Annotated in this window: 50 protein-coding genes (1 of these 50 running past the window's edge); 23 read left to right on the top strand and 27 right to left on the bottom strand. The window is 69.9% G+C overall.

Features of this window, described 5'->3' with window-relative positions:
- From ACFOY2_RS40995 to ACFOY2_RS40980, 4 genes are all read right to left on the bottom strand, one after another.
- A protein-coding gene (locus tag ACFOY2_RS40995) for a hypothetical protein (RefSeq protein ID WP_379533520.1) crosses the window boundary here: on the bottom strand, positions 1-525 show its beginning. Its footprint begins 681 nt before the window's first position; 525 of the gene's 1,206 nt are visible here — the first part of the coding sequence; its start codon is at positions 523-525; the stop codon falls past the left edge of the window.
- A 111-nt stretch (positions 526-636) separates the two neighbouring features.
- On the bottom strand, positions 637-1,314 hold the full coding sequence (locus ACFOY2_RS40990; protein WP_379533519.1) for a DivIVA domain-containing protein: 678 nt from the start codon (positions 1,312-1,314) through the stop codon (positions 637-639).
- 146 nt (positions 1,315-1,460) lie between these two features.
- Entirely contained in the window at positions 1,461-1,649 is a 189-nt protein-coding gene (locus ACFOY2_RS40985) for a hypothetical protein (RefSeq protein WP_379533518.1), read from the bottom strand.
- A 219-nt stretch (positions 1,650-1,868) separates the two neighbouring features.
- On the bottom strand, positions 1,869-2,474 hold the full coding sequence (locus ACFOY2_RS40980; RefSeq protein WP_379533517.1) for an SH3 domain-containing protein: 606 nt from the start codon (positions 2,472-2,474) through the stop codon (positions 1,869-1,871).
- A gap of 246 nt (positions 2,475-2,720) precedes the next feature.
- Here ACFOY2_RS40980 and ACFOY2_RS40975 point away from each other — a divergent pair, with 246 nt between their 5' ends.
- Complete coding sequence (locus tag ACFOY2_RS40975; protein ID WP_379533516.1) at positions 2,721-3,077, top strand: ArsR/SmtB family transcription factor; 357 nt, start codon at positions 2,721-2,723, stop codon at positions 3,075-3,077.
- Complete coding sequence (locus ACFOY2_RS40970) at positions 3,070-4,131, top strand: cation diffusion facilitator family transporter (protein WP_379533515.1); 1,062 nt, start codon at positions 3,070-3,072, stop codon at positions 4,129-4,131. Before ACFOY2_RS40975 ends, ACFOY2_RS40970 begins: the two co-directional genes overlap by 8 nt.
- A gap of 262 nt (positions 4,132-4,393) precedes the next feature.
- Here the strand turns inward: ACFOY2_RS40970 and ACFOY2_RS40965 are convergent, their stop codons facing one another.
- Entirely contained in the window at positions 4,394-4,924 is a 531-nt protein-coding gene (locus ACFOY2_RS40965; protein WP_379533514.1) for a TetR/AcrR family transcriptional regulator, read from the bottom strand.
- Positions 4,925-4,982: 58 nt separating this feature from the next.
- On the opposite strand from ACFOY2_RS40965, the gene ACFOY2_RS40960 reads away from it, so the two are divergent.
- Positions 4,983-5,324, top strand: coding sequence for a VOC family protein (locus ACFOY2_RS40960; protein ID WP_379533513.1), 342 nt, complete (start codon positions 4,983-4,985; stop codon positions 5,322-5,324).
- A 242-nt stretch (positions 5,325-5,566) separates the two neighbouring features.
- Here ACFOY2_RS40960 and ACFOY2_RS40955 read toward each other — a convergent pair whose 3' ends face one another.
- The 3 genes from ACFOY2_RS40955 to ACFOY2_RS40945 form a co-directional block, all read right to left on the bottom strand.
- Positions 5,567-6,193, bottom strand: coding sequence for a hypothetical protein (locus ACFOY2_RS40955; RefSeq protein ID WP_379533512.1), 627 nt, complete (start codon positions 6,191-6,193; stop codon positions 5,567-5,569).
- Between the two features lie 327 nt (positions 6,194-6,520).
- Complete coding sequence (locus ACFOY2_RS40950; protein ID WP_379533511.1) at positions 6,521-7,624, bottom strand: HAMP domain-containing sensor histidine kinase; 1,104 nt, start codon at positions 7,622-7,624, stop codon at positions 6,521-6,523.
- On the bottom strand, positions 7,621-8,274 hold the full coding sequence (locus ACFOY2_RS40945; protein ID WP_350740870.1) for a response regulator transcription factor: 654 nt from the start codon (positions 8,272-8,274) through the stop codon (positions 7,621-7,623). The genes ACFOY2_RS40950 and ACFOY2_RS40945 overlap by 4 nt, the downstream gene beginning before the upstream one ends.
- An 87-nt stretch (positions 8,275-8,361) precedes the next feature.
- On the opposite strand from ACFOY2_RS40945, the gene ACFOY2_RS40940 reads away from it, so the two are divergent.
- A complete protein-coding gene (locus ACFOY2_RS40940) occupies positions 8,362-9,678 on the top strand; it encodes a S41 family peptidase (protein WP_379533510.1) in 1,317 nt (438 codons plus the stop codon).
- A 177-nt stretch (positions 9,679-9,855) separates the two neighbouring features.
- Here ACFOY2_RS40940 and ACFOY2_RS40935 read toward each other — a convergent pair whose 3' ends face one another.
- Entirely contained in the window at positions 9,856-10,734 is an 879-nt protein-coding gene (locus ACFOY2_RS40935; RefSeq protein ID WP_379533509.1) for a sigma-70 family RNA polymerase sigma factor, read from the bottom strand.
- Positions 10,735-10,884: 150 nt separating this feature from the next.
- On the opposite strand from ACFOY2_RS40935, the gene ACFOY2_RS40930 reads away from it, so the two are divergent.
- On the top strand, positions 10,885-11,340 hold the full coding sequence (locus tag ACFOY2_RS40930; protein ID WP_379533508.1) for a DoxX family protein: 456 nt from the start codon (positions 10,885-10,887) through the stop codon (positions 11,338-11,340).
- Positions 11,341-11,505: 165 nt separating this feature from the next.
- Positions 11,506-16,359: a DUF4132 domain-containing protein gene (locus ACFOY2_RS40925; protein ID WP_379533507.1), complete on the top strand. Its 4,854-nt coding sequence runs from the start codon at positions 11,506-11,508 to the stop codon at positions 16,357-16,359.
- Positions 16,360-16,668: 309 nt separating this feature from the next.
- Here ACFOY2_RS40925 and ACFOY2_RS40920 read toward each other — a convergent pair whose 3' ends face one another.
- The 4 genes from ACFOY2_RS40920 to ACFOY2_RS40905 form a co-directional block, all read right to left on the bottom strand.
- Positions 16,669-17,859, bottom strand: a complete 1,191-nt coding sequence (locus ACFOY2_RS40920) for a cytochrome P450 (RefSeq protein ID WP_379533506.1) — start codon at positions 17,857-17,859, stop codon at positions 16,669-16,671.
- A 574-nt stretch (positions 17,860-18,433) separates the two neighbouring features.
- On the bottom strand, positions 18,434-19,021 hold the full coding sequence (locus ACFOY2_RS40915) for an isochorismatase family protein (protein ID WP_379533505.1): 588 nt from the start codon (positions 19,019-19,021) through the stop codon (positions 18,434-18,436).
- 310 nt (positions 19,022-19,331) lie between these two features.
- A complete protein-coding gene (locus tag ACFOY2_RS40910; RefSeq protein ID WP_379533504.1) occupies positions 19,332-19,547 on the bottom strand; it encodes a hypothetical protein in 216 nt (71 codons plus the stop codon).
- 289 nt (positions 19,548-19,836) lie between these two features.
- Positions 19,837-20,202, bottom strand: coding sequence for a hypothetical protein (locus ACFOY2_RS40905; protein WP_379533503.1), 366 nt, complete (start codon positions 20,200-20,202; stop codon positions 19,837-19,839).
- A gap of 441 nt (positions 20,203-20,643) precedes the next feature.
- Here ACFOY2_RS40905 and ACFOY2_RS40900 point away from each other — a divergent pair, with 441 nt between their 5' ends.
- Positions 20,644-21,036, top strand: coding sequence for a hypothetical protein (locus tag ACFOY2_RS40900; RefSeq protein WP_379533502.1), 393 nt, complete (start codon positions 20,644-20,646; stop codon positions 21,034-21,036).
- A 29-nt stretch (positions 21,037-21,065) separates the two neighbouring features.
- The gene (locus ACFOY2_RS40895; protein WP_379533501.1) at positions 21,066-23,801 is read left to right on the top strand and encodes a helix-turn-helix transcriptional regulator; all 2,736 of its coding nucleotides are present in this window, start codon (positions 21,066-21,068) and stop codon (positions 23,799-23,801) included.
- A gap of 64 nt (positions 23,802-23,865) precedes the next feature.
- Here ACFOY2_RS40895 and ACFOY2_RS40890 read toward each other — a convergent pair whose 3' ends face one another.
- The 3 genes from ACFOY2_RS40890 to ACFOY2_RS40880 all read right to left on the bottom strand — a co-directional run bounded on the left by ACFOY2_RS40890 (position 23,866) and on the right by ACFOY2_RS40880 (position 27,166).
- The gene (locus tag ACFOY2_RS40890) at positions 23,866-25,074 is read right to left on the bottom strand and encodes an FxsB family cyclophane-forming radical SAM/SPASM peptide maturase (RefSeq protein WP_379533500.1); all 1,209 of its coding nucleotides are present in this window, start codon (positions 25,072-25,074) and stop codon (positions 23,866-23,868) included.
- 62 nt (positions 25,075-25,136) lie between these two features.
- Positions 25,137-25,361 (bottom strand): hypothetical protein, encoded by a 225-nt coding sequence (locus ACFOY2_RS40885; RefSeq protein WP_379533499.1) that lies wholly within the window; start codon positions 25,359-25,361, stop codon positions 25,137-25,139.
- Positions 25,362-25,597: 236 nt separating this feature from the next.
- Entirely contained in the window at positions 25,598-27,166 is a 1,569-nt protein-coding gene (locus ACFOY2_RS40880) for a tetratricopeptide repeat protein (protein ID WP_379533498.1), read from the bottom strand.
- 557 nt (positions 27,167-27,723) lie between these two features.
- Between ACFOY2_RS40880 and ACFOY2_RS40875 the strand changes: the two genes are divergently transcribed.
- The 3 genes from ACFOY2_RS40875 (at position 27,724) to ACFOY2_RS40865 (ending at position 30,975) form a co-directional block, all read left to right on the top strand.
- The gene (locus tag ACFOY2_RS40875) at positions 27,724-28,308 is read left to right on the top strand and encodes a glycoside hydrolase family 97 N-terminal domain-containing protein (RefSeq protein WP_379533497.1); all 585 of its coding nucleotides are present in this window, start codon (positions 27,724-27,726) and stop codon (positions 28,306-28,308) included.
- 251 nt (positions 28,309-28,559) lie between these two features.
- Complete coding sequence (locus ACFOY2_RS40870; protein WP_379533496.1) at positions 28,560-29,759, top strand: Nramp family divalent metal transporter; 1,200 nt, start codon at positions 28,560-28,562, stop codon at positions 29,757-29,759.
- 67 nt (positions 29,760-29,826) lie between these two features.
- Positions 29,827-30,975: an oxalate decarboxylase family bicupin gene (locus ACFOY2_RS40865; protein ID WP_379533495.1), complete on the top strand. Its 1,149-nt coding sequence runs from the start codon at positions 29,827-29,829 to the stop codon at positions 30,973-30,975.
- Between the two features lie 64 nt (positions 30,976-31,039).
- Here the strand turns inward: ACFOY2_RS40865 and ACFOY2_RS40860 are convergent, their stop codons facing one another.
- Entirely contained in the window at positions 31,040-32,083 is a 1,044-nt protein-coding gene (locus ACFOY2_RS40860; protein WP_379533494.1) for a LacI family DNA-binding transcriptional regulator, read from the bottom strand.
- Between the two features lie 257 nt (positions 32,084-32,340).
- Here ACFOY2_RS40860 and ACFOY2_RS40855 point away from each other — a divergent pair, with 257 nt between their 5' ends.
- The 6 genes from ACFOY2_RS40855 (at position 32,341) to ACFOY2_RS40830 (ending at position 37,839) form a co-directional block, all read left to right on the top strand.
- Positions 32,341-33,264 carry a DUF6807 domain-containing protein gene (locus tag ACFOY2_RS40855; protein WP_379533493.1) on the top strand — a complete coding sequence of 308 codons (924 nt, stop codon included), beginning with the start codon at positions 32,341-32,343 and terminating at the stop codon, positions 33,262-33,264.
- Positions 33,258-33,986, top strand: a complete 729-nt coding sequence (locus tag ACFOY2_RS40850) for a cupin (RefSeq protein WP_379533492.1) — start codon at positions 33,258-33,260, stop codon at positions 33,984-33,986. Before ACFOY2_RS40855 ends, ACFOY2_RS40850 begins: the two co-directional genes overlap by 7 nt.
- Before the next feature lie 93 nt (positions 33,987-34,079).
- Positions 34,080-35,420, top strand: a complete 1,341-nt coding sequence (locus ACFOY2_RS40845) for an ABC transporter substrate-binding protein (protein ID WP_379533491.1) — start codon at positions 34,080-34,082, stop codon at positions 35,418-35,420.
- Positions 35,417-36,385: a carbohydrate ABC transporter permease gene (locus tag ACFOY2_RS40840; RefSeq protein WP_379533490.1), complete on the top strand. Its 969-nt coding sequence runs from the start codon at positions 35,417-35,419 to the stop codon at positions 36,383-36,385. Before ACFOY2_RS40845 ends, ACFOY2_RS40840 begins: the two co-directional genes overlap by 4 nt.
- The gene (locus ACFOY2_RS40835; RefSeq protein ID WP_379533489.1) at positions 36,382-37,218 is read left to right on the top strand and encodes a carbohydrate ABC transporter permease; all 837 of its coding nucleotides are present in this window, start codon (positions 36,382-36,384) and stop codon (positions 37,216-37,218) included. The genes ACFOY2_RS40840 and ACFOY2_RS40835 overlap by 4 nt, the downstream gene beginning before the upstream one ends.
- 6 nt (positions 37,219-37,224) lie before the next feature.
- A complete protein-coding gene (locus ACFOY2_RS40830; RefSeq protein ID WP_379533488.1) occupies positions 37,225-37,839 on the top strand; it encodes a hypothetical protein in 615 nt (204 codons plus the stop codon).
- 44 nt (positions 37,840-37,883) lie between these two features.
- On the opposite strand, the gene ACFOY2_RS40825 is transcribed toward ACFOY2_RS40830, so the two are convergent.
- Positions 37,884-39,446: an FAD-dependent oxidoreductase gene (locus ACFOY2_RS40825; protein ID WP_379533487.1), complete on the bottom strand. Its 1,563-nt coding sequence runs from the start codon at positions 39,444-39,446 to the stop codon at positions 37,884-37,886.
- 112 nt (positions 39,447-39,558) lie between these two features.
- Between ACFOY2_RS40825 and ACFOY2_RS40820 the strand changes: the two genes are divergently transcribed.
- The 5 genes from ACFOY2_RS40820 to ACFOY2_RS40800 all read left to right on the top strand — a co-directional run bounded on the left by ACFOY2_RS40820 (position 39,559) and on the right by ACFOY2_RS40800 (position 44,312).
- The gene (locus ACFOY2_RS40820) at positions 39,559-40,212 is read left to right on the top strand and encodes a TetR/AcrR family transcriptional regulator (protein WP_379533486.1); all 654 of its coding nucleotides are present in this window, start codon (positions 39,559-39,561) and stop codon (positions 40,210-40,212) included.
- Positions 40,213-40,401: 189 nt separating this feature from the next.
- On the top strand, positions 40,402-41,295 hold the full coding sequence (locus ACFOY2_RS40815) for an aminoglycoside phosphotransferase family protein (RefSeq protein WP_379533485.1): 894 nt from the start codon (positions 40,402-40,404) through the stop codon (positions 41,293-41,295).
- Between the two features lie 130 nt (positions 41,296-41,425).
- A complete protein-coding gene (locus tag ACFOY2_RS40810; protein ID WP_379533484.1) occupies positions 41,426-42,400 on the top strand; it encodes a hypothetical protein in 975 nt (324 codons plus the stop codon).
- A gap of 8 nt (positions 42,401-42,408) precedes the next feature.
- On the top strand, positions 42,409-43,674 hold the full coding sequence (locus ACFOY2_RS40805) for a sensor histidine kinase (protein ID WP_379533483.1): 1,266 nt from the start codon (positions 42,409-42,411) through the stop codon (positions 43,672-43,674).
- On the top strand, positions 43,671-44,312 hold the full coding sequence (locus tag ACFOY2_RS40800; protein ID WP_379533482.1) for a response regulator: 642 nt from the start codon (positions 43,671-43,673) through the stop codon (positions 44,310-44,312). Before ACFOY2_RS40805 ends, ACFOY2_RS40800 begins: the two co-directional genes overlap by 4 nt.
- A gap of 85 nt (positions 44,313-44,397) precedes the next feature.
- Here the strand turns inward: ACFOY2_RS40800 and ACFOY2_RS40795 are convergent, their stop codons facing one another.
- The 5 genes from ACFOY2_RS40795 to ACFOY2_RS40775 form a co-directional block, all read right to left on the bottom strand.
- Entirely contained in the window at positions 44,398-44,994 is a 597-nt protein-coding gene (locus ACFOY2_RS40795; protein WP_379533481.1) for a response regulator, read from the bottom strand.
- On the bottom strand, positions 44,994-46,094 hold the full coding sequence (locus ACFOY2_RS40790; RefSeq protein WP_379533480.1) for a sensor histidine kinase: 1,101 nt from the start codon (positions 46,092-46,094) through the stop codon (positions 44,994-44,996). Before ACFOY2_RS40790 ends, ACFOY2_RS40795 begins: the two co-directional genes overlap by 1 nt.
- A gap of 20 nt (positions 46,095-46,114) precedes the next feature.
- Positions 46,115-46,804 carry an ABC transporter permease gene (locus ACFOY2_RS40785; RefSeq protein ID WP_379533479.1) on the bottom strand — a complete coding sequence of 230 codons (690 nt, stop codon included), beginning with the start codon at positions 46,802-46,804 and terminating at the stop codon, positions 46,115-46,117.
- Positions 46,801-47,514, bottom strand: coding sequence for an ABC transporter ATP-binding protein (locus ACFOY2_RS40780; protein WP_379533478.1), 714 nt, complete (start codon positions 47,512-47,514; stop codon positions 46,801-46,803). Before ACFOY2_RS40780 ends, ACFOY2_RS40785 begins: the two co-directional genes overlap by 4 nt.
- Before the next feature lie 155 nt (positions 47,515-47,669).
- Positions 47,670-48,734: a hypothetical protein gene (locus tag ACFOY2_RS40775; RefSeq protein ID WP_379533477.1), complete on the bottom strand. Its 1,065-nt coding sequence runs from the start codon at positions 48,732-48,734 to the stop codon at positions 47,670-47,672.
- Positions 48,735-49,341: 607 nt separating this feature from the next.
- Between ACFOY2_RS40775 and ACFOY2_RS40770 the strand changes: the two genes are divergently transcribed.
- A complete protein-coding gene (locus ACFOY2_RS40770; RefSeq protein WP_379533476.1) occupies positions 49,342-51,480 on the top strand; it encodes an MMPL family transporter in 2,139 nt (712 codons plus the stop codon).
- Between the two features lie 31 nt (positions 51,481-51,511).
- Here the strand turns inward: ACFOY2_RS40770 and ACFOY2_RS40765 are convergent, their stop codons facing one another.
- From ACFOY2_RS40765 to ACFOY2_RS40750, 4 genes are all read right to left on the bottom strand, one after another.
- Complete coding sequence (locus ACFOY2_RS40765; protein WP_379533475.1) at positions 51,512-51,844, bottom strand: YciI family protein; 333 nt, start codon at positions 51,842-51,844, stop codon at positions 51,512-51,514.
- A gap of 95 nt (positions 51,845-51,939) precedes the next feature.
- Entirely contained in the window at positions 51,940-53,757 is a 1,818-nt protein-coding gene (locus ACFOY2_RS40760; protein ID WP_379533474.1) for an ABC transporter ATP-binding protein, read from the bottom strand.
- On the bottom strand, positions 53,747-55,744 hold the full coding sequence (locus ACFOY2_RS40755) for an ABC transporter ATP-binding protein (protein WP_379533473.1): 1,998 nt from the start codon (positions 55,742-55,744) through the stop codon (positions 53,747-53,749). The genes ACFOY2_RS40760 and ACFOY2_RS40755 overlap by 11 nt, the downstream gene beginning before the upstream one ends.
- Positions 55,745-55,753: 9 nt before the next feature.
- A complete protein-coding gene (locus tag ACFOY2_RS40750; RefSeq protein WP_379533472.1) occupies positions 55,754-57,088 on the bottom strand; it encodes an MFS transporter in 1,335 nt (444 codons plus the stop codon).
- Between the last annotated feature and the right edge of the window lie 118 nt (positions 57,089-57,206).

Below are 57,206 nucleotides of genomic sequence, written 5' to 3'. Positions count from 1 at the left end.
GGAGGCGGCCAGCGCCAGGGTGGCGCCCTCGATCATGCGGTGCAGGGACAGCGCGGCGGCGGTGCCGACTCCGCCATAGACGGCGGCGCTGACGGCCTGCTTGACCCGGCGGTGCAGTCCGGGCGCGTGGCGGCCACCGCTGGTGGCGCCGTGGTCGTGGCTGTGACCGCAGCCCTTACGGGTGAAGAAGGTGATCACGGCGAAGCCGAACAGCCCCGCCAGGCCCACCACCCACAGCGGCACGCGGGTGGCCTCGGCTTCCCGCCAGGCGTCGGGCAGCAGGTCGACCAGGGCGGTGATGAGCATCAGCGCTGAGGCGACGGCCAGCCAGATGCTGATCGTGGCGCTCTTGCGGCGGGCCAGATGCGCGCCGGCGAGTGTGGACAGGGCGACCAGGACGACGGCGGCCCACGTGGTCCAGGCGGGCAGGGCGGCGTCCAGGGGGGAGGTTTTCTGGCCCAGGTCGTACAGGGTCAGGGCGTGCAGGGGCGCCGGTATCGCGGGGCCCCCGAGCGGCACGAACATGACACACGCCTTTCCGGCGAAGTACGGGTTTGGGGCGGTCGCACGGTGGCGCGGTGACGAGGGGACACCGGGACCGGGATCGAGCGGGACACCCCCGTCCGGGAGTGTCCGTCAGTGGCCGATGAAGCTGTCGGGGACGCTGGGCGTGCGTAGCGGCGCGATGGCCGGCAGTGCGGGCATGGGTGTGGCTTCGTGGGCGCCGTGGCTGGGCATGGTGAGATCATTGAGCTCGGCGCGTACCTGGGCGAGTTGGTCGTGCAGCGACTGCTGCAGGTTTCTGCCCTGGTCGGTGACGGCGCGGTCGAGCTCGTCGAGTTGGTCTTCAACGGCCTGACGGGCGGCCTTGGCCAGCGCGTCGGCGGCCGCCTCGGCCTCGCGCCGCACCTGCTGGGCGTCGGCGTGGGCGGCCGTGAGGATCTGACGGGCTTCGTGCTGGGCGGCCGCGATGGTCTCCTCGGCACTGCGGCGCGCCGCGGCCAGGGCCTCGGTCCCGGCGGACGCCTCCGGCGGCGCGGCGGCGTCCAGGCGCTCGCGCAACTGGGCGTTGTCCTGCCAGAGCAGGCTGAGTGCGGTCTCCACGCGGGCCAGGAAGGCGTCTACTTCGGCCAGGTCGTAGCCGGCGCGCAACCGGACCACGGTGAAGACCTGGTGGTGCACCGCGGCGGCGGTCAGCAGGGCGAGGTGGCCGGGCGTGACCGCCTGGAGGTGTGGTGAGGTGGCGCCCTCGGCGGCGGCGTGGCTGTGTGGAAGGTGGGGGCCGTGGTCGTGTTCTTCGTGCTCGACATGCATGGTGGACTGTCCAACCTTTCACCGTCGACTCGTAGCCGTGACTCAACAGGGCAGCAGGTGTGGTCCTGGCGGTACCGCCAGGACCACGAGTCAGCCGCGGGAGCGGAGGTAACGGTCTGACCACCAGGGACAGGCCGACATGGGGACTAGTGCGCGGTGGGGCCCTGATCGTCGTGGCAGTGCCCCGGCCCGCAGCCGGGGCCCTGGCTCTGCGCGGCGTCCGCGTCGCCATCGACGATGGTGCGGTCGGCGGGCGCCTCGGCATGATTGGCGGCGCTGTGGGTGGTGTCATGGGCGCAGGCGGGGTCATCGTGATGCTGGTGTGGTTCGGTCATCGACGTTCCTCTCTCTACAGGCGCCTTCGGGGCGTTTTCGGGGCCTGAGGGCTGGTGAGCCGATCGGCGACGAGGTGATAGTGAGGGAGTCGGGAGGTGGCGCTCGCCGCTGCCTGGCCGGCGCGGCAGCGGCGAGGACAGGAGCACGGGCCGCGAGGGGGCGGGGGCATTGCGACGGCTACGGTTGTCGGTCATGCCGCCCTGGACGCGAGCCGCGTGTCACTTGATGGAACGCGAACTGGCGGCGCTCTTGTGCAGATAGCCGTTCCATGCCCAGCCGCGTACCCCGGCGGGCGTGGTGACCCGCAGCCAGCCGCGCTTGCCGGCGCAGTCCCCGGCGATGGCACGGTCGCCAGCCTTTAGCGTGGCGATCGGACGGTAGCCGAGCCCGGCGCCGGAGCGGACGTTGAGGTGGCTGGTGCGGCGCACCCTGGTCACGGCGTAGCGGCAGGCGCCGGTGGGGGCGGCCGTCCGGCTCGCGCCGCTTGTGCTGACGGGCAGCTTGCGCAGATGGTGCGCTGATGCCCAGCCGCGTACCCCGGCGGGCGTGGTGACCCGCAGCCAGCCGCGCTTGCCGGCGCAGTCCCCGGCGATGGCGCGGTCGCCCGAGCGGAGTTGTGCGAGCCTGCGTGCGCTCCGGCGGGGCGCGGAGCGGACGGTGATCGATTCGCCGCGCCGCAGATGGTTGGGCTGGTAGCGGCACGAGCCGGCCGGTGTGGTGGTGGCCGGGCGGACGGGGGCGGCCTGGGCGGGCAGCCCGGCCAGCGCCAGCCAGCCGCTCGTTGCGGCGATGGCGATGGTGGTGGCGGCGTGGACGGTTTTCATCGGCGCGAACCCTTCCTGTACGCGTGGCTGTGCGGGTTACGGAACCCCGGTACAGCCGAGGCCAGTCCCTGACTGACTGACCTGCCAACTTCTACGCAATGTAGTTGACTCATTACGGCTGGTTTAAACATCTGATCAGATGTTCATGAGTAATACATCGCGCCAACACGACCCTCCGGCGAGCCTTGACCAGGTACGCCGCGACAGAGAGCATATGTATATATGAACATCTCATCAGATGTTGAAGTGAGCGATCTTGCCGCCGGGCGCATCGAGGCGGTCCGCCGCGGCCTGCCCTCGTCGGCGATCGCGCAAGACGCGGGTCACCTGCTGGCGCTGCTGGGCGATCCCGGCCGGATCCGGCTACTTGCGGCGCTCTCCGCGGCCGATGAGTTGTGCGTCCGCGACCTGGCCGACGTCATCGGTCGCAACGCCTCGGCTGTCTCGCATGCGCTGCGGATGCTGCGCGGCCATCGGATCGTGCGGGTGCGCCGCGCCGGTCGGCTCGCTTACTACCGGCTGGCCGACACGCACGTGCGCAGCCTGCTGCAACTGGCGATCACCCATGTCACCCACCCCCCGAGGAGCTTCCCAGATGTCTGAACAAGACAGGCACGACCGGCACCACGACCACAGTCCGCACGCAGGGCGTGACAGCGGCCACGGTCACGGTCACGGGGTGAGCGCAGATGCCGATCGCCGGTATCTGAGCGGCGCACTGGCCTTGATCGCCGGATTCATGGCCGTCGAGGTAGTGATCGGCTTGATCGCCCGGTCACTGGCGCTGATCTCCGACGCCGGCCACATGCTCACCGACGCGATGGCGATCGTGCTGGCGCTGGCCGCGATGCGCATCGCGGCCCGCCCGCCGCGCGGCGGCTTCACCTACGGCCTCAAGCGTGCCGAGATCCTCTCCGCCCAGGTCAACGGCATCACACTGCTGCTGCTCGCTGTCTACTTCAGCTACGAGGGCATCCGCCGCCTGATCGAGCCACCCCAGGTCGAGGGCCTGCTCGTGGTGGTCACCGGGCTGGCCGGCATCGCCGTCAACGTGGCCGCCACCTGGCTGCTGTCCAAGGCCAACCGCTCCAGCCTCAACGTCGAGGGCGCCTTCCAGCACATCCTCAACGACCTGTACGCCTTCATCGCCACCACGCTGGCCGGCCTGATCGTCTGGCTGACCGGCTGGACCCGTGCCGACGCCATCGCCGCGATGGTGGTCGCGGCGCTGATGCTCAAAGCCGGCTGGGGCCTGGTCCGCGACGCCGGACGGGTGTTCATGGAAGCCGCACCGGCCGAAGTGAACCCCGCCGAAATCGGCCGCCAGATCGCCGCCCTGGACACCGTGGTCGAGGTCCACGACCTGCACATCTGGGAGGTCACCTCCGGATACGCCGCCCTGTCGGCACATGTGCTGGTCACCCCGGGCGCCGACTGCCACGCCACGCGCCTGACCGTCGAGGATCTGCTGCACGAAGGACACGGCATCGTGCACACCACGTTGCAGGTCGACCACGCCTCGCCCGACAGCCACGCCTTCGACGACGACGGCGCCCCGCGACGACTCATACGGCACTGCGCCGACCCACACGGCCCCACCCACCACGCCCTCCGGCGCGACGAGACGGCGGTCGGCGACGGCCATGCCGGCCATTGACGCCCTACTGTGGGAACGAGCTGGCCGTCGTCGCCGCGCCCTGGTTCGCAAGGCCCGGCGATGACGGAGGATCCGGACCGGTTCGGTGCCCTCTTCCTGGCCGCCTGGGCCGCCAACCTCGACGAGATCGGCCAACCCACCTCGCAGACGACCACCCGGCCTGAGCCGGCAACGCCGCCATCACATCCAGAAAGCCAACCGCGCGTGCGCATCCTGGGACGAGGTGTCCAGAACCTCGCGCACCCGTTCAGCGTCCCGACCTTCATTCGCCGGCAGGCAGGTGGAGTCTGAGAGCCGCTACGGCGGCGCGGGCGTGCTCCGGCTCCGCGCCTTCGGCGATCGCCGCCAGTGCCGCACGCCAGGCCGCCGCGAGTATCCGGCCGAGAAGCGGCACCGCCGGGACGACGCTCCGGCTGAGCATCTCGGCCAGCCGGTCATGTTCGGTACCCGGCGGCGGGTCTCCCAGGATGCGGAGGAAGCCCTCGCGTACGGCGAAGTCCAGGCCGACAAGCAACGCGGACGTCACGGCTACGGAGTGATCCGACTCCGGCCCAAAGGCCGCCATCGCGCCTTCCATCCGGTCCAGCAGGCGCCGTTCGACGTCCTCCCGGACGAAGACGTACAGCCCGAGCTTGCTGTCGAAGTGGTGGTACAGGGCCCCTGTGGTGACCTTTGCCGCCGCCGCCAGCTCAGCAACCGTGACCTCGTCGAAGGGGCGGGTTCCGAACTCCTTGACCGCGGCAAGCGCCAGCCTGCCCCTCGGGGAGGTCGATATCGGGATCCACTCGCGCACATGGACATAATGCCGTTATGCTCTCCCAAAATCCAGTTATGTAGGAAAAGGATGTTCCGTGAAGCTTGAGTTCCTGTTCGTCCCCACGTCCGATCTGAAGGCATCGCTCGCTCTCTACCGCGACAGTCTCGGTTTCACCGAGATGTGGCGCGAGGGCGACGCGACCGTCGCGCTCGCCTTGCCGGACACCGGGGTGCAGCTCATGCTCGACGCCCACGACCCCGGCGCTCCCACGGGGCCGCTGTTCGTCGTCGACAGCCTCAAGGCCTTCCATGCGGCTCGCCCGGAGACGCTCGCCGTGCTCGAAGCACCCTCGGAGATCCCCGGCGGTTTCCTGGCCGCCTACCAGGATCCGGGCGGCGCGACCATCTACGTGATGGACCAGTCCACGGAAGACTAATCCGTAGGTTCCGAGTTCGAGCCCCAGGAGCCCGACCACCCCACCTGCAGTTTCCCGCGATTCTTGGTGATTGTGCCTCCTTCCTCGTCAGCGCCTCCTTTCTGGCTTTGGCCCATACGCGTCGGTAGGTGATCCCGGACAGTTCACCACCGCGACCCCTGGTGACCAGTCGTCCGCCTGAGCCAGTACCGAAAGGGCACGTAGTTAAGTGGCGGGGGTGGGCTGTCAAGTCGGAGATACGGCTAGTTGTGGTAGGGGAGGTCTGGTAGGCCGAGGGCGGCTAGGAGTTGGAAGAGCACGTCCTCGGCGAAGACGCCTTTGGCGTCCAGGGCGGTGGTTACGGCGGCGGGGTCGGGCGTGAGGCCGGCTTCTCTGGCCCATGCGAGGGCTGATGGTGCGGCTGCGGAGCCGGGCGGCCCCGCAGTCGTGTAGAGGCGGTCGAGCGCCGCTTGGCGGCGTCGCTGGTACTCGGCGGGGTCCTCGGCATGTTGCTCGCCGTTTTCGTCCCAGGACTGGGCCGGTCCGTCGGCGGGCAGGGAGCGCCAAGTGATGCCGTCGGCCATGAGCCAGCCGCCCCAGTGGCCGGCCACGGGGCTGCGGCCGAGGAGCTGGGCGCCCTCGCTGTGCTTGATGACGGCTGCCAGGACCGGGTGCCCTGCCTGCCGCATCAGCCCTGTGAGCAGGGCGTCCCAGGCGTGGGGAAGGGTCGGCGAGTCCCAGCCGGCGGGGCCGCGGTCGACCTGCACGGCACGCCATCGGTCTGGTCCCTGCCAGTGCCAGCTGGCGTTGGCCGCCGATTGCCGCAGTGCCGGGAGCCCGGTCAGCGGCTGGTTCGCACGCGCCACGATGTAGGTGCCCCAAAAGCCCATGTGTCCCCTCCGGGTCTGCCCGGCATGCCCGCCTGGTGAGTCAGCGCTGACCGTCAGCTGAAGGACTCACATTCGTGATCGAGGTCCACGACCATCGCCTGACGGTGACTATACCATTACGCTAAGTTTATATGGCGAGCGTGTCGCGGATCGGCGAACGGACACTGGCTGCCCGGCTCCAGGCGGCGCGGCGCTGTTGCCGGCGTGTCGAGCCGGCTGCGATCGCCGGCCGGGCTGGCAAGGGCCAGGCTGATAGGCGGCAAGAGTTGAGATCGCGTCAGGCGCCACGCTCACCCTGCCCGATCACCATCAGGCTCGCGCTCGGGGTCAGCGCCGGCTACTGCCGTCTGTGGCAGGCACCGCATCCTCAGTTCCCGCGAAAATCACGACGAGCTCCAACCCGCCCCCCGGGTTGCGGCTCGCTCGCACGTCGGCTCCGTGAGCCTTCGCGATCGACGCGACGATCGACAACCCGAGCCCGGCGCCCTGTCCACGGGTCGTTTGCAGCCGCCGGAAGGGCTCGAAGAGATCGCCGAAACTTTCCTGGGGCACATGCGGGCCGGTGTTACGGACCGTCAAAACTCCATGGGAGAGCGTTACCTCAACGGTTCCGCCGGGATGGTTGTAGCGGGTCGCGTTGTCGACGAGGTTCGTGACGAGCCGGCTCAGCAGGATCGGATCCCCATCGACGACCATCGGTTCGATCCGCGTCGTCACGGTGACCTCGTCCGAGCCGCCTTCGGCCAGGACGAGCAGCACCACCTCGTCCAGGGCCACCGGTGTCCTCTTCTCAAGGCCGTGCTCCGCCTGGGCCAGGACCAGCAGGGCGTTGATGAGGCTCTCAGTGCGGTGGTTGTGGAACAGGAGCTTGTCGCGGATCTCACCGACGTCTTCAGGAAGGCCGATCTCGATCGCCGCTCGCTGGACGGCCAACGGGGTCCGTAGCTCGTGGGACGCGTTCGCGATGAACCGCCGCTGCCCCTCGACGGAGCGTTGGAGGCGGTCGAGCATCGCGTCAAACGTATCGGCCAGTTCCTTCAGTTCGTCCTTCGGCCCGATGAGCGCGATGCGTTCGTGCAGGGTCGACATGGACAGCCGCTGCGCCGTGGCGGTGATCCGGTGGACGGGCCGCAGGATCCGCCCGGCGACCAGCCAGCCGACGATCACTGACACCAGTGTCAGGATTCCGACCGTCGCCACGGTCACCCCCCACTGGTAGTCGATCACCTCGTCCACCAGATCGGGCAGCGTCGGCGGCTGATGGTCCGGGAGGCCCGGCGCCGCCGGCGCCACCGGGATCGGCCCGATCCGGCCGATCCTCCTGTCCAGCGCGTGGCGCAGCAGCAGGTTGACCGTGACCAGCAGCACGGTCGAGGTCAGCAAGAACAATCCGGAGTAGATCAGGGTGAGCCGTACCCGGACGGTCGTCACAGCACGTAACCCGCGCCGGGAACCGTCTGGATGCAGGGCGGATCGCCCAGCTTCGCGCGTAGGCGGCTGACCACGACCCGCACCACCGTCGTGAACGGGTCGACGTTCTCGTCCCATGCCTCTTCGAGCAGTCGTTCAGAGCTCACGACCGCGCCGTCCGCCCTCATCAGCACCTCAAGGACGGCGAACTCCTTGAGCGACAGATGCAGGTGCCTCCCATCTCGCGACGCCTGCAGCCGGTGGGTATCGACCACGATCCCGTGCCGCGTCAGCACCGGCGGCACCTGCGCCTGGCTGCGCCGCCCCAGCGCCTGCACCCGTGCGACCAGTTCGGCGTAGTCGAACGGCTTGGGCAGGTAGTCGTCGGCCCCCATCCCGAGGCCGGCCACCCGCTCCGGCACCGCCGCGGCCGCCGTCATCATCAGGATCCGCGTACGGCTCCCGCGCGCCACCAGCTCACGACACACGAGGTCGCCGTGCATCTCTGGGAGATCCCGGTCCAGTACGAGAACGTCGTAGTCGCTCACCGCCAGCCGCTCTGACGCAGCGACCCCGTCGTACACGACGTCGACGGCCATGGCGTGGCGACGTAACCCCACCGCCACGAGATCGGCCAGGTCTCGTTCGTCTTCGGCCACCAGAACCCGCATAGCGATGTTCGTACCCGAACCTGGGTAACAGCGGCGTTAACGGATCCGTTCACAGCCGCGCAACCCGCTTCCGGCCACGCTGGCGGCATGATCAAATCCCTCTGCGCCGCCATCCTGATGGTGGCCTGCTCCATGTCCGCACCCGCGTCCGCGCCTGCTGAGCGCTGCACCGCCGTCACCGGGCCACCGCCGGAGTCGGCGCCGCCGACCTCGGTGAACACGCTCCGGCAGGCGTACTTCTGCGTGCTGGACAACTACTACAGCGGTCCAGCCATGGATTCGAAGGCGCTGCTGAAGAGCGCCTTCGCCGCCTATACCCAGGACCTGATGCGGCGCGGCGCCGATCGGCCCGAACTCCAACTGCCCGAACTGACCGGGAACCGCGACACCGACTGGGCCGCCTTCGCGAAAGTCCTCGCCGCCGGTGACGTGCCCGCGCTGCGCGCCGCGATCACCGCGATGGTCGCCGGACTGCACGACAACCACGCCCGCGCGGTCAGGCCGACTCCCCCACCGGAAGGCGGGCCGACCGGGACGGGCATCGTGGGTGTGTCGGCCCAGCAGGGCCCGCAACTCGACCCGGCGGCCAAGCCGCCGTTGTTCATCACCCGTGTCCTGCCCGGCAGCCCCGCCACCAAGGCCGACATCAGGCCCGGCGACATCATCGTCAAGGTCAACGGCATGCCGCCGTTCATCGGGGACACCGTGAACCAGAGCATCGTCCAAGCCTTCACCGCCGGCACGGTAACGCTCACGCTCAAGCGCCCCACAACGGGACAGACCCGCACCATCAAGCTCAGAGAGGGCCCCATCACGCAGCAGCCTCCGGCGGTGACGTCAAAGATGCTCACCGACGGCGTCGCATACGTCCAACTGCCCAAATTCTACGAAGGCGCCGCCGACCAGGTCATCGCCAAGCTGCAGGGTAAGCCGAAGGCGGTGGTCCTCGATCTGCGCGGCAACGGCGGCGGGTCACCTCGCGAGGTGACGCGGCTGCTCGGCGCGTTCGCGCACGGCAAGGTCACCAGCTACTTCTGCCCGCTCAAGGGCGACTGCGTGCCCAACCGGACCGACGACAGCGTCCCGCTGCTCGGCTCGCGCCTGGTCGTCCTCACCGACCGCGGATGCGCCTCGGCCTGCGAGGACTTCAGCGCGGCCGTCAAGGACAACGGCCTGGGCACCCTCATCGGGACCCGCACCGCTGGGGCCGTCTCCGGCCCCAGCGAGGGATACCTCCTCGACGACGGCAGCGTCCTGCTCTTGCCCAAGGTCCGGCACCTCGGGCCCGCCCGCGAGATCATCGACACGATCGGCGTCCCGGTCGACCACCACGCCCCCATGACCGCCCTCGACCTGGCCACCGGACGCGACCCGGGCGTGGCCAAGGCGCTGACGCTTCTTTGACGCGCTTGCCGCAACGGCGAGTCGCCGAGGTGGGCCGGCCAAAACCCGACCTGGCGACTCGCCATCGCCCGAGGCCGATCCACCCTCTACCGCTCCCTCGCCGCCGTAGAGACCCCGACGAGCTGACCTACGTTTCCGCAGGTCAGCCAAGGATGCCCCGCGAGATTACTGGGCCCATCAGTCGTCGAGCATCACCAGATCGAGCGTGTGGAGGTGCTCGGAGTTCGCGATCAGATTGATCTCGGTGATTTTGCCTGCGGAGGTCGTGAAGACGAAGGCCACGCGTGGTCGGCCGGCCTGAGCCCACAATGCGCCGGGGACCCCGTCGATCAGTGCCAGGCGTGCGTGGAGGGCGCGGCCGGAGATGGTGTCGGCGACCGCCGAAGCGCCATGGACCAGCCCAGAGGCGCCCATACCGATGGCGGCGCGGTCGGCGCGGAGCACGGCGTCCGGGTGCAGCAGATCGAGCAACGCGTTGAAGTCGCCGTGCCGTGAAGCGGAGAGAAAAGCATGGACGATCTCCCGCTGCCGGGCCAGGTCGGCGCCGGGGGGCGGTGCCGCGCCCTGGATGCGGCGTCGGGCTCGGCTGGCGAGTTTTCTGGCCGTGGCGGGCGTCCGGTCGACGATGGGAGCGATCTCCTCGAACGGCACGGCGAAGATGTCGTGCAGCACGAAGGCCAGGCGCTCGTTGGGAGCCAACGTGTCCAGCACCACCAGCAGTGCCAGGCCCACCGAGTCGGACACGATCGCATGGTGCTCGGGATCGACGTCTGTGGCGTCGCCGCGTTGGGCTGGTTGCGGCACGGGCACGTCCAATGGATCTTCGCTCCGGGCGGTGCGTGAGCGCAGCATGGTCAGCGCAACACGGGCGACGATGGTGGTGAGCCACCCGCCCAGGTTCTCCACCTCGCTGCTGTAGGACCGGTTGAGCCTGAGCCACGCTTCCTGGACGGCATCGTCAGCCTCGGCCACGGAGCCGAGGATCTGGTAGGCCACCGCACGCAGATGCCCGCGATACTCCTCGAACCGATCGGTCAGAAAATCGTGCTCGTTCATCGGTCACATCCCTCCGTCGCGGCCAGTCATTGTCTATGACTCGCGAAACGTCGCGGGTGTGACCAGCAGCAGGACGACCAAGTTGGGCGGTGAGCCCGCAGTGCCGTTCATGCGGCCGGCGCGTACCTGTTCCCCATCGGAGGAAGCATCATGTCCGCACGCATCCCGTCTTGGCTGCGCACAGCCTTCTACTGGGTCCTGGCCGCGGAATTCGTCATCGGCTTCGTCACCAAGTTCTGGCCCGGCCCGACGTTTTTCGGCCCGGCGTACTCGGTGAAGTTCGTTGAGTGGGGGTTTCCCGCCTGGTTCAGATTCGTCGCCGGCGCCATCGAGTTGGTCTGTGCGATCTTGCTGGTCATCCCATCCAAACGGTTCAGATTCATCGGTGCCGCGGGGCTGGTCTTCCTCCTCACCGCCGCGGTCACCACGCACCTCATCGATGACGCGGCCCTGTACGAAGAGGTCTCCGCCCCCATCCACCTGGTGATCATGGCCATGGTCGCCCTGGCGAACTGGCCGGCCGACTGGAAAGACCTCTTGCACCCGCAGCGGGACAGCAGCGCCGCGCCGGCACGCGCACGAGGCATGGAGCACGGCGCCCGATGATTCGCGTCATCGCTTCCATCAACCCGCGCAGCCGAGCGCGCCGGCACCCGCGATGACAAAGACAAGATCGATGTTTTCCCCGCGCCCTACCGGCTGCCCCCACAACTGCGGGTAAATCATCCGTTTCCCGAAGAATGTCATAGGAATGATCAAGAATGGTGGGCCATGGGATGGATCGGGATCGCGACGGGCCACGAGCTCACCGTCGAGGGGACGCGGCGGCCGGTGCTCGCCTGCCGGACGGCCGCGGGCCGCGTGCTGGCCAAGGTGCCCGCCAACGTCAGGAAGGACCCGACCGCGGTACGACTCGCCGCTCTCTGCGACCGGCTCGGCGAGCACGCGCGGGCGGTGCACGACCGGATCGAGTCCTGGATGGTGCGGTCGCTGCCCGTCCCGGCCGCGGTGTTCGCGGCCGTGTGGGACGACCCGGTGTGGCGCGAGACGCTCACCGGCCTGGTCATCGCCCCGATCGTCGACGGCGCGCCCGACCTCGCCCGCTGCGCGCTCCTGCGCGAGGGCGCGTGGACGGGCGCGGACGCCTTCGCGATCCCGCACCCGCTGCTGCTCGGCGACGAGCTGCCCATCTGGCGGGGACGGAACCTCACGCAGGTTGTCGAGCAGGTACGCCGCGAGGTGTGGACGCGTCCGGCGAGCATGGACCGTACGTTCGGCGGAATCGACAGCTTCGGATACATGGACGCCCGGTACGAGAGCGGCGCCGCGTTCGAGCGCCGCGTGCACGAGCTGGGCGGGCGCATCAAGGGGGACAGGGCGTGCTTCACCGTGCACGCGCCCGAGCCGCTCGGCGTCGAGATCGACCTGGACTGGAGCGGACCGATGAGCCCGGCCTATATGGCGTGGCTGAGCTTCGCCGCGGGCGGCCGGGAGATCGGCGACATCGCCTGGTCCGAGGGCGTCCGCATTCTCATGGCTCTGTACGCGGAGCGCACCGTGGAGGAGACGGAGCCGGTGGTGGAGGCGGCCGAGGCGTACTCCGCCTACTGCGACGCCCACCAAGGCGAGCCCGGCACCGTGGCGCCCTCCGGCATCACCGGCCCGACGCGCGAGGTGCTGCTGCGCGCCGGGGCGGTGCTGCCGGGCACGCCCGCCGGCTCCGGCGAGGACACGTGCGTCACCGTCCGCTACGAGCACTCCGTCCTGGACGAGCCGGTCGTCGAACTCGTCCGGCGCGCGGCCGTCGACGGCGACAAGGCCGAGAAGTCGCTGTACGACCTGGACCCGGTGGCGGAGACCGGCGTCGGCACCGTGCACGCGGGCCCGCTCGGCTTCCTCGCCTCCGCCCTGCACCGGTACCCGGCGCACCGCGCCCGCATCCTGGCCGCGCACACCGACCTGCGGGCCGCCTGCGGCCTGGCCGCCCGCAAGCCCGGCCTCGCGCGCACCGCGCTCACCCGGACCGGCGACGACCTGGAGACGCACGCGCCCGAGCTGCTGCCGCCGTTCTACGAGGAGTGCGCGCGGATCCTGGCCGCCGCGGGCAGCGCCCGCTTCGCCGCCGCCTTTTTCGACAAGGCCCGCGCCGCCGAGGACGCGCACGCGCTGCCGGTCGACGAGGCCGCGCTCCTCGCGGCGCACCTCGCCGCAGGACCGGACGCCGCAGGAGCGGCCACGCTCAAGAAGCACGGCAAGCGGCTCGCCGCCCGCCATCCCGCCCCCGGCGCGTACCGCTGGCACCGCAGCCTGCTCACCGAGTGGTGCGAGGCAGTCCCGGACGGCGCGGATGGCGCGCTGGCCCTGGCCGACGGCTGGGCGGCGCTGGCGAAGGCCGCCAAACACGCGCTCGGCGGGCCCGAGGACGAACGCGCCGTGCGGGCCCTGCTGGACAGCGGCTGCATGGAGTCGGCACCGCAGGCCCTGTGGACGTTCGTCCTTCCGTTGCTCGGCCCGATCGCACGGGCGGACGCGGGCATCGGCCGCGCGCTCCTCGGCATTCTGCCGCTGCCCGCCAAGGACACCCCCAAGGCGAAGAGCGCGGCGGTGTCGCTCCTCCTCGGCAACCTCGCGGACGCGGGCCTGACCACCCCGTTCACCACGTCCCCCGGGCTGGCGGGAGCTGCGGCGAAGGACTGGCTCGGCCGTTTCCTGAAGCTGTACGCGGGGCTCGCACTCCCCGTCGCCGGTCTCGGCGACCTCCTGCACGACGCCGGTACGCGGCTGCGCGCGGAGGGCCTCACCTGCGACGGCCATGAGGCGGTACTGGGAGTGGACGAGGACGAGGTCAACCGCTGGGAGGAGACCTCGGCCGACCTCCCGCTCCTCGATCTCCTCCTGGACCGCGGCGTCCCGCTCGCGCGGCCCCGGCTGCTGCACACCTTCAAGCTGTACGACCGGCTCGCCTCCGGAGCGGGCACCGACCTGGCCGCCGTCGCCGCCGACCCGGACTGGGCTCCGCTGCTGCGCGACGCGATCGTGGGCAACGTGGCCAACCAGCTCAACGTCACCGAGCCCGCCGTCCCGAAGCAGACCGCCCCCGAGACCGTACGGGCCCTGACCGCGACACCGGGAACGGCGCAGATCGTCGCCGCCATCCTGGCCGAGCATGCCGAGCGGGTCCCCCATCAAGGGCTTCCTGACGCGCACGCCGCCCTGTGCGACGCCGAACGGTTCACCATCGCCGGAGTCCCAGGCCCCCTCATGGACAGTGTCCGGACGATCGCAACTGGGACGGACCCGGCCCGCGCCCTCGCCCACACGCTGAGCGGCGGCGTCCTCGACGAACTGGAGTTGCCCGCCTTCGTCCCCGGCCACGTCAACACCATCACCGACTACCTGGAGGAGAGCGGCGCCGACCTGCTCCTGATCGAGTCCGGCCGGCTCTGGGAGCACCAGTTCCGCGCCTCCGTCGTCACACCGGATGGAGTCGGCCCGTCCCACGGCTTCGGCACGTACGAGGACATCTCCCACCGGTCCCACGAACGGACCGAGGCGCGCGACCTCTACGACCGCTGCCTGATCGCGGTGAACGGCCGGGTGACCGTACTGGACCACGGCGGCCCGCACTGCCCGCACGGCAGCGCGCACCCCGCCGCCCGCCGCATCGTACCGGCCGACGGCGAACGGGTCGTCTTCCCCGGTGGCGCCGAGGCCACCGTGTGGCGCGGCCAGGGCCGGATCATCGAGCTGCGGGACCCGGCCGGGCGGACCATCGGCCGCTACGTCCGCGGCTGGAGCAGCGTGCCCGAGCACGACGGCGCCGAGAACATCGGCACGGTCGCGCGCCACCGCTACGCAGCCGGGACCCGCCTGGTCGCGCCTCCCGGCCGGTGGTCGGCGATGCGGCCGCGCGACCCCGAAGGATCCAGGGCGCTGCGCGCCGTCGACGAGAAGAAGGCGCAGGCCCTGATCGACGTCGTGGACGCCGCGCTCGCCGCCGACCTCATGCGAGTGCTGGACCCCGAGAGCTGGTACCAGGAGAAGGACGCCGCCCGCGATGAGCTGGCGGGACGGCTCCGCCCGCTCCTGCCGGAGATCACCGACGACTCGCTCCGGAAGGGCGTCACGTCCCTGGTGTGGACGGCCGTCGAATGCCGCGAGCGCGCGTTCGCCCTGCTGGAACGCCTGGCGCTGACCCCGCCGCCCCACCTGCGCCCGGCGCCCGCCGTCGCGGCACCCGCCGCCCAGTCCGAGAAGTCCCCCGAGCCGGACGATCCGGGGCCCGAGTCCGCCTACGAGAGGATCGTCCACTTCACCCGTGCCGCCGTCGATGTGCCGTACGACAAGAAGATCGCGATATTCGACGCCTCCGCCGTCAAGGGGGTCGAGAACACGCTGGGCCGCCTCGGCGCCGCCGTCCTGGAGGCCGCGTGGGGCGAGGGCGGCGGGCGACTTCTGGAACTGGCCGCCGTCCCCGAACTCCTCCGTACCGACGGCACCTGGCACGTCGCCCGGCTGCGCCCGGAGTACGAACTCGGGCAGATCCACTCGGGCCACGGCCCCATCATGGCCGCCGCCGTCGCCGACTACGAGCAGGTGGGGCACGGGTACGCGGTCACGGCGCTCCTCCACACTCCGGACGGCCCCGACCCGCTCCTGTTCACCCGCAACAGCGTCGTGGAGCTGCGGACCTGCCACGGCTGGGGCGACCAGGACCGGCTCCGGCGGGCGCTCGGCCTGATCGCCGAGAACGGCCCGCCGCCCGTGGACCGGGAGGCGACCGTACGGGCGTTCGCCGAAGCCACCGGCCTGTCACCGGCCCAGTGTCTGATCCTGCTGTCCACCTCGGCCCGCACGCTCTCCTGGCCGGACGACTGGGCGCGGGGCCGCGTCGCCGCCTTCCGCGAGGACGACGCCGCCCGCGCCCGCGAACTCGGCCTGACCGAGATCGAACTGCGCATCGCCGCGCTCTCCCTGGAGGCGCTCACCACCACCGACGAGGCCGTCGAAGTCGTCGAGCTGCTCATGCCCGATGACCCCGCCGACCTCTGGCGTAGGGGCCCCGACCTGGACCGGGCGGTCGCGTACTGGACGGAACGCCACCCGAGGCTCACCCCGCTCACCACCGAGCAGTGGGTCGCCCTCGCCTCCGGCGCCGAGGACGCCCTGGAGGCGCTGATCGCCCTGCTCGGCGAGCGTCCGTCCGTACCGCCGCTGGGTCACATCGCCCGCGCTGCGAGGCTCCTGGCCGACCGCCTGCCCAAGGCCCACCCCGCCCGTGCGACCGCCGCCGCCCGCCTGCGTGACCTGCACGAACACGTCGCCGGCCCGGACACGACCCTGCCCATCGCCGCCGGGGTCACCTCGGTCACCGCCCTGGAACGAGCCGCCGGGGCGACCGCGGCCCACCTCCCGGAGAGCGGGCTCGCCATCGGCGAAGCCCTCGCCCTGGAACCCGCCGGAGACGGCTACCGCGTCCACCTCCGCCCGTCCCTCTGGTCCGACCTGTCCACGCTGACCCCGGCCCTCCGCCGCGGCGGCGCCACCGATGTCGCCCTGGTCATGGAGGACCTGCGCTTCCTCCGTTCGCCCGAGCCACTGGAGGCCGCGGCCCGGCTGGAGTGACGTTCGTCGCAAACACAACTGGACGGAGTAACCGGGGACCACATGCCGAGCCACTGCTCGGCGCCCCATGCCTCGAACCGCTCCACCTCAGTGAACCCCAGCTTCGCCGGGAAGCGCGCCGGCGAGCCGGCCGAAGTCGGCATTGAGGTGTTGAGATCGACGACGACGGTCTCTACCGTTATGAGAAATCGATATCTCGGCGGTCGAGGCCTGCGCGTCGGCCGGCTGAACCGCGCTTGTCGGCGAAGTAGCGGAAGAACGTGCACTACGACGGGCGATGGCCCGCCTGAGTGGTTGGCTGGACTATGCCTAGGTCACCCGTAGCGAGTTCAAGCCGAACACGAAGCTGAAGACCCGGAAGTCCACCTGCTCGTACGGGTCGGCCAGGGCGAGGCCGGGGAAGCGCTGGAGCAGGAGGGGGAAGGCGATGCGCATCTCCATCCGCGCCAGCGGCGCCCCGAGACAGTGGTGCAGGCCGTGGCCGAACGCGACATGACCGGCGGCCTCCCGGGTGACGTCGAGCCGGTCCGGGTCGCCGATGAAGGCAGGGTCGCGGTTGGCGGCGGGAAGCGAGCAGATCACCATCGCGCCCGCGGGGATGACCTGCCCGGCGATCTCCACCTCGGTCGTGGTGATGCGGGGCGGAGGCGACTGCGAGATGGACAGCCACCGCAGCAGTTCCTCGACGGCGGGCTCGATCCGCGCCGGGTCCTCGCGGATCATCGCGAGTTGATCCGGGTGCCGCAGCAGGGCCAGGGTGCCCAGGCCGAGCATGTTCGAGGTGGTCTCGTGCCCGGCCAGCAGCAACTGCCCGGCGACACCGATGAGCTCGTCGGTGCTGAGATCGTCGCCGTGCTCCCGCACCAGCATGCCCAGCATGTCCTCGCCCGGGTCGGCCTGCGCACGGGCGACCAGGCCGGCCATGTAGGCGCGATCCTCCCTCCGCACCGCGGTCAGCTCCTCCGCCGGCAAGGAGGTGTCCAGCAGGCGTGTGGAACGATCCTGGAACTCGGCGCGGTCGGCATGCGGCACGCCCAGCAGCTCGCAGATCACCAGGGACGGCACCGGCAGGGCGAAGTGCGCCACCAGATCGGCCGGCTTGCCCGCCCGCTCCAGATCGTCCAGAGCCGTCTGGACGATCTCGATGATCCGCGGTTCGAGCCTGCGCATCCGGCGCACCGTGAACTCCGGAGTGAGCATCCGGCGCAGCCACGTGTGTTCCGGCGGGTCCGACCAGATCAGTTGCCCGGCGCGCAACCTGGCCAGTTCGTCGGGATCCAGCGGGACGGCTCCGCGGGGCGGGGTCAGGGCGCTGCTGAACCGGGCCGGATCCGTAAGCACCCGGCGGACGTCCTCGTGGCGGCAGACCAGGTACCCGGGCAGGCCCCAGGGTGTCTCCACCCGGACCACGCCCTCGCCGTCTCGGGCCCGGGCCAGTTCCTCTGCCGGGTCGAGCCCGTTCCGCCTTATCTGAAGCGGCAGTTCGTTCGCTTGCGTCATCGTCCGTCTATCCGTCCCGTGATTGTCTTTGTGCGGTGTGAACTGCGGCCCCACCGTGCGTGGCCGGAGCTTTGTCCGGGTTGCGGACCGCCCGGATCCGCGTGATCCGCTCCCCCACGCATCGCGGTGGCAGGCACCACGGAGTGGCCAACGCCCTGACTACCTCCCTACTCGTCGAACTCGAGGTTCGGGAGATCAGGGCCAGGGCGAAGGCGGCGCCGTCACATCGAGGTGTCGCACCCTCGGCTGTCGATCTGGAGGCCGTGCCGCCCGCGTAGAAGGCCGGAAAAGTTGTCGCTCATATCCAGGCGACGAACGGGGCGGCCTCCCTGGGACACCTCGGACCCGGGGAATTCAGAGCTGTTCGAGCCGGCGTTTCAGGTCGAGGCGGTCTACGGCACACCGCGCGGCGGGCGGGGGTGCGTCCCTTCGGGTTGCCCATGAAGCGCCCGGAGGCGAAGCCGGGAACGAACGATCTTGACCTGTGATGAGGGCAGGCCAGCATCAATCCGCCGGGGAAGCAGGTAGGCAAAGGCAAGGCCCTGCCGCCGGCGAACAGGCAGGGCCGGCCTGTTCAGGCGACGACAGGTTCGCCGCTCAGCGCGACACCGGCCCGGCGCAGTTCGTCCAGTGCGGTGCGCGTGGTGTCGGCAGCGACGCCGGCCGTGTAGTCGAGCAGGACCCGCACCGTGAAGCCCGCGCGCGCTCCGTCCAGTGCCGTGGCCTTCACGCAGTGATCGGTCGCGATGCCGACGACATCGAGTTCGGCGATGTCACGGGCCTTCAGCCAGGCGGACAGTGTCGTGCCGTCCTGGGTCGAGCCCTCGAATCCGCTCTTGGAGGCGGAGTGAGCGCCCTTGAAGAAGACCTCGTCGACGTGCCCGGAGTCGACGGCGGGCGCGAAATCCGGATGGAACTCGCCTCCCTCACTACCGACGACGCAATGCACGGGGAATGAGTCCTGGAAGTCGGGGTTGTCGGAGAAGTGAGCGCCCGGATCGATGTGGTGGTCACGGGTGGCGACGACGAAGGCATACTGCCCCTCGGCGCGCTGGACCAGGTCGGCGATGGCGGCGGCTCGATCCGCGCCGCCCTTCACCGGAACGCTGCCGCCCTCGCAGAAGTCCTTCTGCACATCGACGATGATCAGTGCACGACTCACGGAAAATCCCCTTCCCTCGGGACACCCTTCCACCGGCGGGCGGGCACACCACACGCCGGACGTTCACCGACCGGCGTGGCGCGCACGGCAACCCGGTTCACCGCTCCAGATCCGGACCGCGTCCACCCGATTGTGACTTTGAGTGCAAGTATCTTCACTATACGCGTTCACGCTCCTCGTCGGCTCAGCCTGGCCGATCGCGGTGTGGCCGATGACCGCGGCCCGCTCGCCGCCACAACAGTGCCCGGACTCCAGTTGGCGCTCGTTGGCGCGGGAAAGGCTTGGGCACCAACTACGCTGAAGATGCGACTCAGGTAAACGCGACCGAAGGAGTCGAGTGACGGTGAACGTGGACCTCGAACACCAGCCCATTCATGACCTCGCCCGCCGGGTCATCCGGTTGGCCGAGGAAACCCAGCGCACCGCTCAAGTGCTCGAACGCCGTCTGGATGCGATGGAACGACGCTCCGGAACCGCCGGCAGAGCCGAACGCATCCTGAGCATTGCCGCCGACATGCGAACGCACCTCGGTCAGGACCGGCTGTCCATTGAAGACCTGTACGCCCCACCTCCGGGAACGACACCAGGGCAAGCCCAGCCTCATCAAGCGACTCAACGACGCGGGCCTCATGGCCGAGTGACCGGCGATTCTTAGGTCTGGCAATCAGCGGTCCGAGATCCACGCAGCCACTGCCCGACCAGTCGAGGTGATAGGCCAAAGGTATCCTGCGCGCCTTGGAACAGGTACAGGCTGTCCGAGGATGTAAAAACCCGAGGGGGACTCCCGCCGGGGCGGGAATCCCCCTCGGGGCGCGTTATGGGCACTTCTTCAGGGTGACCTGTTCGATCTTCGGGGTGGCGGTCCAGATCTTCTTCTTGCCCTTGACCCCTGGCTTCACCTTGATATCCACGCAGTACCATTTGCGGTTCACGATGGTCCAGATGCCGATGTAGTTCGTACCCCTGCAGTGGTTGTTGAAGTAGAACGTCGTGGACAGGGAGCCGTCGGACCACGAGATGTTGAATCGCTTTCCTTTCGGCTTGTTGCACTTCTTGGACTTTCTGTTGACCGAGGACTGTTCGGCGGTCGTGGTGCTGGAATCCGCGAGGGCGGGGGTGGCCGTCACGAAACCTCCCAGCATCATTACGGAGGCGGCGGCCAGGGCGAATGTACGTTGCATGAAAATGCTCCCATCGAGTGGATTTCGATTTCAGGGCGAGTCGGCGTATTGCCGTACGCCGCTCCAACGCGGCCCGGTCGGCGTAGCGGGCGCGTCACAGCACCTCGGAGCCGAGCGGACAGCTTGCGAGCATGGGGCCATACTGGGCGGCTTTGTCCCGGCGGCGAATCCGTCGCGTGACTGTATTTCTTCAGGGCGGGGTCGGCCGCGTAGGCCCCGGCATAGCCGGCACCGACGACGATGCGGTGCTTCATGCGTTGCTCCTGTCGGTTCGCTTGCTCTCGGTGAGTTGACTCGGCCCTGGGTCAGGGATTTCGGATCGAGGTTGCCGTGAGTCTGAGTGACAGTGCGGTCATGTGAGGTGTGTCACCGATCACGGGTGTCACACAACGGCAGCCGCCGACGCCTTGTGCATAGAGCAGGAATTGCGAGGAGCCAGGTATGAAGGAGCGCGGGGATGCGACGACGGGCACAGCCGAGCCGATGGCTGGTGGCGGGACGGACCCGGAAACCGAGGCATTCCTCGCCCACCGCAACCTGCTCGGCTCGGCGGCCGACGCCGAGGACGTCCTGCAGGAAACCTGGCTGCGGTGGGTCAAGGTCGACGTGGGGCAGCTACGAGGAGATCGCGGCCGCCGTCGCCTCCGAACTCATCCGCGCGAGGCTGTCCCTCCGGCGGGTGCTCATTCGTCAACCGCATATGAGCACAACCCCGTACCTCCTCATGGAGCGGCCAGGCACGGCCCTGACGCACGCGTCGCACGGTGCGCTGTGGCCAGGCCGAGGCGGGCAGCAGCGGTGATGTTCGCGACCGTACCGGAGTTGGTGCGCTGACCGGGCGCGACGACCCATAGGGGCTCCCTTTGGCCGAGATCTACGGAAGAAATGCGGAGAAGGCCGTCATCGACGCGGTGCTTGCCGGCGCGCGCGCCCGCGAGAGCGGGGTCGTGGTGGTGCGCGGCGAGGCGGGAATCGGCAAGACGGCGCTGCTGGAGTACGCCGCGGCCAGCGCCACGGGCATGCGAGTGCTGCGCGGCACGGGCATCGAATCGGAGGCGGAGCTGCCGTTCGCAGGGCTGCACCTGGTGCTCGCTCCCGTGCTGCACCTGCGCGGAAGGCTGCCAGGGCCGCAGTCCGCGGCGTTGGGTGCGGCGTTCGGCCTGGCTGACGAGGCCAGGGGCGACCGATTCCTGCTCGGGCTGGCCACCTTGTCGCTGCTGGCCGAGGCGGCGGCGGCGGATCCCCTGCTGGTGCTGGTTGATGACGTGCAGTGGCTGGACCGGTACTCGGCTGCGGTGTTGTCGTCGGTGGCGCGCCGGTTGCGCGCCGAGGGCATCGCGCTGCTGTTCGCCGTGCGAGACGGCTACCCGATGCCCGTACAGGGCGTACAGGGCGTACTGGACCTGCGGCTGACGGCTCTCGACCGGGACTCCGGCGCCGCGCTGCTGGGGGACCTGGCCGGTCATGTAAAAGACCACCTCCTGGCCGAGGCCGAGGGCAACCCGCTCGCCCTGCTGGAATTGGCGGCCACCCTCACGCCCGAGCAGCGCGCCGGTGAACTCCCCGGCACCGCCCTCCACCTGCACCAAGGCCCGATGTCCGGACAGCTGGAATCGGCCTTCGCCCAGCGCGTCAGAGCGCTGCCCGAGCGAACCCGGCTGTTGCTGCTCGCCGCGGCGGCCGACGACAGCGGCGATCTGCATCTCCTGCTCACGGCGGGCCGGCAGTTCGGCGCCGACGTCGCCGACCTGGAGCCTGCCGAGCACGACCGGGTGATCCACATCTGCGGTGACCGGTTGAGCTTCACCCACCCGCTCTTCCGCGCCGCCGCCTACCGTTCGACGTCGCTGTCGGCCCGCCTGACCGCTCATGCCGCGTTGTCGGCGGCGTTCAGGCAGGGCGGCATGGCCGACCGCAGCGCGTGGCATCGCGCCGCCGCCGTCCACGGCACCGACGAGAGCGTGGCCGCGGAGATGGAACACACCGCGGAAAACGCCCGCGCCAGAGGTGGCCACCAGGCGGTGGCCACCGCCTACCATCGAGCCGCTCAGCTCACGCCCGACCCGGGGCAGCGCGCCCGGCGCCTGGACGCGGCGGCACAGGCCGCGCTCGATGCCGGGATGACCGCCTTCGCGACCCACCTGGCCGATCGCGCCTGGCCGCTCGCACGTGACCCGCTGGTACGCGCCGGCCTGGCGATGGTCCGCGCGGCCATCGCCCAGGAACAGGACCTGCGGGCGCGGCCGGAGGAGATGGCCGAGGCCGCCGCCGGGCTCGCCGAGCAGGCTCCCGACACCGCCGCCACCATGCTCCTCTTCGCGTTGATCAGCACCTGGAGCGGCGGCGAGCCGTACCACACGCCCCAACTCGCCGCCAGCACGGCCGCCGTGCCCCGCTCCTCACCCATGCTGGCCGACGTCACCGCGGCGGTCTCTCACCTCGCCGGCGAGCGATTGGCACAGGCCATTCCCCACATCAGATCGCTCACCCAGCAGATCTCCGGCACCGCGAACCTGGCTATCTGGCAGCGCATGACCCTTCAGTGGTGGTTCCTGTGGCTCGCCGACATCGACGCGGCTCAGGAAGGCGCGGCGGCCTTGGCCGACCGGTGCCGGGCCCAGGGCAACATCGGCATGCTGCCCCGCGCCCTGCTGCACCTGGCGCGCAGCCAGTTGCTCCTCGGCCGGCACCGGGACGTGCTGTCCACGGGCGAGGAGGGCCTGCGCGTCGCGCATCACACCGACCAGCCGCACTTCGCGGGCCACCACGCCGGCCTGCTGGCCTGCGTGGCGGCGATCGAAGGCGACCAGGAGCGGTGCACCGAACTGACGGAGGACGTCCTCGCCGGCGGTGTGAGCGAACGCGGCATCGAATGCGTCTACGCCCGCGCGCTCCTGGACCTGGGACTCGGACGACACGAGGCGGTGCTGCGCCGCTTCGCACAGGTTCCCGAGGCTCTGATGCGCCACCATCCCGCCATCGATCACAGCCTCGGCACCGCCACCCTCGTGGAGGCAGCGGTCCGTCAGGGCCGTCCCGACCTCGCCGCGGCCCATCTCGCCCGGCTACGGCGCTGGGCACAGGCGACGGGCCGGCCATGGACCCTGGCCATCGCGACACGCTGCCAGGCGCAGCTGGCCGACGGCGAAGAGGCCGAACGGCGATACGAGCACGCCGTACGTCTGCACCGGCAGGACGACGCGTACGTCTTCGAAGCGGCCCGCACCCACCTGCTCTACGGAGAGTTTCTGCGCCGCAAGCGGCAGCGCAACAAGGCCCGCCCGCTCCTGCGATCCGCGCTCGACACCTTCGAACGACTCGGCGCGCTGCCCTGGATCGACCGCGTCCGCAGCGAGTTGCGCGCCACTGGTGAGACCTCCCTACCCCAGGAGCAGGTGCCCGGCCTGCTGGACCGACTCACCGCACAAGAGCAGCAGGTGGTCAGGCTGGCCGCGGCCGGGCTCAGCAACGCCGGCATCGCGGCCCGCCTGTATCTCAGCCCTCGCACCGTCAGTTATCACCTCTACAAGGCCTATCCCAAACTCGGCATCGGCTCGCGCAACGACCTGGCCCGCATGGACCTCGACCCGGACGGATGAGGGTGGAAGGCGCTCTCGCCTGCCGTGACAGCTCGTCCAGTTTCGGTCAGGTCAGGACGAAGGATCAGGGGCCGCGTTCTTCAGAATTCCGGAGCCGCAGATCCGCCTGAACCCGGTCACCGATGTGCGTGACCAGCTTGAACAGGTCCGGGCAGTACACCGACGGGTTGAGATACCCCGTACCCTCGCCGTAGCGGTGGGCGTAATAACCGCCGCCGCACACCCGCGCCACCGGACAGCTCAGGCAGGTTTCGCACAGCGCGGCCACCCCCGCCTGACGTGCCGCCATGCCCGGATGCTCAAGCGCCCGGTCGAAGGGATGGTCGAAGACGTTCAGCCCGGTCCCGGCCGCACCCTGGTAGCCCGACTTCAGCGTGTCCACCTGCTCGATGGTCCCGTCGGTCTCCACCACGACCAGCACGTTCGGCGACAGTCCCACGGAGTCCACCCGGCTCTGCCCGCCGAGCACCAGCTGGATGATCGACTCGAAGAACCGCACACTCGTCTCCTGCCGGGGCGCGCCGTACCAGCGCTCGAACACGGCGATCAGCCAGTCGGCGTACGGCGTCGCCTCCGACCCCGCCGCGCGCAGTGGCGGCGGCGCGGACCAGGTGCCGTCCGGCAGCAGGAAGTCCACGACCGGCGGCTCGAACTCCAGCAGCGACTCATACACCCGCACCGGATCGTTGGCCACGTCGACCACGCAGTACAGGTGCGAGAACAGCTCCCGGTACGGCTCGGCACACAGCCGCCGCAGCCCAGCGGTCACCTCAGCGTGGCTGCCACGGCCGCCGGCGTGACGGCGGTGCCTGTCATGCGCCCGCGCGTCCCCGTCGAGGCTGACCCCGACCGCGATGCCCTCGGCCAGCAGCATGTCCAGCACCTCGCCGGTCAGCAGCGTGCCGTTGGTCTGCAATCGGAAGCTGAGTTCGGTGACGGACGGGAGCGCGGCGCGGATGCCACGCGCGGCGCGGGCGACGGCCTCGCGCCCGGCCAGCAGCGGCTCGCCGCCGTGGAAGACGACGTTGACGTACTCGACGTCGTGCGCCGTCACGTGCTCCGCGATGCGGAACGCGGCGCGCTCCACCGTGGCTGAGTCCATCTTCCGCGGACGGTCCCGCCACGACTGGTCGGCCATCTCGTAGACGTAGCAGTAGTCGCAGGCCAGGTTGCACCAGCCGTGCAGCTTGAGTGAGAACTGCTGGAACGGTACCGGTCGCCAGGCCCCGCTTTCGCGCGCGGCCACGCTCCATTCCTCGGTGGGCCACATCATCAGGGTCCTTTCGCTGCCGGACGGGCGCGGCGGCCGGCCGCCGCGCCCGCTCTCTTCTGGGCCTACCGGTTGTGCTTGCCGGCCAGGATCTTGGCCTCGGGCTCGGCCGCTCCGAGCCCGGCCAGGACGTTGTCCAGGACGGAGCCGGCGGTCGAGACGGCCACGGTCACGGTCTCGGTCACGCCCTGCGCGATCAGCGGGGCCTGCGGGGCGAGCGCGAGCGACGCCGCGGCCGCCAGCGCGACCACGATCCGCTTGTTGTTACCCTCGGCGTGGGTGACGTCCATAAAAATCCTCCTTGTCGGAACGACTTGCGGGGCCGAAAGCCGACGTCGCCGCCGCCCCCAGCACACATAGAGCAGTCCTCATGCGCTCGCTCAAGTCATGAACGACGGGCCTATCGGCTTGGCGCGCCATCAACGTAGCAACGCCGCACAGGCTCGCGAATCAGTCGGCTGACTGGGGCCGGTGCTCGTTGTAGTGGCCGCTCGTACTCGGCCGGGACCTGCCGGCCGGCCCGGGTTCAGGGCTTGATCAGCGATCCGTACGCCGCGCGCACGTCCGACGTGGACGACTTGACGAACTTCTCCGGGGGCGGGCCGACGTCGATGCCGCTGAAGGAGGTGTAGTAGATGCGACGCGGGCAGCTGGAGCCGCCGATCTGCACGCTGCGCGGGCCCACGCGCTTGCCGGTTCGCACCTCGAAGACGCGAACGGGGATCTTCCGCTTCCTGAACGTCACGTTCTGGACCCCGCCGATGGCGAAGGTGGAGTTGTAAGGGCAGGTTCTGACCGCGGCCCCGTCCTTGGTGTCGCCGGCGCAGATCACCAGCACCGCGTCGGCGGCGTCCTTGGCCAGCCACGAGGAGGGCAGCTTCTTCTTGTGGTCGCTCCTGCCGAACATCATCGCGCGGTGCGGCCCCTTGCCCCGGTAGGGGTCCGCGCCGCGATAGGGAGCGGGATCGGCGCAGTACTTGGGCTCGTCACCGGAGCGGGCTTTGAGGAGCCGCCGTACGTTCGCAAGCTCGATCTGCAGGCCGGCCCGCTCCTTCCCCTTCTTCGCCCTGGCCGCGAGGTCGTCCTTGGGATACTGGTCGAGCAGTTGCTCGTACTGCGCCCGAGCCTGCTTCCAGTCCTTGTCCTGCGCGAAGTCGTCGCCGCATTCGACGATCGCCGCGGGCGCGAGCTTCGGGACGACGTCCGCGGCGCGCTCCAGCAGGCCGTCGCCGTCCGGACGCTTGGCGAGCCAGTCGGTGATCGTCCTGGTGTCGCAGGCGTCCTTGGCGGGCAGGCCGCCCAGGAACCCGTCCAGGACCTTGCCCACCTCGCTCTCCTGGCCGGTGAACTCCCCGAGGACCTGCGACAGGTGACCGAAGCCCGCCTCCAATGCCTTGGTGTCGCCGGTCAGGGCGGTGTTCAGTTCGCTGACGGCCTGCGCGAGGAAGAGGTCGGCCCTGCGCCCCTCCACGCCCTGCCACAACGCCCCGGGATGAGCGCGGTAGGTCTCGAGCGTGCCGGCGGCCAGCGGCCGATCGCCCGCGGCCTGCCGCCCGGCCTTCACCAGCAGCTCGCAGGCCCCGCTGCTGTCCTCGGCCCGGGCGGTCAGGGGGGCGTCGGCCACCCGGTGCCCGGCCCACAGTCCTCCCAGGGTCGACAATGCCCGCATGCAGTCGCCCTGGCGGTGGGCCGCTGCGGCGTCCTGTTCGATCCGGGAGGCGTCGAACCGCAGATACCCGACGGCCAGCAGCACGACGAGGGCCGTACCGAGTCCGACGATCCGCTGCCGCCGCACCCGCCCGCGCTCCTCCGCGAAGGCCGCCGGCCCGGTGCCCAGCATCGACCAGGTGGGCGGTACGGGCCCGGCATTCTGCACCGGCTTGCTCCGTCGCAGTCGCCCGCCCGCCAGCCACCAGCCGTGCGCGATGGCACCAGCCCACCACAGGAGCACCACACCCTGGAACCAGGCGACGCGCGCGACCAGGACGAGCAGGGCGAGGAGCACGACCGTGACCGCCCCGGTGCTAAAGGCGAGCCTGCGCCGCCCCATCATCAGGTAGCCGACACCGAGCAGTGAGGCATTGCCGAGCGCCACGGCTAACGGATCGAAGGCCGGCTCCGGTCGAGGCGAACGGTCACCGGGGTTCACCCGTATCGGATCCATCGTGGCGCCTTCCTCGTATGAACGGCTCACTGCCCAGTTCAATCCGCCACCATTGTCGGCACCCCGGCGTGGGAGGGGTCCCGGCGATCGTTACCTCCAGCGCCACTGTGCCCGTCCGTGCAGTTCAAGCGGCACGTGAGTACTCGTGAAGGACTCCACCGAGCCGGATCGGTGGGCGCGTAGCGGAGCCGCCCGAGCCCGGGCTTGATGGGCCCGATGTCGGTTGTAGAACGCGAGCACTCGCCGACCGCGGTTTCTGGCGCCGGGAACCTGTCTGATTAAGGCACCTGAGTTATTTCGCATTAAGAGCGTTGACGAGATCCTTTTCGGATATTTACCGTCACGGAACATGCTGCGGAGTGCCCTCCGGCACACGCCACCCCCCAACAGAAGAGGCGAGCATGCACCGAGCGGACGCGGCGCGGAGAAGAAGAAGACGGGCAGTACTGCTCTCGATGACGGCTGCCGTCATAGTCTCGGGAGGAACCATGGCGGTCCCCGCCCAGGCCAAGGAGCCCGTCCCCGGCGCTCTGGCCGAGGTCGCCGAGGCGGGCGCTCAGGTCGTGACGTCGCCGAACGGGGATCTGCGGGTCGCGATCACCACCGTGGACGGACGCCTCACCTACAGCGTGAACGGCCGGGGCAAGGCTCTCGTCGGCGCGTCAGGGCTCGGCGTGGATCTCGCGGGACGCCCCAGCCTCACGCAGGGCATGAGCATCGACTCCGTCGAACGGCGCACGATCGACGAGACGTGGAAACCGGTCTGGGGGACGTCGAGCAAGGTCAGGAACCACGCGCGCGAGCTCACCGTCCACGCGGTCCAGGCCGGCACGGGGTTCAGGCTCGATCTGGTGTTCCGGGTCTTCGACGACGGAGTGGGCTTCCGCTACCGCTTCCCCGAACAGAGCGGTCTGGACGCCTACACCGTCACCGCCGAGCAGACCGAGTTCGCCCTCGACCCCGCCGCGCGGAGCTGCGCCTCGCCCCCCAGGTCGGGGTATCGCTATTTGTCGGATTTTGCGTGGTTGCTGGCTAGATGGCTATGTGCTCTTTGTCCGGCAAGCATTAGTTAGAAGTGTCTTATGTGAATTAATCGTCATTCACGATCGTCTCCGCATAGGTGCATAATCTTGGCGCTGGTCTTAGTTTCGCGCGTCTCTTTGTAGGGGTATTTCACACCAGCGTCGCTACTTCAGCGGATCAAGTCATCGATGCCGCGATCCTGTATTTTGGGCGATTTGGGGGGGGTTTAGTGGCCGTTTCTAGTGCAGTTTCTGATAGACGCATAGATAGGCGTGCACCCGTCCGGCAGGGCGTCCGGGTCGTGCCCATACTGGGGCCGGCCTTCGTCGCGGCGATCGCGTATGTGGATCCCGGAAATGTCGCCACCAACCTGACCGCGGGCGCGACCCTCGGCTACATGCTGGTGTGGGTGGTCGTGGCGGCCAGCCTGGTGGCGGTCCTGGTGCAGTTCCAGGCGGCCAAGCTCGGCATGGCGACCGGCCGGAGCCTGCCGGAGCTGTGCCGCCGAAGGTTCAGCACGTGGGGCAACCGGGTGTTGTGGCTGCAGGCCGAGATCGTCGTGCTGGCCACCGACCTGGCCGAGTTCGTGGGCGCCGCGATCGGCCTGCAACTGCTGTTCGGCATGCCGGTCGCGGCGTCGGCCGGGGCAACTGCCGTGGTGTCCCTGCTGCTGCTGGAATTGCGGCGTCATGGGCGGACCCGCCCCTTCGAACTGGCGAGCGCGGCGGCCCTGCTCCTGGTCGGCGCAGGAGTCGGCTACGACATCGTGTTCGTGGGTCACCAGTCCGCCGGCGACCTGGCCACCGGCTTGATCCCGAACCTGGGCGGCGACGGGGCGTTGCTCCTGGCCATGGGCATCGTCGGCGCCACGGTCATGCCGCACGCCGTCTACCTGCACTCGGCGCTCGTGCAGGGGCGCGGCATCTCCACCCAGGACGCCAGGCGCCAACCGGCCCTGGTCCGCCGGATCCTGCGGCTGGACTGCTCCCTCGCGCTGGGCCTGGCCACGATGATCAACGTCTCGATGATCGCCCTCGGCGCCGGGCTCGGCGCTGCCACCGACGGCGCCTGGACCGGCGATCTGGTGGCCGCGCACGGCGAACTGGCCACCCGGATCGGCGGGGCCGCCGCCCTGGCGTTCGCCATCGCGCTGCTGTCGTCGGGGGTGTCTTCCACAGGGGTCGGGACGCTGGCCGGGGACGTCGTGATGCGGGGCTTTCTGGGCCGGCGGGTGCCCGTGCACGTGCGGCGGATCATCACCATGGCCCCGGCGGTGCTGGCCCTGCTGGCCGGCGCACCCTTGACCGGCCTGCTGCTCCTCAGCCAGGTGGTCATCTCCCTCGGCGTGCCCGTCGCGCTGTTCCTGCTGGTCTACTTCTGCCGGGACCGCACGCTCATGGGCTCGCTGACCAACGCCCCGCTCACCACCGCGATCGCGGCCACCGCCGCCGCGGTGGTCGCCCTGCCGGCCTGTTGCCTGTCTGTCACCTGGCTGTTGTGAGGCAGTCCGGCAGCCGAGCCGCTGTCCGCCCGATCCCATCCGCAATGATCCGAAAGGACGATCACATATGACCAAGCCCATGGAACAACGCATCCCGCATCCGCAGCGCGACGGCAAGGGCGGCCTGGACACCGGGCCCCGCAACGTCCAACTGGACCTGCAGAACCCCGACCTGCTCACGCCGCCGGAAACCGACCACGGCACCGTTCCCAACATGAAGTTCTCCTTCTCCATGGCGCACACCCGCATCGAGGAGGGCGGCTGGACGCGCGAGGTCACCCAGCGGGAACTGCCGATCGCCACCACGCTGGCCGGCGTGGACATGAAGCTCAACCCCGGCGCCTACCGCGAGCTGCACTGGCACAAGGAGGCCGAGTGGGGGTACGTGCTGGAGGGCAGTTGCCGCATCGGCGCCGTCGACCAGGAGGGCCGCAACTTCCTCGACGACGTGCAGAGGGGCGACCTGTGGTTCTTCCCCAAAGGGGTGCCCCACTACATCCAGGCGCTGGAGGAGGGCGTGGAGTTCCTGCTGGTCTTCGACGACGGCGGATTCTCCGAGAACTCCACCTTCATGATGAGCGACTGGTTCGCGCACACGCCCAAGAGCGTCCTTGCCAAGAACTTCAGCTGGACGCCGCAGCAGATGGCCAACATGCCCGAGAAGGAGAAGTACATCTTCCAGGGCCAGGTGCCGCCTCGCCTGGACTCCGACCGGATCGTCAGCCCCACCGGCGACGTACCCAGCACCTTCAAACACCGGATGCTCGCCCAACCGGCGCAGCGGTTCTCCGGCGGGACCGTCCGCATCGTCGACTCCACGATCTTCAAGGCGGCCACCACCATCTCGGCCGCTCTCGTGGAGATCGAGCCCGGCGGCCTGCGGGAGCTGCACTGGCACCCGACCGACGACGAGTGGCAGTACTACATCTCGGGTTTCGGGCGGATGGGGGTATTCGCCAGCTCGGGTCTGGCCCGCACCTTCGACTTCCAGGCGGGCGACGTCGGCTATGTGCCGTTCGCCTACGGCCACTACGTCGAGAATCTGGGCAAGGAGCCACTGGTCTTCCTGGAGATGTTCCGCAACCCTCGGTTCGAGGACATCTCGGCCACCCAGTGGATGGCCAACCTGCCACCTCAGGTCAGCGCGGACACCATCAACATGCCCCGCTCCATGATCGAGGCGCTCCCGCAGGACAAACGCCCCGTCGTCGCCTGAGCCGGCACCGCAAGACGGTTACATGACGCCCGGCCCGCGGCCGCGCATGCGACGCCATGGGGCTTCACGGGGTCACCTGCTGTCGTATGCCCTCCGTGGACTCGCGCGCGACCAGCCGGTGCGGGGCCAGGTGAACCTCGAACGGCAGGGGCTCCTCTGAGTGGATCCGGGCCGCCAGGCACTTCACGGCCAGGGAGGCGATCGCGGCCTTGTCGGGGATCACGGAGGTGAGGGAGGGCGTGCTGTAGAGCGCCTCCTCCGAGCCGTCGATGCTGGCCACGGCGACCTCCTCGGGGATGGTCATGCCCGCTTCGTACAGGGCCCGTTGCGCGCCGACCGCCAGCAGGTCGGTGAAGCAGAAGACGGCGTCGGGGCGGTCGCCGGGCGGCAGGGAGGTGAGGGTGCGCATGGCCATGAGGCCGTTGCGGCGGTCGAACCTCTTCACGAAGGGCGCGAGCCGGGGGTCGTAGGTCAGCCCGGCATCGTGCAGAGCTCGTTGGAAGCCTTCCAGGCGCTGGCGGCTGGTCGCCGACGCGTGTGCCTGCATGCCGATGGCGGCGATCCGGGTGCGGCCCAGAGCGGCCAGGTGCGCGGTGGCTTCGCGGGCCGCCTCGACGTTGTCGATCAGGACATGGTCGGCGGCGACTTGGTCGCGCTCGTAGCTGCGCTCGCCGAGCAGTACCAGGGGGAACTCGTTGGACGCGGAGGCGAGTTCGCCGAGCGGGACGTGCAGCGGCGAGAGGATCACGCCGTCCAGCAGCGCCGCGCCCACGCCGGTGGCCAGGCGCAGTTCCTCCGTCGCGTCGCCCATCGTCTCCTCGATGAGAACGGTGAGGCCCAGCTTGGCGGCTTCCGCTCTCACGTGCTGGGCGAGCTCCGCGAAGTAGGGCGTCGCCAGGTCCGGGACGCAGAGGGCGATCAGACCGCTGCGGCCCGTCCGAAGGCGACGCGCCGACGGGTTCGGACGGTAACCCAGCTCGCGCACGGCACGCATCACCCGTTCCCGGGTGGTTTCCGACACCCGCGGAACATCGCGTACAACGTTGGACACGGTCTTGATCGACACTCCTGCGCGAATCGCCACGTCCTTGAGTGTCACTGCTGCCACCGACCAGCCCCCATCATCTGCGTCTTCCCAGATTATGCATGACCGGATGGCAGGTGTCAGTGCTCGCAGCACGCCTCGCCCCGCGTCCGACGGGGGGTTGACTCCAGAGATTTCCGGCTGTTACAACGTTGGAATGCGTCGTTAACTGCAGCGTCGGTGGCAGTTTCGGGCGGCCCGCCGCATGCTGCGAGCCGAGACTGCCTGCCCGGAAAGAACAGGGCGGCGTTCCACTCAGCCTGCCTCACGAAGGAGGCCCCATGACTTTGGCACTGACCCATGCCCACGGCGACCGCATCACCGTGGTCCACGAGGCGAGCGGGACAGAGTTGTTCTCCTACGTCTACCGGCCCGAGGCCGCATGGGAGGCGCCCAAGCCCTACCTGCACCCGGTCCGGACCCTGTCCGGCGGGCTCGTCACCGACTACCGCCCCAACGACCACCGATGGCACAAGGGACTGCAACTGACGGCTTCTCACCTGTCAGGTCAGAACCTGTGGGGCGGCAACACGTACGTGCACGGCGAGGGATACCTCAAGCTGCCGGAGAAGGTCGGCTCGATGGCCCACGTCGCCTTCGAAGAGGTGTCCGCCGAGGGCGACCGCGCCGTCATCGCCGAGCGCCTGACCTGGCACCCGTACGACGGTGAGCTGTGGGCCGAGGAGGAGCGTCGCGTCGAGGTGCGCGACGTCGACCCGGAGGCCGGCACCTGGTCGTTGGTCTGGACGTCGGCGGTGACCAATCGGCGTACCGAGCCGCTGCGTTTCGGCAGCCCCACCACTCATGGCCGCCCCGCGGCCGGATACACCGGACTGTTCTGGCGCGGGCCACGCGCCTTCCGCGGCGGCCGCGTCTTCACCGCCGAGGCGGACGGCGGCGACCTGATGGGCAGCCAGGCTCCCTGGCTGGCATACGTCGGCGAGCACGACGGACGCGACGGCCATGCCACGGTCGTCTTCGAACATGCCCCGGCCAACGACCACGCCGGCGAGAAGGGAACGCACCCGGCGCACTGGTTCGTGCGCAGCGACCCGTTCGCCGCGGTCGCGCCGTCCTGGGCATTCCACGAGGAGCTGGTCCTCGCCCCCGGCGACACGCTCGCCCGCGGTTATCGCATCCTCGTCGCCGACGGCGCCTGGGACCGCCGGCGGGTCGCCGCGCACCTGGCGGGGCGCGCATGGTGAGCGCGACGTACGAAGGGTTCCCTGCGGCGGTCGGCGTGTCCCGGCTGCGCGTGTACGACTGGCCCACCGTCGACGGCCGGCCCGGCGGTGGCACACCGCACCTGCACCTCACGTGCAGCGAGGGGTACGTGGTGACGGCGGGCAGGGGAAGCGTGCAGACGCTCACCACCTCCGGCTACCAGGAGACGCCCCTGGAACCGGGCGTCGTGGCCTGGTTCACGCCCGGCACGATCCACCGCCTGATCAACGAGGGCGGCCTGGAGATCGTCGTTGTCATGCAGAACAGCGGTCTTCCCGAGGCGGGGGACGCGGTGCTGACCCTGCCGCAGGACCGTCTCACGGACGCCGGGACGTACGCCGACGCGGTCCGCATCCCCTCCGGCGTCCCCGAGGCCGAGCAGGAGCAGGTCGCCCGCGCCCGGCGCGACCTGGCAACCCGCCGTTTCCTGGAGCTGCGCAAGGCCACCGAGGGCGGCGACCCGGAGCCGCTGGCGGCCTTCCAACGCGCGGCCGCCGAGCTGGTGCGGCCCCGGCTCGACGCCTGGGAGCAGCGCTGGCGCGACGGGGCGCACGCCGCCGCGACGGTGACGCAGGCCCAGCTCGGCGCTCTGCGCGGTGGGCAGGAGCGGTACCTGGCCGAGGCCCGGGTCGTCGCGACCGGTCCCGGCGCGCGCGGACGCTTCGGCATGTGCGGCCGCCTGGACGTCTACCCGGACATCTGACAGTGCGCCTGTCGCCCGCGAGCGTGAAGGACCCGGCCGCACACCCGTGTCCCCGCTCCTCATCCCCCCACGCTCCGACCCGGAAAGGCCCTTATGCCCGAGCCCCGAAGCGGCCGGCGCCGACCCCCCGGCCGCCGTGCCGTCCTGGCCGCGGCCACCGCCGGTCTCGCCACCGTCCTGGTGTCCACCCTCACCGGGTGTTCCGCCGCGGACAGCGGATCAACCTCCCAAGGAGTCACCCTCACCTTCTCCTGGTGGGGTAACGACAACCGCGCCGAGCGTACCAACGAGGCCGTGCGGCTCTTCGAGAAGGAACACCCCGGTGTCACCGTCCGCACGTCGAACTCGGACTTCGGCTCCTACCTGCAGAAACTGGCCACGCAGGCCGCGGGCGGCGGCATGCCGGACGTGGCCCAGCTCGACTACCGCCAGATCTCCCGGTACGCGGGCAGCGGCGCGCTCATGCCGCTGGGCGAGGCCATCGGCAACAAGACGATCCGTACGGACGAGATGGATCAGCAATTCCTGCGCACGGGCAGCTACGAGGGCGGACAGTACGCCCTGCCCATGGGCCGCGGCATCACCGGCTACGCCTACGACTCCGCCCTCTACGACAAGGCCGGCGTCCCCGCGCCCCAGCCGAGCTGGACCTGGCAGGACTGGGAGAACGCCAACAAGAAGATCGCCGCCCTGGGCCTGAAGAGCCCGGACGGGCGTCCCGTCACGGGCGCCAACGACGGCGGGGGCAACCAGGACGTGTTCGAGACCTGGCTGCGCAGCCGCGGCGGACAGCTCTACGCCAGCCAGACCCGGCTCGGGTTCACCGAGGACGACCTCGCCGAGTTCTGGGCGTTCTGCGACAGGCTGCGCAAGGAAGGCGCCATTGCCGCGGCCGAGGACACCACACAGGCCAACAGCACGGAGAACAGCCCCATCGGCCGTGGGCTGGCGGCCGCCGACTTCACCTGGGATGCGCCGTTCCCCGGGTACACGAAGCTCCTTGGCGAGTCCACCCACTTCGCGCCGGTCCCCTCGACCGACGGCCGCGCGGGCTCGTACTTCAAGCCCTCCATGCTCGTGGGCATCTCGGCCAACACCAAGCATCCCAAGGAGGCGGCCCAGCTGATCGACTTCCTCCTCAACGACCGGCGGGTGGGCGACATCCTCGGCTTCACCCGGTCCACCCCGCCCAACCGCGTGATCGCCGCCAACGTCGCCAAGACCCTCAAGGGCCCGGAGCTGGAGATCTACCAGTACGCCCAGATGATGGAGAAGTACGGCCTCGACGCACCGCCGACCGCGCCGCCGCCGGGCGACCTCCCGATCAATACCGCCTTCAAACGCAACTACCAGCGCGTGATGTTCGGGCTGGCCACCCCCCGGCAGGCGGCGCGTGAACTCATCGAAGAGGCCAACCGGGAGCTGAGGGCATGAGAACCCTGTCGACCAAGGCGCCCGAGAGCGCCGCCGGGACGACCGGCCCGCGCGCACCGTCCAGGCGGCACCGCCCGGTGCGTGAGAAGCAGTGGCCCGCCTACGTGTTCCTGTCACCGTGGATGATCGGCGCGGGCGTGGTGACCCTGCTGCCGATGGCCGTGTCCCTGTACCTGTCGTTCACGGACTACAACCTGTTCGATCCGCCGCAGTGGGTGGGCCTGCGCAACTACGTCGAGATGCTCTTCGAGGACCCCCGGTACTGGCGGTCGGTGGGCACGACCCTGCTGTACGTCCTGGTGGCCGTCCCGCTGAAGCTCGCCCTCGCGCTCGGTGCGGCGATGCTGCTGAAGAACCTCAACCGGGGCCGCGGCTTCTACCGTTCCGCGTTCTACGCCCCCTCCCTGCTCGGGGCGAGCATGTCCATCGCCCTGGTGTGGCGCGCGCTGTTCAACGACGGCGGCACGGTGCCCGACGTCCTGGACGCGGTCGGCATCGACACCGGCGGCTGGGTCGGCAACCCCCACCTGGCGGTGTACGTGGTCGTCCTGCTGACGGTGTGGCAGTTCGGCGCGCCCATGGTGATCTTCCTGGCGGGGCTGCAGCAGATCTCGCCCGATCTCTACGAGGCGGCGGCTCTCGACGGCGCGGGCCCATGGCGGCAGTTCATCGCCGTCACCGTGCCGATGTTGTCGCCGGTCGTCTTCTTCAACCTGGTGCTGGAGATCATCAACTCCTTCCAGGTCTTCACCCCGGCCTTCGCCGTCAGCAGCGGCGACGGCGGGCCCGCCGACTCCACCTTGTTCTACACGCTGTTCCTGTACGAGCGCGGCTTCACCGCCTCGCACATGGGCTACGCGGCGGCGATGGCCTGGCTGCTGCTGATCGCCATCGGCGTGATCACCCTGATCCTTTTCAGGACGTCCCGGTCCTGGGTCTTCTACGCGGATGAGGAGGGACGATGAACATCGCCACGAAGCGGTGGCTGCCGCACACGATCGCCCTCGTGGGCCTGCTCGTCCTGCTGTATCCACTGGCCTGGCTGCTGGCCACGTCACTGAAGCCGGCCGACGAGGTGGTGACCAGCCTCGATCTGTGGCCCAGCTACCTGGAATGGTCGAACTACACGACGGCCCTGGAGGGCGTGTCCGGCATCTCCGTCACCCAACTGCTCTCCAACACCCTGCTGATCGCGGTGGGCTGCGTCATCGGCAACGTCCTGTCCTGCTCGCTGGCCGCCTACGCCTTCGCCCGGCTGCGTTTCCGCATGCGCAAGGTGATGTTCGCCTTCATGGTGACGACGCTGATGCTGCCGCATCACGTCGTGCTGATCCCGCAGTACATCATCTTCAACCGGCTCGGCCTGGTCGACACGTTCTGGCCGCTGATCCTGCCCAAGTTCCTGGCCACCGAGGCGTTCTTCGTCTTCCTCATCGTGCAGTTCATGCGCGGGCTGCCGCGTGAGCTGGAGGAGTCCGCCCGAATCGACGGCTGCGGCGCCTTCCGCACGTACTGGGCGATCACACTGCCGCTGAGCCGGCCCGCGCTGATCACCACGGCCATCTTCACGTTCATCTGGTCCTGGAACGACTTCTTCACCCAGATGATCTACCTGTTCGCGCCCGAGAACTTCACCATCACCCTCGCCCTGAGCAGCTTCGTCGACCAGTCCAGCACCTCCGCCTACGGGCCCATGTTCGCCATGTCAGTGATCTCCGTGCTGCCGATCGTGCTGTTCTTCTTCGTGTTCCAGCGCTACCTGGTGCAGGGCATGGCCACCTCCGGGCTGAAGGGCTGAGGCGCCATGTCCCGCGTACCGACCGCGCCTCGCCGCGACCGCCGGGAGCCCGGAGAGGTCTTCGGGCCCGGCTTCACCCTCTTCGCCGACGTGCTGCTCGTCGGCGTGCTCACCAGCGCCGCCAGCTTGCCGGTCGTCACCGCCCCTGCCGCGATCGCCGCCGCGGCGGCGACCCTGCGGCAGAGCGCGGTCGACGGCGTGCCGGTGAGGTTCGGCACGTACACCGGCCACCTGCGCGCCCGCCTGTCCGCGGGCACCCTGGCCGCCGGCCTGGCCGTGCCGCTTCTGGTCGTGGTCCTGCTGATCGACGCCGCTCTGGTGCGCAGTGGACTGCCCGGCGCGAACATCGTGGCACCCGCCCTGGCCCTGCTCGCGCTGGGAGCCGCAGTCGTGGGCCTGCGTGCCGCCGCGCTGGAAGCCCCGCATCAGGTGTCGCTACGCGAAGGGCTGATCCGCTCGGTCGCAGACCCGCGTGGCACCCTCCTCCTGGCCTGCGCCGTGCTCCTTGCCGGGCTCCTCGCCTGGTCGATCCCGCTGCTGATCCCGCTGTTGCCCGGGCCGCCGGCGTTCGCCGCGATCGCGGTGGACCTCCGCTTCACCGCAGGCCGGCAACCAGACTGAACCGCCGTGGACTCCTTCGGCCGCCCCCGTTCGCGGGATTTCTTTCAGGTGCGGGCGGGTTCGATGGCGCCGAACCACCGCCGCAGGGCCGCCTGGAGTGTTTCCATCTCCGCGGCATCTGGTCGAGGTGATGCCGATGCCCAGGCCACGTAGCAGTCCGGTCGAAGGAGCAGGGCGGTGGGCGCATCGGGCTGGGCGCGCGCGGTGACGATGTCGATCTGGTCGTGCCGCAGGGCAGGCGTCCGCGCCAGCCATGCTCCTTCGGTCAGGTCGAGCAGCAGAGGGCGTGCGGTTCTGGTCAGTTCGGCCAGCCGGACCGGCCCGCTCGGGGTGTGCAGGTCCAGGTCCGGGGCGAAGCGGCCGGTCGACGGGTGAGGTTCGGGTTCGCCCATGTCGTAGCGGACGTCGGCGCCCGCGGTGAGTTCGGCCAGGCGCCGCACCGTGTCCGGGTCGCGGAGCAGTTCGGTGAATATTTCGCGCAGGCCGGTGACGTCGCTGCCGGGGGTGATCAGCGCCGACTGCGCCTGGGCGTTCAGCACCATGCGATGCGCGGCCGCTCGCCGCTCCGTCTCGTAGGTGTTCAGCAGTCCGGGCGGAGCGCTTCCGCGGATCTCGGCGGCGAGTTTCCAGCCGAGGTTGATCGCGTCCTGCAGGCCGAGGTTGAGCCCGGGGCCGCCTCCGGTGGCGGCGAACACGTGGGCGGCGTCGCCGATCAGGAACACCCGGCCGCTGATGAACCGTTCGGCGATGCGGGTGTTGCCGCCGGTCAGCCGGCGCAGCGCGTGCGGCCCATGGCCGTCGGGCTGTCCGAGTGGCACGTCGACGCCGAGCACGCGGCGGATGCTCGCCCGCAACTCCTCCAGGCTCATCGGGGCGTCTGGTGCGGGCTGGTCCCACTCGGTGGTGCTGACCAGCGGTGGATGGCCGGGCATCGGCGCGTAGGAGAACCCTCCGTGCTCGGTGCGGTGGGGCAGGAACGGCATGACGGTGCCGTAGCCGGGCACGTTCAGCGCGCCGTTCGCGGGGTCGAGCCAGTCCGCGGGGACGCTCGCGTGCGCTGAGCGGACGGTCATGCGGTCGTGGGTGATGCCGGGGAATTCGATGCCGGAGAGCTTGCGGGTGGTGCTGTGGGCGCCGTCGGCGCCGATCAGGTATCGGGCCCGCAGCTGGTATTCCCCGTCCGGGCTCGTGACGGCGACGGTGACGGCGTCGTCGTCCTGTGACAGGCCGGCGACCTCGTGTCCGCGCCGGATTTCCACGCCCAGTTCGATCGCTCGCTCCTGCAGGACCTGCACGATGCGGCGCTGCGGCACCGGCAGGGCGTAGACGGGGCTGTCCTCCAGCAGGCTCAGGTCCAGGCCCATCGCGCCGAACATGAAGTACGCGGAGTTCGGCCGCGGCGGTTCCTGGCTGCCGCTGAGAGGTTCGTGCAGCCCGCGGTGGTCGAGCATCTTGACGACCTGGCCGAGCAATCCGTTCGCCTTCGGTTCCTGGCTGGGCTCAGGCAGCCGCTCCAGCACGAGTGACCGGACCCCTGCCAGGCTCAGTTCGCAGGCCAGCATCAGCCCGTTCGGGCCGCCGCCGGCGATGACGACATCGGTGATCATGTTGCTCCTTCGTTCGCAGGAGAACGGGCAGGACGGATGAGGCGTCACGCTAGACAGAAAAGTGCGTACACGCAAATTTGCGTACGCGCACTCAAGCTGGGATGCTGAGACGGTGACGACGAGACGAACCGGGTTGCGTGAACAGAAAAAGCAGGCCACCCGAGAGGCGTTGAGCGCGGCGGCACTGCGATTGGCCGTTGAGCGTGGGCCGGACAACGTGCGCGTCGACGACATCGCCGAGGCCGCCGGCGTCTCAACCCGGACCTACAACAACTACTTCTCCAGCCGGGAACAGGCGATCGTCGCCGCCGTCACCGGCGAACGGGAGGCGCGGGTCGCGGCGGCCGTGGCCGACAGGCCCGACGGCGTCGGCCTGGCCACCGCGGTCATCGAGGCGATCGTGGATCAGTACACCGATCCGGGCGAACCTGGCCGCGACGCCCTGCTGCTGATCACCACCCGGCCCGCGCTGCGTGAGGCATACGTCGATGCCATCGGCGCGATCGAACATCCCCTCACCGACGCCATCGCCGGGCGCCTCGGCGACACCGACCCGCACACCGCCCGTGTGCTCGCGGCGAGCGTGGCCGCCGCGGTCCGCGTCGCGCTCGAACGATGGCTGCGAACCACTGCCGCGTCCGTCACGGCCGGCGGGCTCGTCGTGCCGTCCGGCTCGTTTCCGGACCTGCTGCGCAGCACACTCGCACCACTCGCGCCCGCACTCGACGCCGCGCAGCAACAGGCACACCGCCACCGGCACCCGTGAGCCCGGCCGAGCGGAGGTGAAGGTGTCATCGGGCCAAGTAGTCGGTGATCGGGCGGGCTGGGCCCCCAGGTTCCGGGTTCACGCAGTACCGCACGGGGGCCGGGACGGGCAGACCTTCAGAATCCCCGAAATGGGCCCGGCTCTGATTATGTGATGATCCCGGCAGGAATCGATGGATCTGGTGGGTACATGGGCAAGATGCACGCGGACGAAGCGGAGACCGACGCTGAGCTGGTCCGGCGACTGCTACGGGCTCAGTTCCCCCAGTGGGCGGACCTGCCGATCGCTCGGCTCGCCTCCGGAGGAACGGTCAACGCGATCTACCGGCTCGGCGAGGACCTGACCGTCCGGCTGCCGCTGCGCCCCGGCGGCGCCGAGGCCGTCGCGATGGAGGCATGGCTGCTCCCTCGGCTGGCGCCGCTGCTGCCGCTGCCGATCCCGGAGGTGGTGGCGACCGGCGCCCCGGGTGAGGGGTACCCCCTGGCCTGGGCGGTGCACCGGTGGATCGAAGGACGCAACCCCGTCGAGGGCGACCTGGCCGAGCCCGAACGCGTGGCCCGTGATCTCGCGGAGTTCGCGGTCGCCATCCGCAAGATCGATCTCCCCGGCGGTCCGCCCGCGCACCGGGGCGAGCCGCTGGTCGCCGAAGATCAGGAGATGCGGGCGGCGATCGAGGCGCTGCGCCGCACCGACGAACCCTTCGATGCCGACGAGATCACCGCGGCCTGGGAGGAGGCGCTCGCGGCACCGCTGTGGACAGGCCCGGCCCGCTGGACGCACTCCGACCTCATGCCGAGCAACCTGCTGCTGGCCGGCGACCGCGTCTCGGCGATCATCGACTTCGGCACCGTGGGCATGGGTGAACCGGCCACCGACCTCATCCCGGCCTGGAACCTGCTGCCTGCCTCGGCGCGGTGGGTGTACCGCGAGGCGGTGGACGTGGACGACGCGACCTGGGCCCGCAGCCGGGGCTGGGCCCTGTCCATGGCGGTCATCCAGCTGCCGCACTACCGGACGACCAATCCGATCATTTCAGCCAACGCCCGGCACGTCATCCGGGAGATCCTCAGGACAAGCGGCTGACAGGTCCTCCTCGGGGACGATGCCGTCGCGACCTCCGGAGGACCACGTCGAGACCCGGTGACGATGTGCGGGGCACCGTCGCGGCGGCAGATTGAGCAGGGTGAACACCTCTCATCCAGGAAACCGCCGTATGGTCGTGCCGGTCCTGATCACCGGGGTCTGGTCGGTGAGCTATCTGGCCCTCGGCCTGCTCTGGGCTTTCGGGGGGCCCGGATATCCGTTCGACGCGGGCGGCGCGGGCGCGGGCGACACCCTGCTCGACCCCGTTCCCGCTGCGGTCGGCGGGGGCGTGCTGGCGGCGTCGGCGCTGGTGGCCGCGGGCGTGGCCGTGCTCTCCGCCAGGGGCCCGCTCAACCGGGCCCCCGCCGTGATCGCCGTCGTGGCCGGCGTCGGCCTGGCGGTGGTGCTGCCCGACGTGCGCATCATGATGACCGCGGGGTACCTGCCGGTGATGCTGGCCGCCGTGCTCGCCGGCCAGGCGGAGTTCTCGATGATCGCGAGCATGCTGACCTGGCCGAGTGTCAACCTGCTCATCCTGATGGCGGCCGGCGTCAGCCTGATGGTCCTGGGAACGCGGGCGTTCCTCGGCGGGCGCGGGCAGCCCTTCAGCGCCGCCGGCGCGCTCAGGATCGGGTGGTACGCGACGGCCGTCGCGGTCGCCGTTCCCGTTGTCTACGCCGTCACCCGTTTCGGCTGGTTCCTGGGCGTGCCCGTCGGCATCAGCGACGAGTTCCTGTCCTATATCGCCGAGATCACCCCGATCGGCGCCGGTCTTGGTGCTCTCGGTCTCATCGGCGCGGTCCTGACCGTCGGCCTGGTCCGGCCATGGGGTGAGATCTGGCCGCGCTGGGTGCCGTTCCTGCGCGGGCGGCCGATTCCTGCGCGTTTCCCGGCCTACTCGGCGCTGGCCGTCTCCCTCCCCATCACCTCCGCCGGGCTGATGTACGTGCGCAAGAAGCTCAGCGGCGAGCAGGTCGGCCCCGCGGGGGCGGCCGACGAGCTCGGCGCCTGGCTGCCGGAGATGTTGTGGCCGCTGTGGGGCGCGGCCCTGGCGGTGGCCGCGCTGGCGTACCTGAGCCGGCGCAGGCACCTCGCTCACGGATAATGGCAGGTGTGAAGGAGTCCCCGTTCCCGGCCGGTGCCGCCGTGGACTCGTTTCTGCGCAGGCATCAGCTGGGCGCCGACGCCGTGCTCGCCGTCCTGCTCGTCCTGCTGCTCGGCATGATCTCGTTGAGCCTGCTCCGGGCCTCGGACAGTCCTGTGTCCCTGCGCCTGCTCGCGGGTCTCGTCCTGCTGGTGCTGCATGGTTGCGTCGTGGCGCGTCGTGTGCGCCCGGCGGCGGCGTACGGCCTGGCCGCCACGGTGATGTTGTCGCTGGTGGTGCTGCCGCCCCTGCACGACCCGGGCGGCGCCTACTATTCGCCGGTGCTGCTGCCGAGCTCGCTGGTCTTCGGGCTGCTGCTCTACACGGTGTCCGGCCGGCTCGGCCTGCTGCCCAGCCTGGTCTGCCTGGCCGTCGCCCTGGCCGGAGTGCTCCTGGTCCTGGCGCGACTGTGGAATCCGGCCTCGTGGGGCGGCTCGTCGGGCTCCTATGGGCTGGTCGCCTGGCGGCTCGGGCTGGTGGTCGGCCTGGTCGCGGCGGTGGCGTGCCTGTGGTCGCTGGGCCGTCTCAGCCGGATACGGGTGTTGTTCCTGGCCGAGCTCAGAGCGAAGGCCGAGCGCGCCGAGGCCGACCGTGTCCGGGAGCGGTCGGAGGCGGCACGGGCGGAGCGCGACCGGATCAGCCGTGAGATGCACGACGTGGTGTCCCACTCGCTCGCCGTCATGGTCAGCCAGGCAGAGGGCGGCAGGCTGTCCGATCCGGACTCGCCCCAGGCGGGCGTGTTCGCCACCATCGCCGGGGTCGGACGCGACGCCCTGCGCGACATGCGCGGGCTGCTGGGCGTGCTGCGCGCCGGCGGCGACACCGCTCCGCAGCCGGGCCTCGGCGACCTCTCCGACCTGCTCGATCATGTGCGTGGTACGGGCGTACGCCTCACCGTCCAGGAGCTCGGGGACGTCCGGCCGCTGCGCCCCGCCGTCGACCTGACCGCCTATCGGGTCATCCAGGAAGGGCTGACCAACGTCATCAAGCACGCCGGGGCGACGGCCGTCGCCGACATGACGCTCGGGTGGCGTCCTGACGGGCTGCACATCACCATCACCGATGACGGTGCGGGGCCGTCCGCCGAAGAGCCCGGCGTCGGGCTGACCGGGATGCGCGAACGCCTCAGCATGGTGGGCGGAACCCTGGAGGCCGGCAGACGGACCGGGGCAGGCTACGTACTGTCGGTCGTCCTGCCCTATGAGTCGAGGAGCCTCCCATCATCAGGATCATGATCGTCGATGATCAGGAACTGCTGCGCAACGGCCTGACCATGGTCGTCAGGTCCCAGCCCGACATGGAGGTGGCCGCCGAAGCCGCTGACGGCCTGGAGGCCCTGAAGGCGCTGGAGTCGCTGCGCGTCGACGTGGTGGTGATGGACATCCGCATGCCCCGGATGGACGGTGTCACCGCGACCCGGGAGATCCAGCGGCTGGACGACCCGCCGAAGGTGCTGGCGCTGACCACGTTCGACCTCGACGAGCACGCCCTGGCCGCGCTTCGCGCGGGCGCGAGCGGGTTCATGCTGAAGGACGCGCCGGGAGAGGAGATCATCGCCGCGATCCGGCACGTGCACCGGGGCGACTCGATCATCGCGCCCTCCACGACCCGGCGGCTCATCGGACGGCTCGTCGCGAAGACCGACACCGCCCCGGACGCCGTGCTCAAGGTGCTCACGAAGCGTGAGCGTGAGGTCTTCCTCGGCCTGGCGCGGGGCGCGTCCAACGCCGAGATCGGGGCCGATCTGTTCCTGTCGGAGGCCACGGTCAAGACACACGTGGGCCGCATTCTGACGAAGCTCGGGCTGCGCGACCGGGTCCAGGCGGTGGTCCTGGCCTACGAGTCCGGCGTTGTCACTCCAGGAGAGCGTTAAGGCTGTTCCTCGTCATCTGGACGCGAGGTGTCCAGGATCCCGCCCAGTACTCGCCGCAGCGCCGCGTTCTGACGCGGTACGGGCGTCAGAGGAGCCCCCGCTCCAGGGCCACCACGACCGCCGCCGCCCTGCTCTCGACGCCGAGCTTGGCGAAGACGTGCTTGAGGTGCGTCTTCACCGTGGTCTCGCTGATCAGCAGGGTTCTGGCGATCTCCTTGTTGGCCGCGCCCCGTGCCACCAGGCGCAGTACCTCCAGCTCGCGCGGGCTCGGCTCCTGCGCCGCGCGCCCTCGGATGAGCGCGGAGGCGATCGACGGCGCCAGGACCGCGCCGCCCGCGGCGGCCGTGCGGACCGCCCGGTGCAGTTCCTCGCGTGGCGCGTCCTTCAGCAGGTAGCCCGCCACCCCGGCGGCCATGGCCCGGGTCACGTCGGCGTCGGTGTCGTACGTGGTCAGCACGATCACCTTGATCTCCGGGTGGTCCGCGCGCAGCCGCTCGATCGCGCCCACGCCGTCCAGGCCGGGCATGCGCAGGTCCATGAGCACGACATGCGGCCGTGCTTGCCTGGCCATGGCCAGCGCTTCGAACCCGTCGGACGCCTCGGCCACCACCTCGATGTCGTCCACATGGTCGAACATGCCGCGCAGCCCGTCGCGAACCACCGGATGGTCATCCACGATCATCAGCTTGAGGGGATACGCAGGCACAGTGCCGTCCCCTCTCCCGGCGCGGACTCCACCGTCAGCGTTCCGCCCACGCCGCGGGCGCGCTCGTGCATGGCCGCCAGCCCGTAACCGGAGCCGCGCGCGCCCGGGTCGAAGCCCCTGCCGTTGTCGTACACGTCCAGCGTCACCTCGTCGTCCATGTAGGTCAGCGTGATCGCCACCCGGCCCGCCCGCGCGTGCTTGGCCGCATTGGACAGCCCCTCCTGCGCCGCGCGCAGCAACGTGGCGCCCACCTCGCCGGGCAGCGGCCGGGACGTGCCCTCCACCGTCACGGTGGCGCTCACCCCCGACGTGCGTGACCACCGCTCGGCGACCTGCGCCAGGGCGGCGTCGAGGCGCGCGTCCTGAAGGGGTCCCGGCCGCAGCGCGTCCACCGAGCGGCGGGCCTCGTGGAGGTTGTCGCGGGCCAGCTCCTTGGCCAGCGCGATCCTCCTGCGTACGGCGGGCAGGTCGGGTGTGCCCGGCGCGGGCATGGCCTGCTCGGCCGCCTCCAGCTGGGTGATGATCCCGCTCAGCCCTTGGGCGATGGTGTCGTGGATCTCTCTGGCCAGCCTGGCCCGCTCTTCCAGCACGCCGAGCATCTTGTTCTGCGCGCTCTGGCGCAGGACGTAGGTCAAGAACATGCCGATCGCCACCACCAGGCCGCAACTCCCGGCGAGCCGCCACAGGGCGTCGGGGTCGTCCAGGTAGCCCCTGGCCGCGAAGGTGCACAGGATCGTCGTCACAGCCCCCGCGTACGACCAGGGGGTGGGCAGCATCAGGTACGGCTGGGGCATCAGCCCGAAGATCACCACATCGAAGGAGCGGTCGGCGAGCACCAGCGCGGTGTAGAGGGCGCAGAGCACGGCCAGGTGGAGCGCCATGGGACGGAGCCGACCGAGCAGGTGCGGCCTGCGGACGACGAAGAACCAGTGCCAGCCGGCCAGCAGCGCGAGCACCACCAGGGTCACCGGGGCCGGGCTCGTCTGCTCGCCGATCGACAGGATCAGCCCCAGCGCCAGGCAGGCGTAGTACAACAGGTGGAAGGCGCGCACCCAGCGCGCCTCCCAGACGTTCACCCCGTCACTCCCCCGCTCCGTCATTCCCATCGGAACAGAGCCGCGGCGACCGCCGTGCCCGCCACGATTATCCCGGCAAGGATCACCATCGGGAAGGGGGCGAGGGCACCGGTCCAGGCGGCGTTCAGCACGTCCACGCCCGGGGTCAGCGGCAGGTAGTCGCCGATCGCGCGCAGCGAGTCGGGCAGGGCCTTGCGGGGCACGGCCGCGCCCGCCAGGAAGACCATCGGGAACATGACCAGCATGCCTATCAGGCTCGCGCCCCTGGTGTTGCGCACGACCGCGGCGATCACGAAGCCGAGCGCGCAGACCGTCACCGAGCACAGCAGGAAGGCGACGGCCAGCACGAGCACGTTCGTGGGCGGCTGCGCGCCGAACAGCACGATCGCGGCGGCCACCAGCAGCGTCGAGCCGACCAGGGCCGCGACGACCTGCGCCACCAACTGGGCGCCGAGCAGCAGAACCGGTGAGATCGGCGTGGTCGCCAGCCGCTTGAGCACCTTGCGCTCGCGGTAGGCGGCCACGATACCGGGCAGGGCGCCCATGCCGCCGATGGCCGCGATCATCGCGATGTAGCCGGGGACCGCGCCGCTGTCGCCGCGCTTGAGCACCAGGAGCATCAGCGGGAAGGCCATCATGAAGAACACCGAGGCGGGATCGCGCAGCAGCAGCCTCAGCTCGATCGTGGTGAGCGCGGTAAACGCCTTCATCGGTCCGCTCCTTCCAGGGCGAAGTAGGCCTCTTCCAAACAGGAGGTGCCGGTCTGGGCGATGATCTCGGCCGGGGTGCCCATGGCCCGGATCCGGCCGCCGGCCAGGACGGCCAGGCGGTCACACAGGGCTTCGGTCTCGTCGAAGTAGTGGCTGACCAGCACCACGGTGGTGCCGGAGGTCTTCAGCTCCCGCACCAGCCGCCAGGTCTCCCGGCGGGCGACGGGGTCCAGGCCGGTGGTCAGCTCGTCCAGCACGACAACCTCGGGGTCGCCGACCAGGGCCAGGGCGAGCATCAGCCGCTGCTTCTGCCCGCCGGACAGGTCGCCGTACGCCTTGCGCGCCAGGGAGGTCAGGCCCCAGCGCTCCATGACCTCCCGCCAGTCGGCGGGCCGGTGGTAGAAGGAGGCGAAGGCGCGCAGCGCCTCGGCGACCTTCATCCGCTCCGGCAGCGCGCTCTCCTGAAGCTGGGCGCCGATGCGCTGGGCCAGGGCCCGGCGCCGGCGCGCGGGGTCCTCACCCAGGACCCGCACGCTGCCTCCATCGGCTCGCCGCAGCCCGATGACGCATTCGGCGGTGGTCGTCTTGCCCGCCCCGTTGCGGCCGGTGATGCCGAAGGTCTCCCCGGCGTGGACCGTGAACGTGACGCCGTCCACGGCGTTGGTGTGCCCGTACGTCTTGCGCAGGTCTTTCACCTCGATGGCTTCCATGCCTCAAGGCTCCCGTCGCGGCGGGCCGCGCGACATCGCCCATCACGCCGCCCCGGCATCCTCCATCCGGGTGATGCCGGGCGAGGTGGCAAGGCCCGGGCGGCACGGCTACCGGGTATGACGAAGTACGGGGAGCCCGCGCGCCGGGGCGGCTTCTAGCTGGTGTTCCTCGCTTTAGGGAGGCGGGCGAGGGCCTTGGGGGCCAACTGCTGGGCGAGAGAGCACAGCTCCTGTCTCGAGGAGTCGCCGATGACTCCCACGGAGACCACCTCGGTACGGCCCTTGGCGGACGGCCCGGCTTCGCCGTACTCGACGTCGACCGCGCAGCTCGGCAGGCTTGGCCCGAGCAGAGCGCTGTTCTGGGCGGGGCTGTAGTTCACCACCGCGGGGCGTCCCCCGATCGTGAGCGGGCGTCCCTCCAGCGCGTCGTCGAGATGTTGGAAGAGGACGGACAGGTGCGGTTCGTCGATGGTCTTGCCGCCCCAGGCGCAGCTCTGGCCGGTGAATTCGGCGTGCCGCTGCCTAGGGTCGATGTCCGGGACGCGCGCCGCCTCGCTCTTCTTGACCAGTTCGCACGCGTCCCGGTTTGCCAGCGAGTCGGGGGCGTGGCGGGCGGAGGGAAGATCGCCCGTCTTGAGCAGGCGGATGACGTCACCGGCGGCGGTGTCGGCGATCCGGCAGGCGCGGGAGCCCGACTCGTCCCCGTAGACGCCGATCGCGACCGTCGCGATCCGTTCCCGCACCACCACGTCCCGCGTGCAGTTCTTGTTGCCGGTGAGCTCGCTGATGCCTTCGCTCTCGTAGACGGTGACGCCGTCCCGTAGCACGGGCGTCGGCAGGGGATCGCCCACGGATACCTCGCTCGGTCCGGCCTGCAGCTCCACGAAGACCGAGACGGACTCGTCGTCCGGTCCGTAGAGCAGGATGTCGCACTCGCCGTAGCTGATCCCCTTGTCGTACTCGACCTTCCCGAACTTCACCAGCACATCCTCGTCGATCAGCTTGCAAGGGTCGGTGCCCCGCAGTTCCTCTGGGGTGACGGACAGGGAGACTGTGCTGGGTGCGGATTGAGTGGACTCGGCCGAGGTGTCGGCAGGGGGGTGCGATGACGCGTTGTCCTGTGCGGAGCATCCCGCGGCGAACAGCGCGATGGCCAACGCCGCCGATACCGTCACCGTGGAACGGCCGCGCCAACCCCCGTACGCAGTCGTGTGCGTCATCGTGGCTGCGCCATATGCCCGGGAGTGTGCCGCTGCGCAGTCGCCCGCCAGTTCAGCGTGCAGGCTCGCGGCAAGTACAAGCGCAAGTCCGGCTTTTCGCCGGGAGCGCCCGGCCGGGGGACGCTGATCAAGACCGAATCGCGGCATATCGGCACGGTAGCGGCGCCGTGCCGGGACCGGTCCCGCAGCCAGCCCTCCGGTGTCCCAATCCCTGTCATGCCCGCTCTGCTCTATGAACCGGACTTCTCCAGGACATGGCGAGCTTTTCTCGGCAGTCGATCGGGCCACCGGTGAACCTTGTTTACAACTAAGTAGTACACGCCGATGGCAAAGACCATTCCGGTCAACCCGTCGACGATGTAATAGTGATTCAGGCGAGCGTGAATTCGCTACATCTCGGCAAATCCGAGAGCGGCCGGGCCAATAGCAGAAACCTATGATGTGTCTCGAAAAAGGGGTCGCACCCTCGCTAGCATCAGGGAATGCCAATCGCTCTGGTCACGGGTGCCACCGCCGGTCCCGGGCTGGAATTCGCACGTCAGCCGGCAGCCCGTGGGAACGCGGTCGCCGGAATGCTCACCCGGCATCGCCCGCCACTGGAGAGGCGATGAGTGCCGCGGTACATGACAGCCGGGCTGCCCGGGCCGTCGCGGCGGTGGGCCGCTGGTGCGTCCGGCACCGGTTCGTCGTGATCGGCGCGTGGGTGCTGCTGGTGGCGGCGCTGGTGATGAGCGCGAGAGTGATCGGCACGCCGACGGACAACGATGTGAGCCTGCCGGGCACCGACGCCCAGCTCGTGCGGGACATGACCGCGTCACCGGCGAATCCGCTCACCGCCGGGACCGTGATCCTGGTGGCCCGGGACGGGCGGCTGGACGACGAGACCCGCTCCGGCGTGCTGGCGGCCACGGCGGCCTCCCTGCGAGGGGCCGATCATGTGACCACGGTGAAACCACCCTCGATGCGGGACGGGTCGCTGTCCGAGGACGGACGCACCGGCTGGTTCACGGTGGGCCTGGACGTCCGCAGGGCCGAACTCACCAAGGCCACGGCACTCGCCGTCACCGACGCCGCCCGGCCCGCCACCGACGCCGGACTGCGGGTCCTTCCCGGCGGGGCGTTCGCCCAGGTCACCGACGGCTCGGGCACCACCGGCGACGAGTACGTCGGCCTGATCCTGGCCGCCCTCATCCTCTTCCTCGCGCTCGGCGGCCTCCTCGGTGCGGCGCTGCCACTGCTGACCTCGGCGCTCTCGGTGCTCGCGACGCTGGAGACCGTGGGGCTCGCCGGGAACCTGACCTCGATGCCGGCCGTGGCGGCGACCCTGGCTCTCATGATCGGCCTCGGCGTCGGCATCGACTACTCGCTGTTCCTGCTCAGCCGGTTCCGGACGCTGGCGCGGTCGGGCCTGGAGGTGCCGCAGGCCATCGAACGCGCGGTCGCCGACTCCGGCACGGCGGTGGCCGTCGCCGGTGTGACGGTCGCGGTCGCGCTCGCGGGACTGAGCCTGACCGGGGTGCCGCTGCTGCAGACGCTCGCCTGGACATGTGGGATCGCGATCATGTTCGCGGTTCTCGCCGCGCTCACCCTGCTGCCCGCCCTGACCTCGCTCGCGGGACGCCGGCTCGCCCGCGGCGGGATGCTGTACAACCGGCTGGCTCGCCGCGCCGGCTCCGGTGGCTATTGGGCACGCCAGGCCGACCGGGTGACGCGCCGGCCCTGGCTGGTCGGCGGGCTCGCGCTCGTGCTGCTGGCCCTGCTCGCCGCCCCGGCGACCGACCTGCGACTCGGCCAGCTGGACGCCGGGTCCTCGCCGACGTCCACCGCCGTCCGCCAGGCGAACGACGCCATCTCATCGGCGTTCGGCCCGGGCACGGGCACGCCGATCACCGTGCTCGGCTGGCTGCCGACGCCGGTCACCGACGCCCGGGACCCTCGCCTGCCCCGGCTCGTGGCGATGGTGCGGGCCCAGCCGGGGGTGGCCGCCGTCGGACCGGTGACGCCGTCCGGGGACAGGCAGGTCTTCACGATCCAGGTGATCCCCTCGACCTCGGGCGGTGACCCGGCGACGGCGGACCTCGTCCATCGCCTGCGCAGCCAGTCCGTGGCGGGCGTGAGCGTGCACGTCGGCGGCAACACCGCCGCCCGGGTGGATCTCGCCGACCGGATCGGCGACAAGCTGCTGCTCGTCACCGGAGTCGTGCTGCTGCTGTCGGTCGCGATCCTGCTGCCGGCCTTCCGGGCACCGCTGCTCGTCCTCAAAGCGGCCGTGATGGACCTCATCTCCATCGGGGCGGCCTACGGCGCCCTGACGGCGGTGTTCACCTGGGGATGGGGGGTGACGTGGATCGGCCTGTCCGGCCCGGTCCCCATTCCGAGCTTCGTGCCGCTCATGCTCTTCGCCCTGCTGTTCGGCCTGTCGATGGACTATGAGGTGTTCCTGCTGAGCGACGTCCAGCGGCGCTGGAACCTGAGCGGGGACAACCTGCGTTCGGTCCGTGAGGGCCTGATCGGCACCGGCGGCGTGATCACCGCGGCGGCCGCGATCATGATCGGGGTCTTCCTCGCGTTCGTGCCCAACGACGACCCGACGATCAAGATGTTCGGCGTCGGCATGGCGGTCGCGATCGCCGTGGACGCGACCGTCGTCCGCTGCCTGCTCGTCCCGGCCACGATGGCGATGCTCGGCGACCTCACCTGGTGGACGCCGGGCCGCAGGCGCGAGCGCATCATCGAACCCACCTGATGATCGGCTGACGCGGACCACAGGGATCGCTCTACGGCGACTCCTGCAACGGCCAGACCTCCACCAAACCCTGCGCAACCGCGCATGGGGTCCTGGACACGAGCTGGACGGCTTCCTCCATGGTCGCGGCTTCGATGATCGCGAACCCGGCCACCGGGAGAGCGGAGGACATGAAGGAGCCGCTCTCCACGGTCATGCCGGCATCGTCGTGGTTGCGCACCTGAACGGGCGAGCCGGCAATGCCCATGACGACTCCCGCCTCCCGCAAGCGGCTGTCATGCGCGTGTGCCTCCTCACGTACCGCCGTGCTGGTGCGGTCGTAGCCCTCTTGGTCCCCGTACCCGATGGTCACGAATTTCGCCACAACAGCTCTCCGTCCTCTCGTTCGCATGAACTGCTCACCGATACCGACCTCCGCAGGGAACAAAACTCATCGTTTGCCTGGCCTGCCGTTGCCGGTCACCGGTACGAGGACGACTGCAGACGGTACATCTCCGCGTAAAGGCCACCGTGACGGATGAGGTCGTCGTGCGTGCCCGCCTCCGCGACCCGCCCCTTGTCGAGAACGACGACCAGGTCAGCCATCCGGACGGTGGAAAGCCGGTGGGAGACGAGCACCGTGACGCCGCCGTTGCGCGCCGCAGCCTGCCGGGAGGCCACCGCCCAGCGGCGAAACAGGTCATGCTCGGCTTCGGCGTCGATAGCGGACGCCGGTTCGTCGAGGAGGAGCAGCAACGGACCGAAACGCATCATCGCGCGGGCGAGAGAAAGCTTCTGCCACTGCCCGCCCGAGAGGTCGACGCCGCCGGGCCAACGGGGACCCAGCTGGGTGTCGAGCCCCGACGCAAGCCCCGGCAGCAGGTCGGAGGCCCCGGCGCTGTCCAGCGCACGCTCGACCGCCACGTCACGACGGGACGGATCTGCAAGCGCCGAGAGGTCTCCGATTCCCACCGTTTCGCGGACCAGGAACTCGAACCGTGCGTGGTCTTGGAAGCAGGCTGACAGATGGCGCCTGAACTCCGCGGGATCCATGGCGCCGACCGCGATGCCGTCGAACAGGACCGCTCCGGAGCTGGGTCGGTACATGCCGGCCAGGATCTTGACGAGGGTCGACTTTCCCGCACCGTTGTCGCCGACGATCGCCACCGTCTGCCCGGCGGGCAACCACAGGTCAACCCCGTGGAGCACCGGGTGATCAGTGCCGGGATAGTGGTAGGAGACGCCCTTGAGCCGGATGCCGTGCTCGAGTGCCTTGGGCGGTTCCGCGGTGGCGACGACACCGTCGCGGACCGATCTCTCGAGGTCGACCACGTAGAGGAGCCGACCGGCCGCAACGAGGCTCTGCACGGTGAGCTGGAGTGTTTCCGCGGAACCCGTCACCAGTGCGAGCACCTGCCCTGCGAGCGTGGCGGTCAGAACCGCGTCGCCGACGGTGGCGCGTCCCTCGGCGGCGAGGCTGACGACGAGCGCGACGGCGCCGACGTACCCGATCACGAAGAAGCAGCGGCTCACCACGCCGATTCCGGCAGCCCGGAGCTGGAGCCGGTGGTGGATCCGGCGAATCCTGCGATGTTCGGCATGGAAACGCGAGCGCAGCTCGCCGGCGATCCGGAAGAGCCGGATTTCTTTCGCGGCGCCGGCGGTGGCGGTGAGCTCCAGCAGGTGTTCGGCTCTGCGCGCGGGCTCGGCCGTGCGCTCCTCCCCCGCGCGGAACAGACCGCCGGTCCAGGGGCTCACCAGCAGGGCGGGAATCCCGAACAGCGGAAGTGCCAGGAGCGCTGGGGTGACGCCGGCGAGGAGTACGCCCATCGTGACCATTCGGATCACGGATGCCAGCAGCGCGATGAGCCGAGGAACAGCCTGGTACAGCTGGTACTGCTGTCGGCGCAGGGCCTCGAGCTGGGTCAGGTGCTCGGGCGTCTCGTGCAGATCGATGGTCGGCAGGTTCCCCGAGATCTCGAGTATGCGCCGGTTGAGCCAGTAGCGCAGCCGGCCGCTGAGCCCGGCGAGCACGCGGCTTCCCCAGGAGGCGAAGACCGAGGTGCCCGCGATCGAACCCACGACACCACAGGCTCCGAGCACCGCCGCCCTGCCGTCCGACACGGCGATCGCGTCGATGAGCAGCTTCAGCCAGTAGGCGAAGAGCGCCGCGATGACGACCTGGGCGGCGAGGGCGAAGAAGGCCAGGGCGGTGCGCCACGGGTCCGCCGCCCACGCGACGCCGAGCACGAGGGTGGCAGATCGTCGCCAGTTCTGCTTCGAGTCGTCAGGGGTCACGGTGCGCTCCCCTCGCCGGGGATGCCTGGTACGAGGCGGCCTGGAGGGAGAAGAGCCGGGCGTATTCCCCGCCGGCCGCGACGAGTTCGTCGTGGCTGCCGTCCTCGACGATCTTGCCGCGGTCCAGCACCACTATCCGGTCTGCGCGGCGCACGGTCGAGAACCGGTGACTGATGATGATTGTCGTCAGGTCACGGGTCAGGTCGAGGAAGCGGTCGTACAGGTCTGCTTCGGCGCGAACATCCAGCTGGGCCGTCGGCTCGTCGAGGATGAGCAGACTGGCGCCGTTCTCCACCGCGGCCATGGCCCGCGCGAGAGCGATGCGTTGCCATTGGCCGCCGGACAGGTCGACGCCGCCGGAGAAGCGTCGTGACAGCGTCGTGTCGAGTCCGTTCGGCAAACCCGCGATGACGCCATGGGCTCCGGCCCGCTCTGCGGCGGCGTTCACCACGGCGTCGAGGCGGTTACGGGCCTGGCCGGCTGCCTGCAGTACCTCGACCGCTCCGAAACCGATGTTGTCCCGAACAGGGAGCTCGTAGTGGACGAAATCCTGGAAGATCGCCGCGATCGTTCGACGCCACGCGCCGATGTCGAGCTCCGGGACGGGGACTCCGTCCACGGTGATGGTGCCTGCCGCCGGGACCTCGAGCCCGCTCAGCAGCTTTGTCAGGGTGGTCTTGCCGGCGCCGTTGAGGCCGACGACGCCCAGCGAGGTGCGAGCCTCGATCGCCAAGTTCAGCTGCCGGAACACGGGCCGTGAATTCGGGTATGCGAAGTCCACATCGGAGAATCGGATCTCCCGGAAGATCCGGACGGGACGAGGCGACCGGGCGGGCGTGGTGCCGGCCTCCGGCGGTGCGCTTGCGACGTGCGCGGCCTCCTTCTCGAGGTCGAGGACGAGAGGCACGCGCGGGCTGCCGTATTCGATGAGCTCCGCGCCGCTCTGGTCGGCCAGCGCGGTCATCCCCGACATACCGAGCAGCAGCACCGTTATTTGCGTCGCGGACAGACTTCCGGCCAGACCGTCGACGACCATGGCGCCGACAATGACCCCGTGCGAGCAGAGGAGAACGAGGAGCACCATCGCCGTCCGCCACCGCCCGGCCCTGCGCGCTCGCGCCAGCTGCTCGAGAGCACCCATCCATCGCAGGCCGAACCGCTCGGCAAGCCAGTCGGTCAGCCCGAACACCCGGACTTCCTTGGCCCACGCCGGTTTCTCGGCGATCCTTGCGAGGTACTCCGCCTCCCCGAGCCCGGAAGACCACGCGTTGATGTCCAGGCGTCGCAGCGCCGTCAACATGACGGCGCCGGCGACGAACCAGACGATGACCAGGACGCCGGCCGCGACCGGCCAGACCGTCGCGACGAGCGCGGCTGCCGCGGCACCCTGGAAGAGACGCAGCCACCTCGTGCACCAGCCGTCGACCAGGTCACCGGGATCGAGCCCGGCGAGTCGGACCGACTGGTCGACGAGCCGGGACAGCCGGGGATCCTCGAATAATTCCAGCCGTCGCGTACCCGAAGTCGCGTCGATCACGCGCCCCAGCAGGTACTGCTCGTACCGCCGGTAGAAAGCCGATTTCGCCACGTCATAGGCCGCGTTGGCCAGCTCCTGGGCGACCAGCAGGATGGCCGCCGCAATCAGCAGGGCGACGAGCCGCTTACCGCTTTCCGTGTCGAGGCCACCGTCGTGAATGGTCTCGGGAAGTATTCCGACAATCAGCCCGACCAGGCCGCCGAATACAGCCGGAAGCATCCCGCACACGCATGCCAGGAGCAGTTGCAGAGCACTTCTCCCAGGAAGCGCCCGCATCATGAAGGACAAGGCGAGCCATCGGACACCCGAAAGGTTTACGCGTTTTCCCGCACTCAGGCAGTTTGAACCGGTGACCACCTGGCTGTCAACATCATCGATTTCCCCCACGCCGGTGGGATCTGACGCTCCTATCGAGCGCATCGCCACCACCGGCGCGTACGGAATCGACAAGTGTGGCGGTTACCCGGTGTGCGGGGTTCGAGGAGCCGGGGCCGGGTGTGCGGTGTAGGCGTGCCGGGACGGCTCGGGCAGCGGCGTGGCAGGGGAACGGCGTACGAGACGCGAGACAGACAGCAGGACAAGAGCGACGGCGGGAACCACACCGGCGAGCGCCAGGCCCATTCGGGGACCGAGGTGCTGGTCGATGGCGCCGATCAACGGTCCGCCGACGGCGCCGCAGCCGAAGAACACCAGAAGGTAGATGCCCACCACCCTGCCGCGCAGCGCAGGCCCGGCGGCGACCTGCACGGTGGCGTTGACCGCGGTGAACAACAGCGTGGTCACCATGCCGACCCCGACGAGGGCGCACGCCAGGCTCCACGGGACGGGCATGGCGGACGCGACCAGATACATGCCGGCCAGCGCGCACCCGGTCCAGGTCAGTCCACGCAGGGTGGTGCGGGTTCGGCCGGCGGCGATCAGCGCGCCGAGCAGAGCGCCGACTGCGACGACGAAGGTCAGTAGTGCATAGCCGGAGGGTCCGATACCGGTGGTGTGAGCGTAGGCGGTCAGGGTGACGGGCAGGCTGCTGGTGAACATGCTGAACGCGCCGGCCAGCGCGATGGGCCGCCAGATCTCCGGTCGCCGTACCAGCGTGCGCATCCCGCCTGGGGCGAGCGCGGCGGCGCGCGTCGCGGGGCGCGAGTGCGGGAACCGCCGTGGGTCGATACAGCCGAAAGCGATGAGCGGGACGATGTAAGAGGCGGCGTTGAGGGCGAAGGCCCAGCCAGGGCCGGCGGCGCTGATCAGTGCGCCGGACACTGCCGGGCCGGCGAGGGCACCGAGTTGGAACGTCGAGGAGTTGAGGCTGATGGCGCTGTAGAGGTGATCACGCTCGACCAGGTCGGTGACGAACGCCATCCGGACCGGCTGATCGATCGCGGCGATGAGGCCGAGCCCGGCCGCCAGGAGCTGGATGTGCCAGGCCGCGACGTGGTCGGTGAGGGTGAGCACGGCGAGTATCGCGGCGAGGGTGGCGGTCGCGGCTTGGGTGGCTTGCAGCACGCGGCGCTTCGGGTAGTGGTCGGCGATCCACCCACCGGCCAGGCCGAAGACCAGCATGGGGGCCAGTTGCAGAGCGGTGGTGATGCCGACCGCGGTGGCGTCTCCGGTGAGGCTCAGCACCAGCCAGTCCTGGGCGATGCGCTGCGCCCACATCCCGGTGGTCGCCACTGTCTGGCCGAGCAGTAAGAGCCGGAAGTTCCGGGAGCGTAGCGCGGCGAGTCTGGTTCGCCGCGGAGCAGATGGTGTCGGGAGAGGGGCGGGGGGCTCGGGCCTGTCGGCCGCCCTGGTCACAACGGAGTCCTCTTTCGTCAACCTCGGTAATTCGGCCGGAATTTCGTCCTGAAGATCGTTAATAGAGAAAGGTGCCTCCGACCTGCGATGATCGGATTGCCTAGATCACGAGATCGCA

The organism is Nonomuraea purpurea, from assembly GCF_042650645.1.
GTDB classification, from domain to species: Bacteria; Actinomycetota; Actinomycetes; order Streptosporangiales; family Streptosporangiaceae; genus Nonomuraea; species Nonomuraea purpurea.
The sequence above is the reverse complement of the archived record's forward strand: the minus strand, read 5'-3'. Positions and strand labels throughout refer to the sequence as shown.

What these genes read in the sequence shown, in the direction of transcription:
- ACFOY2_RS40810 (WP_379533484.1), top strand. Translation starts at nt 41,426, where the DNA reads ATGGTCGTGCCGGTCCTGATCACCGGGGTCTGGTCGGTGAGCTATCTG.
- ACFOY2_RS40800 (WP_379533482.1), top strand. Translation starts at nt 43,671, where the DNA reads ATGATCGTCGATGATCAGGAACTGCTGCGCAACGGCCTGACCATGGTC.
- ACFOY2_RS40845 (WP_379533491.1), top strand. Translation starts at nt 34,080, where the DNA reads ATGCCCGAGCCCCGAAGCGGCCGGCGCCGACCCCCCGGCCGCCGTGCC.
- ACFOY2_RS40920 (WP_379533506.1), bottom strand. Translation starts at nt 17,859, where the DNA reads ATGACGCAAGCGAACGAACTGCCGCTTCAGATAAGGCGGAACGGGCTC.
- ACFOY2_RS40980 (WP_379533517.1), bottom strand. Translation starts at nt 2,474, where the DNA reads ATGAAAACCGTCCACGCCGCCACCACCATCGCCATCGCCGCAACGAGC.
- ACFOY2_RS40925 (WP_379533507.1), top strand. Translation starts at nt 11,506, where the DNA reads ATGGGATGGATCGGGATCGCGACGGGCCACGAGCTCACCGTCGAGGGG.
- ACFOY2_RS40840 (WP_379533490.1), top strand. Translation starts at nt 35,417, where the DNA reads ATGAGAACCCTGTCGACCAAGGCGCCCGAGAGCGCCGCCGGGACGACC.
- ACFOY2_RS40815 (WP_379533485.1), top strand. Translation starts at nt 40,402, where the DNA reads ATGGGCAAGATGCACGCGGACGAAGCGGAGACCGACGCTGAGCTGGTC.
- ACFOY2_RS40780 (WP_379533478.1), bottom strand. Translation starts at nt 47,514, where the DNA reads ATGGAAGCCATCGAGGTGAAAGACCTGCGCAAGACGTACGGGCACACC.
- ACFOY2_RS40935 (WP_379533509.1), bottom strand. Translation starts at nt 10,734, where the DNA reads ATGAACGAGCACGATTTTCTGACCGATCGGTTCGAGGAGTATCGCGGG.
- ACFOY2_RS40985 (WP_379533518.1), bottom strand. Translation starts at nt 1,649, where the DNA reads ATGACCGAACCACACCAGCATCACGATGACCCCGCCTGCGCCCATGAC.
- ACFOY2_RS40795 (WP_379533481.1), bottom strand. Translation starts at nt 44,994, where the DNA reads ATGATCGTGGATGACCATCCGGTGGTTCGCGACGGGCTGCGCGGCATG.
- ACFOY2_RS40970 (WP_379533515.1), top strand. Translation starts at nt 3,070, where the DNA reads ATGTCTGAACAAGACAGGCACGACCGGCACCACGACCACAGTCCGCAC.
- ACFOY2_RS40850 (WP_379533492.1), top strand. Translation starts at nt 33,258, where the DNA reads ATGGTGAGCGCGACGTACGAAGGGTTCCCTGCGGCGGTCGGCGTGTCC.
- ACFOY2_RS40955 (WP_379533512.1), bottom strand. Translation starts at nt 6,193, where the DNA reads ATGGGCTTTTGGGGCACCTACATCGTGGCGCGTGCGAACCAGCCGCTG.
- ACFOY2_RS40785 (WP_379533479.1), bottom strand. Translation starts at nt 46,804, where the DNA reads ATGAAGGCGTTTACCGCGCTCACCACGATCGAGCTGAGGCTGCTGCTG.
- ACFOY2_RS40990 (WP_379533519.1), bottom strand. Translation starts at nt 1,314, where the DNA reads ATGCATGTCGAGCACGAAGAACACGACCACGGCCCCCACCTTCCACAC.
- ACFOY2_RS40855 (WP_379533493.1), top strand. Translation starts at nt 32,341, where the DNA reads ATGACTTTGGCACTGACCCATGCCCACGGCGACCGCATCACCGTGGTC.
- ACFOY2_RS40900 (WP_379533502.1), top strand. Translation starts at nt 20,644, where the DNA reads ATGAAGGAGCGCGGGGATGCGACGACGGGCACAGCCGAGCCGATGGCT.
- ACFOY2_RS40770 (WP_379533476.1), top strand. Translation starts at nt 49,342, where the DNA reads ATGAGTGCCGCGGTACATGACAGCCGGGCTGCCCGGGCCGTCGCGGCG.
- ACFOY2_RS40775 (WP_379533477.1), bottom strand. Translation starts at nt 48,734, where the DNA reads ATGACGCACACGACTGCGTACGGGGGTTGGCGCGGCCGTTCCACGGTG.
- ACFOY2_RS40825 (WP_379533487.1), bottom strand. Translation starts at nt 39,446, where the DNA reads ATGATCACCGATGTCGTCATCGCCGGCGGCGGCCCGAACGGGCTGATG.
- ACFOY2_RS40940 (WP_379533510.1), top strand. Translation starts at nt 8,362, where the DNA reads ATGATCAAATCCCTCTGCGCCGCCATCCTGATGGTGGCCTGCTCCATG.
- ACFOY2_RS40835 (WP_379533489.1), top strand. Translation starts at nt 36,382, where the DNA reads ATGAACATCGCCACGAAGCGGTGGCTGCCGCACACGATCGCCCTCGTG.
- ACFOY2_RS40890 (WP_379533500.1), bottom strand. Translation starts at nt 25,074, where the DNA reads ATGATGTGGCCCACCGAGGAATGGAGCGTGGCCGCGCGCGAAAGCGGG.
- ACFOY2_RS40830 (WP_379533488.1), top strand. Translation starts at nt 37,225, where the DNA reads ATGTCCCGCGTACCGACCGCGCCTCGCCGCGACCGCCGGGAGCCCGGA.
- ACFOY2_RS40930 (WP_379533508.1), top strand. Translation starts at nt 10,885, where the DNA reads ATGTCCGCACGCATCCCGTCTTGGCTGCGCACAGCCTTCTACTGGGTC.
- ACFOY2_RS40905 (WP_379533503.1), bottom strand. Translation starts at nt 20,202, where the DNA reads ATGCAACGTACATTCGCCCTGGCCGCCGCCTCCGTAATGATGCTGGGA.
- ACFOY2_RS40885 (WP_379533499.1), bottom strand. Translation starts at nt 25,361, where the DNA reads ATGGACGTCACCCACGCCGAGGGTAACAACAAGCGGATCGTGGTCGCG.
- ACFOY2_RS40865 (WP_379533495.1), top strand. Translation starts at nt 29,827, where the DNA reads ATGACCAAGCCCATGGAACAACGCATCCCGCATCCGCAGCGCGACGGC.
- ACFOY2_RS40875 (WP_379533497.1), top strand. Translation starts at nt 27,724, where the DNA reads ATGGCGGTCCCCGCCCAGGCCAAGGAGCCCGTCCCCGGCGCTCTGGCC.
- ACFOY2_RS40945 (WP_350740870.1), bottom strand. Translation starts at nt 8,274, where the DNA reads ATGCGGGTTCTGGTGGCCGAAGACGAACGAGACCTGGCCGATCTCGTG.